Genomic DNA, 57,671 nt, shown 5'->3' with positions numbered 1-57,671 from the left:
GCAGGGGGAATACACCACCGTCGGCGGACGTACCCCGATCAAGACCGACGTGCGCATCGTCGCCGCCAGCAACAAGGATTTGCGGATCCTGATCCAGCAGGGCCTGTTCCGCGAAGACCTGTTCTTCCGCTTGAACGTGGTGCCGCTGCGGCTGCCGCCCTTGCGCGAGCGGATCGAGGATCTGCCCGACCTGATCAGGCACTTCTTTGCGCTCGCTGAGAAGGACGGCCTGCCGCCAAAGAAGCTCGACGCCCAGGCGCTGGAGCGGCTGAAGCAGCACCGCTGGCCCGGCAACGTCCGCGAACTGGAAAACCTCGCACGCCGGCTGGCGGCACTTTATCCGCAGGATGTGATCACCGCGTCCGTCATCGACGGCGAACTGGCTCCGCCGGCCGTCAACTCCGGCGGCAACACCCAGCACGGGGTGGACAATCTCGGTGGCGCGGTCGAGGCCTATTTGTCCTCGCACTTCTCCGGCTTCCCGAATGGCGTACCGCCTCCGGGCCTCTACCACCGCATCCTCAAGGAGATCGAGGTGCCGCTCCTGACGGCTGCGCTCGCGGCCACCCGCGGCAACCAGATCCGCGCCGCCGACTTGCTCGGCCTCAACCGCAACACGCTGCGCAAGAAGATCAGGGACCTCGATATTCAGGTCTACCGGAGCGGGGGCTAACCCCGATCCGTCATTCCGGGGCGCGCGTTGCGTCAACTCCGATGTGCGATTGCACGTCGGAGAATCTCGAGGTTTCGAATTCGGTAGCTCGCCGCCCCGAACGAGGGGACCTCCGAGAGGGCTGTGGAACCCTGTTCATTCCTGAGCAGGCGCCGCGGAAATGTCGCAATTCGGCAACATTGTGATATGATTGCATCAGTCCGCTCGATCAGCGGACGTTGAGGCCTTCAGTTCATCCTTGCCGGAATGACCAGCCCAGAGACCACGGCCCAGCCGTACGAACCTTCACGTACCGAGAAAAGGGGGGTGCCGCTTGCGAAGTGGCTGGCGCCCTTTGCGGTGGCGATTGCGCTCTTGTCGGCGTTCCTTACGTTCGTGGTGCTGACGGGGCTGACCCCGATCGAGCCGACGCCCGAGGTGGTCCGTTCCTTCCTGCTAATCAACGCCACGACCATCCTGCTCTTGGTCGGCATCATTGTCCGCGAGGTCTGGCAGATGGTGCAGGCGAGGCGGCGCGGCCGAGCGGCGGCGCGGCTGCATGTGCAGATCGTCGGCCTGTTCTCCGTGGTCGCTGTGCTGCCCGCGGTCCTGGTCTCGATCGTTGCCAATGTCACCATCGAGCGCGGCCTCGACCGGCTCTTCTCGGGCCCCACGAAAGAGGTGATCCAGAATTCGCTGACGATCGCCGGCGCCTACATGCAGGAGCATGCGCAGCTCATCCGCGGCGACGTCTTGGGGATGGCGAATGACCTCGCCCATGCAAGGCCACTGTATGACCAGGACCGCATGACGTTCATGCAGCTCCTGACGGCGGGCGCGGCGGCGCGCAATCTGCCGGTTGCGCTGCTATTGGACAAGGACGGCAACGTTCTCAACAGCGCGGACACCGGTAGTCGTCTGAACTACGCACTACCACCGCTCGAAATTCTCAAGAACGTCAACGAGACAGAGCCGGAAATCTCGGTTTTCCCCGAAAGCTATGTCGCCTCCGTGGTCCGCCTGCGGGCTTATGACGACACATTCCTGTACGTGGCGCGTCTGCTTGATCCGACCATCGTTGCCCAGCTCAAGCAGACCCAGACCAGCGCTGCCGAATATGCTCAGCTTGAGGCGCGTCGGCTCGGCATCCAGGTGGCGTTCGCGCTGATGTTCGCGGTCATCGCACTGACCATCCTGATGGCGTCGGTGCTGACCGGTCTCAACTTCGCCAACCGGCTGGTCGCGCCGATCCGCCGACTGATGGCCGCGGCGGGCGACGTCTCAACGGGCAATCTCAATGTGCAGGTCCCCGTGCGCAAATCGGAGGGCGACCTCGCTCAGCTCGGCGAGGTTTTCAACAAGATGACGCAGGAGTTGCGGACCCAGCGCGACGAACTCGTCAATGCCAGCGAACTGATCGACAGCCGCCGCCGCTTCATCGAGGCAGTGCTGTCATCGGCCAGCGCCGGCATCATCGGCGTCGATCCGTCCGGCAGCGTCGGCACCCTCAACCGCTCGGCAGAGAAGCTGATCGGCCACGCCGAGTCGGAGACCTTGGGCCATCCGCTCTCGGACGTGCTTCCCGAGCTCGACGAGATGATGAAGACGGCGCGGGAAGGCACCCAGCGCCTGGTCCAGGGCCAGATCACCATCACGCGCGACGGCCACGAGCGCAATTTGTCGGTCCGCATCTCCGCCGAAAAGACCAGCCACTCCTGGGACAATTACATCATCACGCTCGACGACATCACCGAGCTGGTCTTGGCGCAGCGCACCTCGGCCTGGGGCGACGTCGCGCGCCGTATCGCGCATGAGATCAAGAATCCGCTGACGCCGATCCAGCTTTCGGCCGAACGCATCCGCCGCAAATTCGGCAAGACCATCACCGAGGAGAAGGACAAGTCGATCTTCGAACAATGCACCGACACCATCGTGCGCCAGGTCGACGACATCAGGCGCATGGTCGACGAATTCTCGCGCTTTGCCCGCATGCCCAAGCCCGTGATGGAGGGCGAGGACGTCGCTGACACCGTGCGGCAGGCGGTGTTCCTGATGAAGGTCGCGCACCCCGAGCTCGAAATCGAGGCCGACATCAAGCAGGACCCGATGCGGGCGCAGTTCGATCGCCGGCTGATCTCGCAGGCGCTGACCAACATCATCAAGAATGCGACCGAAGCGATCGAGCAGGTGCCGCCGGAAGAGCTGGGCAAGGGGCGGATCGACGTCATCGCGCAGCGCGAGGGCGAGGAGATCATCATCGACGTGATCGACAACGGCATCGGCCTGCCGAAGGTCGCGCGCGCACGCCTGCTCGAGCCCTATGTCACGACGCGCCAGAAGGGCACCGGGCTCGGGCTTGCGATCGTCGGCCGCGTGCTCGAAGACCATGGCGGCCGCATCGAGCTCAAGGACGCCTCCGATTTCCGTCCCGGGCAGCGCGGTGCCTGGATGCGGCTTCGATTCGCCGTCTCCGGCCAGCCGCCGAAGGCGGGGGCGAACGAGCCGCCTCAGGCGGCCGGCCCCGAGTCGCAGCAGTCAAGCGCGCCGGACGAAGAAAAAAATCCTCCGGCATCCGCGACCAGCGACCCGGCATCCACGACCAATATCCAAGCGAAAATCCAAGCAGCGACAGGCGACTGACAGGCAGGTGTAACCCATGGCAAGTGACATTCTGATTGTCGACGATGAAGCAGACATTCGCGACCTCGTTGCGGGCATCCTCGAAGACGAAGGTTTTTCCTCGCGCACCGCGCGCGACAGCGATTCGGCGCTGGCGGAGATCGCCAACCGTCGCCCGCATCTGGTCTTCCTCGACATCTGGCTGCAGGGCTCGAAGCTCGACGGGCTGCAGCTTCTGGAGCAGATCAAGAAGGATAATGCCGACCTGCCGGTGGTGATGATCTCCGGCCACGGCAACATCGAGACCGCGGTCGCTGCGATCAAGCGCGGCGCCTATGACTTCATCGAAAAGCCGTTCAAGTCGGACCGGCTGATCCTGGTCGCCAACCGGGCGCTGGAGAATTCGCGCCTCAAGCGCGAAGTGAAGGAACTCAAGCAACAGGCTCCAACTGCAAGCGTTTTGACCGGCCGCTCCGCCTGCATGAACCAGCTACGCCAGACCATCGAGCGCGCCGCCAAGGCGAACAGCCGCATCCTGATTGTCGGTCCGGCAGGCTCCGGCAAGGAGCTGGTGGCGCGTACGCTGCACCAGGCATCGAGCCGCGCCGACGGACCGTTTGTCGTCATCAACGCGGCTGCGATCACGCCCGAGCGGATGGAGGTCGAGCTGTTCGGCGTCGAGGCGTCCAATGGCGAGCAGCCGCGCAAGCCGGGCGCCCTGGAAGAGGCCCATGGCGGTACGCTGTTCATCGACGAGATCGCCGATATGCCGCGCGAAACCCAGAACAAGATCTTGCGGGTGCTGGTCGACCAGACCTTTCAGCGCTCCGGCGGCACCGCAAAGGTCCATGTCGACGTGCGCATCATTTCCTCCACCGCGCGCAACCTGGAGGAAGAGATCGCGGCCGGCCACTTCCGCGAGGATCTCTACCACCGCCTGTCGGTGGTCCCGATCCGCGTCCCGCCGCTGTCCGAGCGGCGCGAGGATATCCCTGAATTGATCGACTATTTCATGGACCAGATCTCGGCGGCGACCGGCCTGCCGAAGCGGCAGATCGGCCAGGACGCGATGGCGGTGCTGCAGTCCCATGTTTGGCCGGGCAACGTCCGCCAGCTCCGCAACAATGTCGAGCGGGTGATGATTCTGGCCGGCGGCGGCCCGGAGGCGATCATCACGGCGGACATGTTGCCGCAGGACGTCGGCTCCATGGTGCCGGCGATGCCGACCAGCAGCAATGGCGAGCACATCATGGGGTTACCGCTGCGCGAGGCGCGCGAGGTGTTCGAGCGCGACTATCTGATTGCCCAGATCAGCCGGTTTTCCGGCAATATCTCGCGCACGGCGGAGTTCGTCGGCATGGAGCGCTCCGCGCTCCATCGCAAGCTCAAGGCCTTGGGGGTCGGCTGAGCCAACCGGTCGCAGATCCATGCAATTGACTGGGAATGATCGCTTTTTTCCCCATGCTTTTGCGGCAATTGCCGATTCTTGTTCATGGGTGGCGCGTGAACCGGCTTGCCTAATAGGCGGGCCTGCCCTCTAATCCTACCGCCGAGCCTGTCAGAGGGGGAACTCAGGACAGGCCGGCGACCGGGGAAAGGCTCCATCAGAGGGCTCCAACCGGTTCCAACATTCCAATAAGAAGAACCACAAGACGGCGGGACAACAAAAATGGCGGCAGACCGCGCTCAAAATCTACAAGACACCTTCCTAAATCATGTTCGTAAGACCAAGACGCCACTGACGATCTTTCTGGTGAATGGCGTGAAACTGCAGGGCATTGTCACATGGTTTGACAATTTCTGCCTTTTACTCCGGCGCGACGGTCATTCGCAGCTTGTCTACAAGCACGCGATCTCGACCATCATGCCGGGCGCACCGATCCAGTTGTTTGAAGGCGGTGAGGATACACAGGGTTGAGAGTGAACTGATTGGAGCCCCGTAATCGTGAAGGGGCCGCCGACCGGCCACGGTCGGCGGAGGGAATTGATAGCGGGCGGGTGATTGTCATCGGCCCGTATATGCGCACGCGCCGCGGCGACGCCGAGGCGCAAACGGAGGCTTCTGTCCGCGACTTCGAGGGGCGGATTGAGGAAGCGGCCGGGCTTGCCCGTGCCATCGATCTTGCGGTGATCGACAGCGTGATTGCCCCGGTCAGCCAGATCAGGCCGGCGACCTATCTCGGCAAAGGTAAGGTCGAGGAGATCGCCGGCCTCGTCGCCGGCCACAACATCGAACTCGTGGTGATGGATTGCGCGCTGTCGCCGATCCAGCAGCGCAACCTGGAGAAGGCCTGGAACACCAAGGTGCTCGACCGCACCGGCCTGATTCTGGAGATCTTCGGCCGCCGCGCCAAGACCAGGGAAGGCGCACTGCAGGTCGAACTCGCGCATCTCAATTACCAGCGCAGCCGGCTGGTGCGGTCATGGACCCATCTCGAGCGCCAGCGCGGCGGCTTCGGTTTCATGGGCGGCCCCGGCGAAACCCAGATCGAGGCCGACCGGCGGCTGATCGGCGAGCGCATCACCAAGCTCGAAAGCGAGCTGAAGAAAGTGCAGGCGACGCGGCGATTGCACCGCGCCGGCCGCCAGCGCGTGCCGTACCGCGTGGTGGCGCTGGTCGGCTACACCAATGCGGGCAAGTCGACGCTGTTCAACCGGTTGACCCGTGCCGACGTCCAGGCCGCCGACATGCTGTTCGCGACGCTCGATCCGACCTTGCGCGCGCTGCATCTGCCGCATGGCGGCAAGGCGATGCTGTCGGACACCGTCGGCTTCATCTCCAACCTGCCGACACAGCTCGTCGCGGCATTCCGGGCCACGCTGGAAGAGGTGCTGGAAGCCGACCTCATCCTCCACGTCCGCGACATCTCGCATGAGGATGCCGAGGCTCAGGAGCGCGATGTCGAGGCGGTGCTGCGTCAGCTCGGGATCGATCCCGATGCCGACGGCGGCCAGCGCATCATCGAAGTCTGGAACAAGATCGACCGCTTCGATCCTGAGGAGCGGGCGAATTTGCGCAACATCGCCGCCCGTCGCCCGCCGGAGCGGCCGGCTTTCCTGGCCTCCGCCTGGAACGGGGAGGGCATCGACGAACTCCTCGCCGCCATCGAGGATCGGCTGGCGGCAAGGCGCATGACGCTGGATCTGTCGATCGATGCCTCCGACGGCGCCGGCATTAGCTGGCTGCACCGCAATTCCGAGGTGCTCGACAAGAAGCTGCACGACGGCCGCTTTGATATGACCGTGCGCGTCGACGAGACCAAGCGCGATATTGTCGTGTCTCGCTTCGACGCCGTGCCGCATGTGATGTGAGCGGAAGCGCCGTAGCCCGGATGGAGGCAGCGCAATCCGGGACCGATCGAGCCATAGGCAAGAACCCCGGATTTCGCTTACGCTCCATCCGGGCTAGGAACGCCCTTCGCCTCGTTCCACAGCGCGTCCATCTCCTCCAGCGACGCTTCTCCAAGCGAGCGTCCACGCGCCTCTAGCCCGCGCTCGATATAGGCGAAGCGGCGCTCGAATTTGGCGTTGGTGCCGCGGAGTGCGGTTTCCGGATCGGCGCCGACGTGCCGCGCGAGATTGACCGCCGCGAACAGCAGGTCGCCGGTTTCTTCCGCCAGTTCATCAGCATCGGCTCCGTCGAGCGCTGCCTCGATCTCGTCGGCCTCCTCGCGGATTTTCTTCAACACCGCGCGCGGATCATTCCAGTCGAAGCCGACGGTCGAGGCCTTGCGCTGCAATTCCATCGCGCGCGTCAGGGCAGGCTGGCCAGCCTTGATCCCGGACAGCAACGATTTGTGCCCGACCTCTTCCGGCGGCCGGCGGGCCGCACGCTCAGCCTTCTCCTCAGCCTTGATGCGATCCCAGACTTCCTTGACGTGGGAGGGAGCAAGATTGCCGTCCTTGTCGGCGAACACATGCGGGTGCCGCCGGATCATCTTCCTGGTGATCGCCTCTACGACATCGCCGAACGCAAAGGCGTTCTGCTCCTCTGCCATGCGGGCGTGGAACACCACCTGCAGCAGGAGATCGCCGAGTTCTTCCCTGAGATCGTCGAGGTCGCCGCGGGTGATGGCGTCCACCACCTCATAGGCTTCCTCGATCGTGTAGGGAGCAATCGTCGCAAAATTCTGCTCGAGATCCCAGGGGCAGCCGGTCACGGGCGTGCGCAGCGCGGCCATGATCTCAAGAAGGCGTGAAATGTCGCGGGAAGGGGTCATGCGGGCACCAGAATTCTGCTTGTCCCGCTTTATGCCGTAAGCGATGGCCCGATCCCAGCGGAACGCGCTGAAATATGCCGATTTCCACCGGTTGGCCGCCGTCGCAGGTGGTGCTAAAGCGAGCGCCATGAGCGAAGATTTGTCGTCCGAAACAACGCTGGTGCTGTTCTCCGGCGGGCAGGATTCCACCACCTGCCTCGCCTGGTCGCTCAAGCATTTTGCGCGCGTCGAAATGCTCGGTTTCGCCTATGGCCAGCGCCACGCGATCGAGCTCGAATGCCGGGAGGGGCTGATTTCCGGCATCAAGGCGCTGCGGCCGGACTGGGCTTCAAAGCTTGGCGAGAGTCACACGCTGGAAATCCCGACGCTCGCCGAAATCTCAGACACTGCGCTGACGCGTGACGTCGCGATCGCGATGGGAGCGGACGGCCTGCCCAATACGTTCGTGCCTGGCCGCAACCTCGTATTCCTCACCTTCGCGGCCGCGCTGGCCTACCGGCGCGGCATCCGCCACATCATCGGCGGCATGTGCGAGACCGATTATTCCGGCTATCCCGATTGCCGCAACGAGACCATCAAGGCGCTGCAGTCGGCGCTCAGCCTCGGCATGGCCAGGAATTTCGAACTGCACACGCCGCTGATGTGGCTCAGCAAGGCCGAGACCTGGAAGCTCGCCCACGAACTCGGCGGCACTGGCCTGGTCGACCTGATCCGCGAGCACTCCCATACCTGCTATCTCGGCGAACGCGGCGCGCCGCACGATTGGGGCTACGGCTGTGGCGAATGCCCGGCGTGTACGCTGCGGGAGAGGGGATGGCGGGAATATGCGGAGCGTGATCCCGTCTCGCGCATGTAGAGCCGTCAGTGCGGGGGCAAGCGCCTGCCGTCGGGCTCGAGCTGCGCAGAGATGTCGCGGAGCTCTTTTAAACAACCGCGAATGGTGAGGCGCGCCTGCAACTGGATCAGCGTCTTGCCTTTCAGTGCTTGCTCGATGGCTTGGATCTTGGCGACGGCATCTTCGATCATCGACTCGGCTCCCTCTGCCTTTAAGGCATTGGTAACCGAATGAGGGTTAACGAGATGTTAAGTCGCATTGGTTTGCGCAGGCGATCGCACGGGCCAATGAAAATGCCACGCTCTTTCGAGCGTGGCATTGATGTACCATAGGCGATCTTCTACGCGGCTTTTTCGGCTTCGAATGTTTGTGGTGGCGGCGAACTGTCCGAATGTGACTCTGTCGCGACGGCGCTCGCTGGATTCAAGTCTGTCGGCGCGCTCGCCGCCGGCTCGGATGAACTGGAGGAATAGGCTACCTCCGCTGAATCCTCCGGAGCGCTGAGTGCGGTCTGAACCTGAGAAATCGCGTCCGCGGACGCTTGCTCTGCCTGCGCATCGGGGGGCGTCGTTGCAGTGAGGGCGACGGTAGTCTGCTCCGTGGTCTCGACTTGTGATGTGATCTCGGGCTGCGCTTCGGCATGAACGGCCTGCGCTGCTTCCGCAACGACAACCTGATCCGCCGCAGTCGTTTCGGGCTCGGCAGATGCCGACGTCGCATTCAACTCTGGTGCAGCCTGCTCCGGCTGCGGTTGGGTGACGGTCTGCAGGCCGAGGTCGGCGGAGACATCGCTGATCAGCTTGTCGATGGCGAGCCGCGCCCGGAATTCGGGCACGCTTGCAAGATGTTGCCGGCACTTCGCCTTGGCGGCTTCGAGCGCTTCAACGACTTCCGCAGCCATCGACTGCGCGGCCGCCAAGCCCTGCAAGGTATCAGCGACCTGTTGCGTCGAACTCTCCACCAGCAGGAAAGCCGAATACTGCGGAACGGCTTTCAGATGCTCGTTGTATTCGTTACGCACAGAGCGAAGCGAATTCACAATGTTACCAAAAGAGACAACCCCAGACATTATATCCCCCTAACTCCCACTGTTGGGATTTCGCGACGCTATTTCAAAATTTTTCTGTATTCAATTTGAAATTGAGATGAATTCGTGATGTTCTGAACGGGGCGGGCTGCAGAACTAATCGATTACCTTTTTCACCGCAGTTATCGACCATTTTGTCTTGTGATCGTCACACTGGACGTTCGCTGTCCGGTTGTAACGGTATTTTTGTTGGCTGTGATCGATCGTGGCTGGGGAGATCGTTACACAAGATTCAATTGGCCGCGTCGTACTGAACGCGACGCCGGGAAAGGTATTGGTTCTCGCCGGGCTCGACGGAGCCATGCTTGGCCGTGTGATAGACCAGCTCGAGGCCAAGCCGGATTCTCGTCGTGCGCTGTTTACGCGGCTGTCACGGGCGCAGACGACCGATGCCGCGGTTCAGCAATTGACGGAGCAGCTTGCCGACACTGCGCAGCGGTTATGGCCTGTTTGGTTCACCGACATTAGTTTTGCCGGATGCCGATCTGACGTGCTGGGCCAACTGGCCGCATCTGCGATCGTGCGCCGCGCTGCGGCCGATATCAATGACTTGCAGATGACTTGGGCGGAGGCTGCAACTAAACTGGCGTTGGATCAAAGACGTCCGCGCGTTCGGAACGTGCCTGCGGAGGTCGAAGTGGCGCAGCTTGCGCTCGCGATCAGCCGCCATGGCCTTGCGTTGGTCATCGATGCCGAGCAGGCCTGCGCGGACTCCAACCCTGCCGCCATTGTTTATACGCTGGAATGGATCGCTCAACTTACCCAATGCGTAGTGGTCGCGCTGTTTCGCGCGTTGCCGCCGCACCAGCCGCCCTTCGACCGCATCCTCTATGACGCCCGCGTCCTGGTGGTGGAAGAGGGGCTCGATCAGACAGAGATACCGGCGCCTTCAACGGACACAGTCTGGCTCGCGCCCTGGATGGGTTCGCCACATCCGCTCAGTGAAACGGAACAGCGCCCCGAGAAGGCACTGCGCGGCGATCAGGAATTGGCGCGCTTGTTCGACTGCAACCAATTCATCGAAACCGTTCGCGGATCGCGGCCGAAAGTGGATTTCGTTTGGACGCAGGGCCGGATGGTCATCGAACTCGATGGCTATGGCAGCCACGGCAATCGCGCCGCCTTTATGTATGACCGGCATCGCGATTACGAGCTCATGCTGAGCGGATATACGGTCTTGCGTCTTGCCAACGACGAGGTTGCGCAGGACGTCGGAAAAGCCGTTGAGAAAATCCGGGACATCGTCCAGCTTTGCCGCGGTCGGATCAAATGAGCGAGGCAGCAGTGGCGAAAGCAAAGCAACCGAAGGCTGAAAAGAAAGCGAAGAAGGCTGAAGCCACAGCCTCGGACGGGGCCGGTCGGAAACGCAAGAGCGCCGCCGCAAGTCCGAAGAAGAGTCCGGCCAAGCCGCAAAAGACCGCAGAGCAAGTCCGCACAGAGAAGCAGACGCTTGCGATGTGGGGATTGTTGAGCGAAGGGGGCGCGGCGTATGGCGGTAAATTGAAGCCCAGGATCGATCCGCCCGAACGGAGCGCGCTCGAGCAGGCAGGTCTCGTTGAGGTCACGACAGTTAAGCGCGCCTACTTGCTTACCGTCACCGACAAAGGTTGGGATTGGGCGGAGCAACATCTCGGTGATCCCTTGCCGGACAATGTCACCGGCGCTTCCGTCCTTCATGGTTGGCTCGCGCGGTTGCACACTTTCCTGCAGGCGCGCGGCCTGCGTCTGTCGGATTTCTTCGTCGAGCAGTCCGTACCGGTGACCGACGCACCGGCTGCACAACACCGGCCGGAACATGCCGTGCTGCGCGAGCGTATTCGGGCGGCGTATCAGGAGGTTGCAGGAGGTTTTGATCGTCGCCTGCTGCTCCGCGACCTGCGCCCGCGTCTTGCTGACCTCGACCGCCAACAGGTCGACTCTGCACTGATGCAGATGGTGCGCGACGGCGAGGCATCATTGATGCAACTCGACTATCGCCCTGACGTCACGGACGAGGACCGCGCCGCTTCGCTGCAGATTGGCAATGAACCCAGGCATATTATCTGGATAACAGCGTAATGACAGAATTAGATGTTTTGCGTGAAGTGGATTTCAACTGGGCACGTCAGTTGCGAAGCGTCTGGCGAGATCAAGCCTACAGCGTATCGGCGATTCATCAGGACGTTGTCGAAGATGTCATGGCCTATTTTCTCAGGAATACGCGCGAACCCGAGCCCGACAACGAGCCACTTGGGCGCGTCATTCTCGGTGGGGCAGGGCACGGTAAGACCCACCTTGTCGGAGAACTCAGACGCCGTGTCTGGGAGGAGGATGGCACGTTCATTCTGCTCGATTTCGTCGGCGTCACGGATTTTTGGGCGTCGGCGGCACTCGGATTTCTCAACTCGCTCCAGATCAGGGTCGACGGGCGCCAAATACAGTATGATCGTCTAATTCAAAAGCTCATCTCCCTTCTCAGCCTGCAATCGCAATTGACTGAAATCGCAGCCCGGTACAAGGGACGGCCACGTGAATTGATGGCTGAGTTGGTCAAGACCTTCATCACGGCGCTGACACGTAGAGACCGTGCAAAAACGCAGCAGCATGGCGATATCGTCCGCGCGCTGGTGATGCTGATTTCGGATGACCTCGAGTGCGCCAGCATTGCGCATGGCTGGCTGCAGGGCATGGAATTGGATACGGCGAATCTGCGTGATCTCGGGTTCGTGGCGCTGCGCAAGCCACCGATCGAAATCGTGCGCGGGCTCTCGTGGTTGTTCAGCCTCGTTGGGCCTACGATGATCGCGGTCGACCAGATCGATCCGATCATCAGCGAGGCTAGCATTGAGAGACGCCAGTCGGGGGCGCTCACCGGTGCCGAACAACTGGAGACGCAGTCGATCATCGAGAAGCTCGTCGAGGGCCTGATGGGTCTTCACGAGGTGAAGCAACGGGCTGTAACGATCATTTCGAGCCTCGATGTGTCATGGGAGGTGCTCAAATCGCGCTCGACGGTTGCCGTGGATGCGCGTTATCGTCAGCCTACCCGCTTAAATGCGCTATCGCAGCCGCAGATGGCGCAGATGCTTGTCGCGGCCCGTCTGACGCCTGCTTACGCAACCGTTGGATTTCCGGCGCCGTACGAAACATGGCCATTCGCCCCGGAGGCGTTTGGGACAGCGGTCGGATTTACGCCGCGTCAACTGCTGAAGGCCTGCGACGATCACCGGCAGCGTTGCATCGCTGCAGGCGAGGTGCTGATCTGCAAGTCGTTTGGCAATCAGCCAGTACCAGCGCCACCGCCTCCACCGTCCGATCTGCAGGCCATGTTCGAGCGTGCGCGAAGTGCTGCGGTGGTCGATGGCTTATTTGAGAAAGCCAACGAGAGGCGTTTGGCAGACATTCTGGCCGTAACGCTGGACGTCTATGCCAGGCAGCTCAATCTGCCCGACGACATCGATGTCGCTTCGCAGCAGGACCCCGACCAGCAGCGGCCGTCACTTCATGGGCGGCTGACATTTACCTTCCGTAGCGAAGCCGATCGCGAGCAGCATTTCTGTTTTCGCGTCATTTCGCACGGCAATGCCATTGCATTCCAAAGCCGACTTCGCGCGGCCATGACAGCTTCTGGCGTCGACCGCGCGCTTGGTTTCAGGCATCTGTTCATCCTGCGCAGGGATGCAACCCCAGGTGGGGCAAAGACCAAGCAGCTTGTCGAAAAATTTGAACAAGCGGGCGGCAAGTTCGTCGCTCTCAGCGATGATGATCTGCGGACCTTTATGGCGCTCAACTCCATGACGGAGCGAAAGCCCGAGGGGTTCGATGCCTGGCTGCGCGAGAACAAGCCGTTGTTCGAGACGTCACTGTTTCGTGCGGCAGGCCTTGCGCCGCCTGCGTTCCTGCCGTCTGCGCCACCGCCAAACGGACCGGGTCCGGACGGCACCGCAGCCGATACAACACGGGACCGAGCGGCGGCCACTCCCTCACCGGCGCCGTCACCCAGGCCGATGCCCGGAGCGACTGCATCGACAAGCCCTCACAAGCCGGAGCCGCAAGAGACGAACGCCGGGCGGGATATTCCGCTCGGCCATCGCTACGACCGTGGCACCGCTGGCACGCCCGTGAAACTCGCAGCCGATCTCCTGCCGCGGCATGTTGCGATCCTCGCCGGCAGCGGCTCCGGCAAGACGGTCCTGCTACGCCGGATTGTCGAGGAAGCCGCGCTGCTGGGTATCCCTGCAATCGTCCTCGACACCAACAACGACCTTGCGCGACTGGGCGATCAGTGGCCCGCGCCGCCGGATGGCTGGACCGAGGACGACGCAGGCAAGGCCGCCAGGTACGGCCGTAACGTCGATGTTACGATCTGGACGCCCGGCCGCAACGCCGGCCGCCCGATGTCGCTGGCGCTGCTGCCGGACTTCGCCGGTCTTGGTGACGACGAGGACGAGCGCGCGCAGGCGATCGAGATGGCGCGCGCGACGCTGGCGCCGTTTATCGGGGCGAGAGGCGCCAATGCCCAATTGAAAGAGGGGGTCTTGGCCGATGCCTTGCGGACGTTCGCGAGGGAAGGCGGCGGAAGCCTGGAGCGGTTGATCGACACCCTGTCGGAACTTCCCGAGGAGGTCAGCCAGATTGACGGCGCGCCAAAGCTCGCTGCCGGCATGGCGAACTTGCTGCGCGCGGCGATCGCGACCAATCCGCTACTGCAATCGCGCGGCGTGCCGCTCGATCCCGAAATCCTGTTCGGCACTGATCCGGACAGGACCCGGATATCCGTCATCAACTTCTCGGGGCTGGCGAGCGACGAGGCCAAGCAGTCGTTTGTCAATCAGTTGCAGATGTCGCTGTTCACCTGGATCAAGCGTCATCCGAGCCCCACCGGGCGGCTATTGGTGCTCGACGAAGCGCAGAACTTTGCGCCCTCGATGAAGACGACGCCCTGCAAGGAAAGCACGCTGGCGCTTGCGGCCCAGGCCCGCAAGTACGGGTTGGGGATGATCTTTGCCACGCAGACGCCGACCGGCATCGACAACAAGATCGTCTCGAACTGCACGACCCACTTTTATGGTCGCATGAGCTCGCCGGCAACGATCGCAGCCACCCGCGGCCTCCTCGAAGCAAAAGGAGGCGAGGGCGGGGAGGACGTCGCGCGGTTGATCCGCGGAGAGTTCTATTTTTCGACCGAGGCGGTTCCGCGCCCGATGCGCATTCGCACGCCTATCTGTCTGACATGGCATCCGGCCAATCCGCTCACTGCGGCGGAAGTCGTGGAGAGAGCGCGGCGGGGAGAATGAGCTAAGTGCGGCCAGCCGGCGCTAGCCGGCAAAATCCTCCGGCCGCAGTTCGATCGGCTTGCCGTGCGGGGTGCGGTCGGCGGCGTGGTCCCAGGCGTTGCGGTAGCGGTGCAGGGTCTCGGCGGTGGCGACGCCTTTTTCGGCGACGAGATGTTCCAGCGTCGCGAGCCAGTGGCGGTAATAGGTCTCGCCGGTGTCGGGATCGCCGGCCGCCTGCGCGCGCTTGATCTGGTCGGCGAGGGCTGCGGCCCATTCGTTCCAGGTGAACAGGCTGCGCTCATGCAATGTCAGCGCCATCGCAAAGGCCTGCGCCTCCCAGGGTTCGCGGAACACCGGGCCTTCATCGTCGCGCGGGATGCTCGGCACGGCGGCCGTGGCGCGCGCGGCTGCGGCGCCATCCATCAGGCAGGCTCCAGATATGGCTCGAAGGCGTCGATTGAAATCTTGACGGTCGGATCGGAGTCCGGCCCCCACAATTCGGTCCCGTCGAACACCACGGTGTAGAGCCACTGCGGGTTCTCGCCGGCTTCCGTTGCGGCCGAGTCCGGGAACACATGACAGCCATGGTCGCGCTCGACCATGCCGACATGGCCGCGCACATAGCGCGGCAGCCGGGTGTGCGTGAGGGGATGGATGTTCTTCGCGCGCACCTTGTCGCCCGGCTTGAACTTTGCGGGCACCGGCGCCGTGCGGCCGAACTTGCCGCGCACCATCACGCGCTCGACGTCGTCGAGCTCGAACTTGCCATGCTTGAGCGGCTTCGGCGGTTGCACCACATGGCCTGTGTCGACTTCCTCTTTTGCGATGAAGCCCTTGCCGACCAACAGGTCCTCGAGACCGAGCAGCCACTTCCTGTAATAGGAACTGGCGAGATAGACGTGCGGCGGCAGGGTTTCGCGATAATAGCGCGAGGTGTCGATATTGAACGCGCCGGCTGCGCCCATCGCGCGCACCATCGCCATCACCCGCGCTTCCCACGCAGCATGGAACATCGGCTCGTTCGGTTCGGGCTCGACCTTGCCGAACCCGTCCATGCCGCCCATGTCGTGCACGCCGTTCATGACGGCGCTCCCGGCCGCTTCGGAAATCCGGTGCCGATCATGGAGTCGCGCGTCACGAGGTCCGCAAGCTGCGCCTCGCTCCAGCCCTCCGTGCCTTCAGGCCGCATCGGCAGCACCAGGAAGCGCGTCTCGGCGGTCGAGTCCCAGACGCGGATTTCGATCTCCTTCGGCAAGGTCACGCCGAAATCGGCGAGCACGCCACGCGGGTCTTTCACCGCGCGCGAACGGTAGGGCGCGGCCTTGTACCAGACCGGCGGCAGGCCGAGCATTTCCCAGGGGTAGCAGGAGCACAGCGTGCACACGACCATGTTGTGGCGCGCCGCCGTGTTCTCGACCACGACGAGATGGTCGCCGACGCGGCTGACATGACCGAGCGTGCCGACGGCCTTACTGCCGTCCTCCAGCAGCGCCTTCTTGAACGCGGGATCCGTCCAGGCCTTGGCGACGACCCGCGCGCCGTTGTGGGGGCCGATCCGGGTCTCGTAGGCCTGGATGATGGCGTCCAGCGCGGCTGGCTCGACATAGCCCTTCTCGGTCAGGATCGTCTCGAGCGCGCGCACGCGCAGCTCGGTCTCCGACAGTTCCGAATGGTCGTGGTCGTGATGATGATCGTGATCGCTCATGCAATAAGCATAGGCGCAAAAAGCCTGATATGTCGAGGTGCAGACTCTGCTAGCATTTCGGCCATGACAGGGAGGCAATCGTGGCCGAATACGTAAAAATCGAGAAAGGGCTGGGTCCGGAGGGCCGTATCGCAGTCGTGCGCTTCGACCGCGGCGACGGCATCAATGCGCTGTCGCCGGAGGCGCTTCGCCAGCTCACCGATGCCGCGCGCAGCTTCGAGGATGACGGCGCGACGTCCGTCGTCGTGCTCACCGGCGGCGCAAAATCCTTCAGCGCCGGCTTCGACCTCAAGGACGCCGAAGGCCGTTCGCGCCGCACCATGGACATCGGCACGCTGCGCCGCCACCTGAAACTGGGGCCGCGGCTGACGCGGGCCTGGCAGGACATGGAACAGGTCACGATCGGCGCGATCGAGGGCTTCTGCATCGGTGGCGGCGTGGCGCTGACGGTTGCGCTCGACTTCCGCGTGATGGCGCGCGATGCCCATATGCGCGTGCCCGAGATCGGGCTCGGCATGAACATGAGCTGGCAGAGCGTGCCGCGCATGCTGCACCTGATGGGGCCGGCACGGACCAAGCAGGCCGTGATCCTCGCCGACGACCGCATCTCAGCCGCGGAGGCCTACGAATGGGGATTGGTGGAGCAGGTGGCCGAGCCCGGCAAGGCGTTTGACGCCGCCATGGCGCTTGCGACAAAGGTCGCCGCGCAGCCACCGATCTCGGTCGCCATGACAAAGCTCACGGTCAACCGCCTCGCGCACGCGCTCGACGATCTGGCCAGCCATATGGACGTCGATCAGTTCGCGCTGGCGAGCCTGACCGAGGACCACAAGGAAGGCGTCGCGGCATTCCTGGAACGTCGGAAGCCGCGGTTCAGCGGACGATAGCGCTTCGGGCTACTTTCGTGACCCCGTCGTAGCATGCACGTCAGTGGCCATTTCGAGGCAGGTCTGGAGCTCGACATAGCTCGGCGTACTGTCGATGCTGGACTCGCCGATGCATGCCGCCTTGTCTTTCGCTGTGAACTTGCTCCATTGCCCGGCCACTTGCGTTCGGGCCTGCTCTTCGGCCTTCATGCAGGACTCCAGGGTCTCTCCGATCCCTACCGTCTCCGCAGTCTCCGCCTTGCAGATCCGGGCGATGTCAAATTTCGGCACAGCGTCCGCCGCGCGCACGCCGTGTGATGCTGCAATTGAAACGGCCGCGCCGAGCGCGGCAAAAATGATGAATTTGCGCATGTTCGACCTCCGGTCGTATCGATCATCATTAGAGAAGCTCGTTCGACGTTGACGAAGATCAAGCGGCCGGCCGCGCACGTGATCGTGATTGTTCGCATCGCCAGAGCGTTTTCGAGCGAAGTGGATGCCGGTTCGCGTGAAGAAAACGCGTCAAAACAATAATCTAGAGCTTCGGTTCTGATTCAATCAGAACCGAAGCTCTAATTCGACGCCGAGCTGAGCGTGGATCGGAAGCGCAGCAGCGACAGCATCAGGAACAGCGACGCGATGCCGGCGACGGCGAGGAATTGCGGCCACACCACATCGAGGCCGGCGCCGCGATAGAGGATCGCCTGGGCGAAGGAGACGAAGTGCGTCGAGGGCGATGCCTGCATCACGGTCGCGAGCCAGGGCGGCATGCTCTCCAGCGGCGTGGCGCCGCCGGACAGGACGTTCATGGGAACGGCGACCAGCATGTAGAGCAGGCCGAGCTGCGGCATCGACCGCGCAACCGTGCCGAGAAACAGCCCTATCGCGGTCGCGAAGAAGAGATAGAGGATCGCTCCAAACATGAAGAGCGGGATCGAGCCGGCGATCGGTATCTTCAGCAGCAAGCGGACCACCAGATAAAGCGATAGCCCGACCGCGACCGCAATGACGAACCCGTTGGCCCAGATCTTCGACATCGCGATCTCGAACGGGCTCAGCGGCATCACCAGGAGATGATCCATCGTGCCATGCTCGCGCTCGCGCACCAGCGCAGCACCCGCGAGGATGATCGCGAGCATGGTGACGCTCGAGATGATGCCCATGACACTGGAGAACCAGGCCGTCGTCACGTTGGGATTGAACGCGATCCTGACCGCCAGGTTGACCGGCGAGTCGGGCACGCGTTCCACCTGCGACACGAACTGAGCGATCTCGGTATTGATGATCTGTTGTGCGTAGCCCGATCCCAGGCCGGCCTGGATCATTGCGGTGGCATCGACATTGATCTGCAGTCCGGGCTGGCGCCCCGCCAAGACGTCGCGCTGGAAGTTCGGGGGAATATCGATGACGAAGGTGTATTTGCCGGTATTCATCAGGTGCTCGATATCGGCCTGCGCGATCGCCACCGGCTCCTTGAAATAAGGCATCAGGAACGCATGCGTGATCCGGCGGGATAATTCCGAGTGATCTTCATCGACCACCCCGATCGAGGCATGGAACACCTCCTGCGAATTGCTTTGCGCCTGGCTGATCACGGCAAGCGAGAACGAGTAGATCACGAACCCGAGCAGCACCCAGTCGCTGAAGAAGCTGCGCAGTTCCTTGGTGCCGAGCCAGAAGATGTTGGAGAGGGAGCGCATCGTTTCATCGCTCCTGCTTGGGGAGCAGTAGCATGCTGAGCGACGTCAGCACAGGGACGAAGACGACAAGCATGAGGATGCTCGAGCCGAGATCGGCAAGGCCCAGTCCCTTGGTGAAGGCGCCGACGCTGATCGGGCGGTAATAGCTCATCGGGAAGCAAAGGCCGATAAGCTGCGCCGAGCCTGACAGCGAAGAGACAGGCGTCATCATGCCCGAAAACTGCTGGGCCGGCAGGATGGTGAGGATCGCGGTGCCGAACAGCGCGGCGATCTGGGTCGTGCAGAAAGTCGAGATCAGCATGCCGTAGCCGGTCGTCGTGAAGACGTAGATGATCGTGCCGGCAAGCAGCGCCACGAAGCTGCCCTTCAGCGGTACGTTGAAATCAGCGCGACCGCGACGTAAGGAAGCTGCTTGCCGACGAGGAATTCCAGCCGCGTCACCGGCGTGACGTAGAGGTTGGTGATCGAGCCAAGCTCTTTCTCGCGAACGACTGCGAGCGCCATCAGGATGGCCGGGAACAGCGCGAGCATCATTGCGAGTGTCGACGGCACCATGGCGTAGATGCTGTCAAAATCCTGGTTGTACTTGAACCGGACTTCGATATTGGCGGGCAGAGGCGTTGCCGCCTGCGTCGTGTTCAGCACGGGATCGCTCAGATAGAGCTGGTGCATGCCCTGCAGGTAACCTCGAATGGTCGAGGCGCGGAACGGCATGGCGCCGTCGATCCATGCCGACACGTAGGCCGGCCGCCCGCGCTTGATGTCGAGGCCGAAGTTCGGGGGAATCTCGATGCTGACACTGATGTCCCCATTCTTCAGGCGGCGATCGAGATCGGTATAATCGGTCAGCGGAGGCTTTTCGAGGAAATAGGGCGATCCTCTCAGCTCCGACAGATAGGCGCGGCTTTCGGGCGTCTGGTCGCGATCGAGGACGGCAAAGCTGAGATTGTTGACGTCGGCCGAAATGCCGAAGCCGAACACGATCATCAGGAGCGCGGTGCCGAACAGGGCGAACATCAGCCGGATACGATCGCGCATCAGCTCAAGGCCCTCGCGGATCGTATAGGCGAACAGCCGCCGAAAGCTGAAAAAGGAACGTCGGTTCTCGCGGCCGACCGTCTTGTCCGGCGCGGCGGTTATCGCTTGCGGCTGGTCGAGAGTCACGGTCGAGGCCGCGCCCGGCTTTTCCTGCTCGAGGAAGCTGATGAACGCATCCTCCAGGCTCTTGGCGTTTCTCGCCTTGACCAATCCGGCCGGCGTTTCGGTGGCAAGCACGCGCCCTTCGTGCATCAGCGACAGCCGATCGCAGCGCGCCGCCTCGTTCATGAAATGCGTCGAGACGAAAATCGTCATCCCTTGATTGCGCGACAGGTCGATCAGAAGCTGCCAGAACTGGTCGCGCGCCAGCGGGTCGACGCCGGAGGTCGGCTCGTCCAGGATCAAGAGGTCCGGCTTGTGGACGACGGCGACCGCAAGCGACAAACGCTGCCTGATCCCGAGCGGGAGCGAAGAGGCGAGATCATCGAGATAGTCGGCGAGATCGCATTTCTCGATCAGCTCCGCGATGCGCGCCTCGGCGAACGCCGGAGGCAGGTGAAACAGGCGCGCGTGCAGGACGAGGTTCTGGCGAACCGTGAGTTCCCCGTAAAGGGAAAAGGATTGCGACATGTAGCCGACACGGCGGCGCGCTTCGAGATCGCCGGCGCGCAGCACCTCGCCGAAGATCAGCGCCTCGCCCTCGGACGGCGGCAGCAGTCCGGTGAGCATCTTCATCGTCGTCGTCTTGCCCGATCCGTTCGAGCCGACGAAGCCGAAGATCTCGCCGCGGCGGATCGTGAAATTCACGCGGTCGACGGCGGTGAAGTCACCGAACCGGCAGGTCAGGTCCTTGGCAACAATGACGGGCTCGGCGTGACCGTCGAGCGGCAGACCGATCGGCTTTTCGTGGCCGGCACCCTGTCGCTGCGGGAGCAGGGCGACGAAGGCGTCTTCGATCGATTCGGTGCCGGTTTGTTGTTTGAGATCGGCGGGCGAGCCGGTCGCGAGAATCTTGCCCTCGTTCATGGCCATCAGCCAATCGAACCGCTCGGCCTCTTCCATATAGGCGGTGGCGACCAGCACGCTCATTTTCGTCGTGCGACCCCTGATACGGTCGATGAGATCCCAGAACTGGCGGCGCGACAGCGGATCGACGCCGGTCGTGGGCTCGTCGAGGATCAGGAGATCTGGGTCATGGATCAGCGAGCAGCAGAGCCCGAGCTTTTGCCGCATTCCACCCGACAACTTGCTGGCCGGCCGGTCGGCGAACGGCGCAAGCCCTGTGCTTTCCAGCAGTTCATTGATGCGCCACTCGCGCTCCTTGCGCGATTGCTCGAACAGCCGGGCGAAGAACTCGACATTCTCCTTAACGCTGAGGTCGGGATAGAGATTCTTGCCGAGCCCTTGCGGCATGTAGGCGATGCGCGGACAGATCAGGGCGCGCTCGGCGGCCTTGGAGATGTCGGTGCCGAGCACGGCGACCGCGCCCTCCTGGATCTTCCGCGCGCCGGCGAGGATTGCGAGCAGGGAGGATTTGCCGACGCCGTCCGGCCCGATCAGGCCGACCAGGCGTCCGGCGGGAATGTCGGCCGATATGCAATCGAGCGCCGTCACCGAACCGTAACGATGGGACAGGGCTCGAACGATTGCGACCGGATCGTCGCTGCCGTTCATGGAGCACCCTGCAGCGTCGCCGGCCATGCAATCGCCAGATCCCAGCGGACATAGGCGACACCGGGAAGGCCACTTCTGACAGCGTCCGCACGCGCAAGCAGGCGTTCCGGGTCGATGCGGACCCGGATGCGGAACATCAGCTTGTCGCGCTCGGTCTTGGTCTCCACCGTCTTCGGCGTGAACTGCGCCTGGCTTGCGACAAAGGAAACCTTCGCCGGGATCGGATGATCGGGGTAGGCGTCGAGAACGATGCGTGCGTCAGCGCCGACCTTCACCTTGCCGGCTTCCGTCGTCGGCAAATAGAGGTCCATGTAGACGTAGGTCAGATCCAGCATCGTGAAGACCTTGCCGCCGGCCGCAAGGACTTCGCCGATATTGGTAAGGCGGTACTGGATCCGGCCCGCCTTCGGCGCCACCAGCGTGTTGTCAGCGATCTGCACCTTGTAGAGACCGGCGTCGTGCTGAGCGGCTTCGAGCGCATGCTGCGTTTCGAGCACCCTGGCTTGCGCCGCGGCAAGCGCGCCATTGGCGGCGTCAAGCTGTTGCTTGCGCTGGTCCATCAATTCCTTGGTCGCCCAACCGTTCTTGTGGAGGTACTCGGTCCGCTGGTTTTCCTGCTCGGCCAGAGTCTTCTGCGCCTGCTGCTGCGTAAGAACGGCCTCGGCTTCCTCGATGGCGCGCTGCGCCTGCCGGCCCTGTGCCACCGATTTCGAAAGCGACTGTTCGAGATCGCGCGTATCCATCCGCGCCACGACCTGCCCGGGCGCAACCATGTCGCCGATATCGGCCAACAGCTCGTACACGCGCCCGGCATATTTCGTGCTGATGTCGATTTCGTCGGCTTCGATGCGGCCATTGCCGACGCTGATACCGACGGGCAGCGGCGGATGCGCCTGCTTCCAGATGTAATAGCCGCCGCCACCCGCGCCGAGCGCAACGAGGAGGAGCGCCGCCGCGATCCGCAAACCGCGCCGTTTGCCGTTTCGAAGGACCGGCACGGGCAGATGCGAGGCGGGCGCAGGCGAGGGCGAATGAGACGCATCGCCGGCTTGCGCGCCTCCTTTGATCTCTTCGATTTGATCTTGCATCGGTCAGTGCCTTGGTCAGTGCCTTGGGTTGCAGAGCTTGTCCGCAATCTTGCACCGCCGCATCCGCGGGCTGTTGACGTAACGCAAATTCTGTCGCCGACAGTCTCGCGAGCCAGGTTCCCGAGCGACCGGCGCATCGATGCGCGCGGCAAAGTTGATTTCGCTCAACCCGCGTCACCGCGGATGCCTCATGCTCTGCCTAGCTGCGCACGGCGCCGCTCTTGATCACCGAGGACAGTTTATGGCCGACAAGAAGAACATGGTTGCCACCGAACCCAGGAATGGCACCAAAGAGAGCCTCCAGAGCAAAGACCAGCAGGCAAAGGAGGAGGGCAGGATCCTCGATTCGCTGGAAGACGACGAAGTTCGAGAAGCGCTGGATCTTCTCCATGCACGCGACGATGGAACGTCTGTCTCGAAGGTTGAGGTGGAGAAGGCTGCAGGTGACGTCAGTTAGAGCCGTTACAACGCGACGCACTTGATCCACGTCAACGGCTGTTGTCTCGTCGCGCGTTACGTGTTTTTATCACTTCGCTGGAGAGTTTTTTCGTGCCGCTGAGAACGATAGCCGTCTTCTTCGATCCGTCGCCTGCCGGCGAGGCGCGCGCCGACTATGCCGTCAAGCTCGCATTCCGTCACCGCGCGCATCTGGTCGGAATCTTCGTGGTGCCGTTCGGCTGGGATGGCAATCCGTCCGAATCCTTTGTTCGAGGGCAGGCCGCGGTTCGCGAACTCATTCAGCGCCATACGGCAAGCGAACAGGCCGCTACGAAAGCCGCGAGCCAGAGCTTTGCGACCGTCTCCACCCGCGAGGACATCAGTTGCGAGTTTCGTTGCATCCCTCCCGGTGAAGCCAATGAGGCATCCGCGCTGAACGCGCTTCATTCCGATCTCGTGATCGTCGGCAGCCCGCGCTCAGGCGGCTTGCCGCAGGAGTGGTCGGCGGAATCCTTGCTGCTTGCGACCGGTGTACCTGTCCTCCTATTGCCTGAGCATTGGAGTGGAACCGCGGCCGAGCACATCGTGGTCGCCTGGAACGCCAGCCGTGAGGCGCGCCGTGCCATCAAGGATGCGCTTCCGATGCTTGCAGCCGCGCAGTCGGTGACTGTCCTCCTGGTGGACGCCCACAAGAATGACCGGCATGGCGAAGAACCCGGCGCCGATGTGGGGCTGTATTTGTCTCGCCATGGCGTCAAGGTGGCGGTCGAGCGGATTGTGTCCAATGGCGCTTCAGTCGCCGACGCCATCCTTGGTTTTGCCGGGCGCCACAGCGGCGATCTGATCGTGGTCGGTGCTTACAGCCATGCGCGAACAAGCCAAATGATCTTCGGCGGCGTGACCCGAGCCCTATTGCGGGACGCGACCGTTCCATTGTTGATCGCGCATTGAGGAACCCGGAGCTCCTACCGCTGAAAATCGCTCATGCGGCTTCTCAGCCAGGCGAGAAAGCTGCGAGCTTTTTTCGGCAGGGGACGGTTTTTCGGCCAGACCGCATAGTGCGCCAACGGACGTTCGAGCGGTTGTTCGAAGAGCGTCACGAGCGAACCGTCGCGCAATTCGTTGCGCAGGAGGTGAAGCTGCCCTATCGCCACGCCGACCCCTTCGGTCGCGGCCTGATAGGTCAGCACGGAGCTTGGAAACGAAATCCCTGAGTCATTCAACAGATCGAGACGATCGCAGGCCATCAGCCAGTCCGCCCAATCTGTCCGCCGATAATGCGAATGCAGCATCGGCACCCGCTTCAGATCGTCGATCGAATGCAGGTTTGCCTTGCGCCGCAGAGTGGGGCTGCAAACCGGTTGGAGAAGGTCGCGAAACAGCAGCTCGCTTTCGACGCCCGGCCATTTGCCGCCGCCGAACTGGATCGCAAGGTCGACCTTCTCCTTCTCGAAATCGACCGGCGCCACCGCATTGCTGATGCTGAGCCTGATGCTGGGATAGGCGGCATAGAATGAAGGCAAACGCTCGATCAGCCATTTTGCCGCAAAGGTCGTGTAGACCCGCAGTCGCAACGGCTCCGATTTGCCGCTTGCGACCAGCCGCTGCGTGACTGTTTCGATAACACGAAATGCAGGCGAAATCTGACGCTGCAGCTCCTCGCCCTCGGGCGTCAGCCGGATGCCGAGCTTGTCGCGCTCAAACAGACGAAAGCCGAAAAAATTCTCCAGCGTCTGGATCTGGCGGCTCACGGCAGGTTGCGACACGCGCAAATCTTCCGCCGCCCGCGTGAAGCTTTGCAGGCGGGCCGTCACTTCAAACACGTGCAACGGATTGAGCGGCGGGAGCATTGGACGACCATAACAAAATGTTATGACCATATAATCTATGTTCAGTTGCCGGGCAATGCTTTGGCTGGAAAACAGGCGTCGGTATCGTTCCTCATGGCCCGTTGCAGATGGATTTCAGTCTCTCAGAAGAGCAGCAGATGTTCGCGGACTCGGTGCGCCGTTTCGCCGAGGACAACCTTGCTGCTGGTGCGCTTGCCCGGGCGCATGACCCGCGGTTTCCGTTCGACGTGGCGCGCCTGCTGGCCGATCAGGGGCTGCTCGGCATCGCCTTTGATCCCGCAGGCGGCGGTCAGGGTGGAACGCTCTTGGATTCGGTGATCGCGATCGAACAGATTGCCTCGGTCTGTCCCCGTAGCGCCGATGTGGTGCAGGCCGGCAACTTTGGGCCGATCCGCACCTTCGTGGAATATGCCAGCGCCGAGCAGAAGGCCCGCTATCTGCCCGATCTGCTCGGAGGCCGAGCGGTTATCAGCCTCGGCATGAGCGAACCGGACGCAGGTTCCGCCGCGACCGAGATGAAGACCGCCGCAAAGGCTGATGGCGATCACTATGTGATCGACGGGAGCAAGGTGTTCGGAACCCACAGCCCGGATGCCAACCTGTTCCTGGTCTACCTGCGTTTCGGGCCTGGCGTCGGGGGCATCGGCTCCGTGCTGGTGGAGCGTGGGACTCCGGGTTTCACGGTCGGTAAGGCGTCCTCGTTCATGAGCGGAGAAGAGTGGAGCCCGCTGTATTTTGAGAACTGCCGGATTCACAAGAGCAACGTCCTGCTCGGCCCCGGCGGCTTCAAGAAACAGATATCGGGTTTCAACGTTGAGCGGCTGGGCAACTCGTCGCGCTCGCTCGCGCTGGGCCGCTATGCCTTCAATCTGGCGCGCGAGCACGCGCTGGTGCGCCGCCAGTTTGGGCGGCTGCTGTGCGAATTCCAGGGGTTGCAATGGAAGTTCGCGGAGATGGCGACCAAGCTCGATTCCGCGCAATTGCTGCTCTACCGCGCTGCCAGCGTCAAGGAAGGCCTGCCCTCGGCGTACCACACCGCCATGGCGAAGCTGGCCTGCAATCAGGCGGGTTTCGATGCCGCTAACGAAGCGGTGCAGATCATGGGCGGTCTCGGCTACAGCACCGAGGGGCTGGCGGAGTACTGCATGCGGCGCACGCGCGGCTGGATGATCGCCGGCGGCTCGATCGAGATCCTCAAGAACCGGATTGCCGAGGACGTTTTCGAGCGGCGTTTCGATCAGCGCGGCGTCCAGGTTCGGGCGGCCGAGTAGGGCGATGGCGGACACCGGCTTCGTTCAACCGCTGCTGGCGCCCAGAAGCATCGCGCTGGTCGGCGCCTCCGACGACAGCACCAAGACGTCGTCGCGGCCGCTGCGCTATCTGAGGCAGGCGGGATACGAAGGCACGATCTATCCTATCAATCCTCGCCGCGCGCAAATCGGGGGCGAGCGGGCATGGCCGTCATTGTCAGCGCTGCCCGCTGTCCCGGATCACGCCTTCATCCTGACGCCGACGGAGCAGGCCCTGGAGGCGGTGGAGGAATGCGCGCGCCTGGGCGTACCCGTGGCGACAATCCTGGCGACAGGATTCTCCGAAGACCGCAACGCGGGACCTGCGCGGGTTGCGCGCCTCAAGTCACTTTGCAGGAACACGCGGCTGCGCATCCTGGGGCCATCGAGCCTTGGCGCCATCAACCTGCACCACCGCACGATCCTCACCGCCAACGCCGCGTTTGCGGAGCCGGATCTTCCGGTTGGCGGCACCTTCGTCGCCTCCCACAGCGGCAGCATGCTCGGAGGATTGATATCGCGCGGCAAGGCACACGGCGTGGGCTTTGCGGGCCTGGTGTCGGTTGGCAACGAAATCGACCTCAGTCTGGGCGAGATATGCGCGGCGACACTCGATGATCCTGAGATCACGAGCTACATGCTGTTCCTCGAAAGCCTGCGGCACGCCGACGATCTCAGGGCGTTCGCGCTCGGCGCGGCAGCGCGCGGCAAGCCGATCGCGGCCTACAAGCTCGGGCGTTCACCGGTGGCCGCGGAGTTGGCGCTGTCGCATACCGGCGCGCTCGCCGGCCAGGATGACGTCGCCGACGCTTTCCTGGCCGATTGCGGCATCGCCCGGGTCGAGAATTTCGAAACCCTGCTCGAGGTGCTGCCGTTGCTCGAACACATTCCCCTCGGCGCGACCACGGGTCGAAGCCCTCGGGTCGGCATCCTCACCACGACCGGTGGCGGCGCGGCAATGGTGGTGGACGGTCTGGCGGGCAGGGGAATTGAGGTCGTCACACCTTCGAAAGAGACCTTCGCCTCCATTGGCGCTGCCGGCGTGGCCGTGCAGCATGAGCGGATCGTCGATCTGACGCTTGCCGGAACGCGCTATGACGTCATGAAGGCCTCGCTTGAGGCGATGCTGGCGGCGCCTGAATTCGACATGGTTGTCGCAGTGACGGGATCCTCGGCACGGTTTCAGCCCGAGCTCGCGGTAAGGCCCGTGATCGACAGTGCGGCATCCGGAAAGCCGCTTGCCGCGTTCCTGGTGCCCGATGCGCCGGACGCGTTGCGCCTGCTTGCGGAAGCCGACGTGCCGAACTTCAGGACTCCGGAAGCCTGCGCCGACGCGATCGCGGCAGCCTACAGGAGGCGCACACCGCGCCCGGCGCCCTTGGCCGCTCCGCTCTCGTCCGACACGCGACAGCTCGACGAGCTCGAAGCCTATGCGCTGCTGGCTGGCCTCGGAATAGACCATGCGCCGAGCGTGTCGCTTCCGGTCGACGGATCGAAGCTGGATCTGCCGTTCCCCTATCCCGTCGCGGTCAAGGCGCTCTCCGCCGAGATCGCGCACAAGACGAATGTCGGCGGCGTCGTTCTCAACGTGATGAACGCGGAGGAACTCAAGGCCGCGATCCTGCGCATCGCCACCTCCGTCGCCACGAACTGCCCCGGAATTGCGCTGCGCCATGTCCTCGTCCAGCCCATGACCTCGGGTCTCGGCGAGGTCTTGCTCGGGTATCGGCGTGACCCGGACGCCGGGCCGATCGTGCTGCTCGCTGCCGGCGGCATTTACACGGAGATCTATCGCGATCGAAGCATTCGCCTCGCGCCGGTCGACCTCGCAGGCGCGCGCGAGATGATCGAGGAGCTGAGCATCTCCCGCATCTTCCAGGGCTTTCGCAACCGGCCCGCCGGTGATCTGGAGGCGCTGGCCCGCGCTATTGTCGCATTCTCAAAACTTGCCGAATATAGCGAGCGTGGCGTGATCGACGCAGAAATCAATCCTTTCATCGTCCGTCCGAAAGGAGAGGGCGTCCTGGCGATCGACGCGCTGGTGCAGCTCGCACAACAGGGAGATCGTGATGATTGAGCAATTGAAGGAGCGTGTAAACGCCGATACCGGCCTGGTTCGTCGCGGCCGTTTCCTCTCGACCAACTTCCTGCTCGAGGTCGGCTCGACGCAGTGGCTGATAAACATCGTGGAAGGACGGGTCTCGTCGGTGACGCGAGGACCGTTCGTGATGCCCTCGTGGGCGTTCGCGCTGCGCGCTCCGCGGGAGGAGTGGGCGAGGTTCTGGCAAGCCGACCCGCAGCCCGGTTCGCATGACCTGATGGCGCTGATCAAGCGCCGCGTCCTGAAGGCCGAGGGAAACCTCCAGGTCTTCATGGCGAACCTTCGCTACTTCAAGGAAAGCCTCGCGAAGCTGCGGGTGGGAGTTGCAGCATGAGCGCGAGCTTTGAGCCGATCGTCGGCCGCTACATGAATCTTCAACTGCTGGGCCGGCCGCACCGCCTTTACGTCGAAGAGGCCGGGCAGGGCGTGCCGCTATTGTGCCTGCACACGGCCGGTTCGGACGGCCGGCAATATCGGGCGCTGATGAATAGCAAGGACATCATCGCCCGTCATCGGGTGATTGCGTTCGATATGCCCTGGCACGGGAAGTCGTCACCGCCCGCTGGCTGGCACGATGAGGAATATCAGCTCACCTCGCAGCAATACACCACCATGATCCTCGAGATCATGCAGGCGCTCGAGCTGGACAAACCCATCGTGATGGGATGCTCGATCGGCGGGCGCATCGTGCTGCATCTTGCGCTGGAGCACCCCGAACGCTTCCGCGCGATTATCGGCCTGCAGGCAGGCGCTCACGTCGACCCTTACTATGATCTCAACTTCCTGCATCGTCCCGACGTGCACGGCGGCGAAGTGTGCGCGGCGATTGTCTCCGGCCTGGTCGGACCGAAGGCGCCGGTCAAGGAACGCTGGGAAACGCTGTGGCACTACATGCAGGGCGGGCCGGGCGTCTTCAAGGGCGATCTGCATTTCTACAAGATCGACGGCGACATCCGCGAGCGTGTCGCGCAGATCGACACGTCGCGTTGTCCATTGTTCCTGCTTTCCGGCGAGTACGACTATTCGTGCACGCCCGAAGAAACAATGGCTGTCGCCGCAAGTGTGAAGGGGGCCCAAGCCACCATCATGAAAGGCCTCGGCCATTTTCCGATGAGTGAGGACCCTCAGGCTTTCATTGGTTACCTGCTGCCCGTGCTCGAGGAAATCAGCCGGACAGCCGGCAAGGGGTAATTTGTCAGTTTCAATTAAAGGGGAGGACAAGGGCAAATGAATCTTCGTTCCATCGTGCTGGCCGTGTCGGCCGCTCTGGCGGTCACGCCGGCTGCGGCCGAGATTTCTGGCGGAGTCGTGAAAATCGGCGTGCTTACGGACATGTCGGGTCCATACGCCGACAATGTCGGCGCAGGTGCAGTGCTTGCGGCGAAAATGGCGGTTGAGGATTTCGGCGGCAAGGTTGCCGGCGTCGCGATCGAGGTCGTGTCTGCCGATCACCAGAACAAGGCGGACATCGGGCTTGGCATCGCACGGCGCTGGTACGACACCGAGGGTGTCGACACCATCACCGAGGTCGTGTCCTCGGCGGTCGCCCTCGCTGTTCAGCAGCTGTCGCGCGACAAGAACAAGGTCCTGCTGGCTACCGGCCCCGGAACGCCCGACCTCACGGGCAAGGCCTGCTCACCGGTCGGCGTCCATTGGGCGTACGACAACTATGCACTTGCCAATGTCGCGACCGCACCGCTGGTGCATAGGGGTCTGAAGAGCTGGTACTTCCTGACCGCGGACTACAGTTTCGGACACGCCTTGGAAGCGGAGGCGGCCAAGGTGGTCACCGCGAATGGGGGCCAGGTGCTCGGGTCGGCCCGAGCGCCGCTCAACACGTCCGACTTCTCGTCATACCTGCTGCAGGCGCAGGCATCGAAGGCTCAGGTGGTCGGCCTCGCCAATGCCGGGGCAGATATGATGAACTCGCTCAAGCAGGCCAACGAGTTCGGTCTGACCGATGGCGGCCAGAATATCGCGGCCTTGCTCGTGAACCTTCCCGACATTCACGCTCTCGGTCTCAACAGCGCCAAAGGCCTGATGTTTGCCGACAGCTTCTATTGGGATCTCAACGACAAGACCCGCGCATGGAGCAAACGCTTCATGGAGCGCTTCAACGGCAAGGCGCCCGGCAGCCTTCAGGCGGCCGTCTACGGTGCCGTGACGCACTACCTCAAGGCGGTGGAAGTAACCAAGAGCGATGAAGGAACGGTTGTCGCACAACAGATGCGTAAGACGCCGATCAATGATTTTTACACGGTGAACGGCAGTATCCGCGAGGACGGCCGTGCGTTGCGCGACATGTACCTGCTGCAGGTGAAGCAGCCTTCGGAATCGAAATATCCGTGGGACTACTACAAGGTGCTCGCCACCGTTTCGGGTGACAAGGCGTTTCGTTCCTTGAAGGACGGCAACTGCCCGCTGCTCACCGAGAAATGAGGTCGAGCGTTCGCATGGCAATGGACTATCCTGAACTGAGGCTGTTCATCGGCGGCCGATGGATCGGCCTTGACGGCCGAAGGGGCGAGCCGGTCTACAATCCGGCGACCGGAAATGTCCTGGCCGAGCTTCCGCATGCGACCGAGGCTGATCTTGACGAAGCCCTGGCTTCCGCGGCCGCGGGTTTCGACCGGTGGCGACGCACGTCTCCGGTCGAGCGGGCGCGGGTGCTGCAGCAGACATCCGCCCTGATGCTCGCGCGGCGGGACCAGATCGCGACGCTGATCACGTTGGAACTGGGCAAACCGATCGCCGAAGCAAAGGCCGAGGTCGAGCAGGCCGCGGGAATCTTCAACTGGAATGCAGAGGAGGGGCGACGCGCCTACGGGCGGGTCATTCCGCCACGAACGCAAGGGGCCATGCAGTTCGCTCTGCGCGAGCCGATAGGTCCCATCGCCGCCTTCGCGTCCTGGAACGCGCCGGCAATCACGCCGTCGCGAAAGATCAGCGGCGCGCTCGCTGCCGGTTGCTCCGTCATCATCAAGGCGTCGGAAGAAACGCCGGCGACCGCACTTGCCATCGCGGGATTGCTGCAGGAGAGCGGTCTGCCGGGCGGGGTGCTGAACGTCGTGTTCGGCAATCCCGCGGAGATATCGGCGAAGCTGATCGGCTCGCCGATCATTCGCGGCATAACCTTCACGGGCTCGACCTCGGTCGGGAAGCAGCTCGCATCGCTGGCGGTGCAGGGCATGAAGCGAATGACTCTGGAACTCGGCGGTCACGCGCCCGTGGTGATCTTCGAAGACGTCGATCCGGAGGCGGTGGCACTTTCTGCGGTGACGGCCAAATACCGGAATGCGGGGCAGGTGTGCACGTCACCGACGCGGTTCTACGTGCATCGCTCGATCCACGATCGCTTTGTCGCGCGTTTCGCCGAGCTCGCAAGAGCCATCAAGGTCGGAAATGGCCTCGATCCAGCGACGAGAATGGGACCGCTGGCCAATACCCGCCGGCTGGAGGTGATGGACCGTTTCCTCGATGATGCCCGCTCGCGGCAGATCGCGGTTCCGGTCGGCGGCAACCGGATCGGAGGCAAGGGCTGCTTCTACAGCCCGACCTTGATCGCGAATGTCGATGAGGACTGCCTGGTTTCGAACGTGGAGCCGTTCGGCCCGATCGCCGCGACAACCGCGTTCGACTCGGCGGAAGATGCCATCCGTCTCTGCAACCGGCTCCCGTTCGGCCTTGCGTCCTACGTGATGACCAACGACATGCGCAATGCCGGCGCCATGATCGACGGCATCGAGGCGGGCAACGTCATCGTGAACCACTGGCAGGCATCGCTGCCGGAGACGCCCTTCGGGGGCTACAAGGACAGCGGCGTCGGTTCGGAAGGCGGGGTCGAAGGACTGCAGGCCTTTCAGAACATCAAATATGTGAGTGAGCATAGGCCATCATAACGGCGCGGCTCAGGTCGAGCGCAACAGGTCCGCGACAGCCCGGCGGGCGATCGCGTTTTCCTCCGGCAGGCCGATCGAAATGCGCACCCAGGTGTCGAGCGGCGGATAGTTGCGACCGATGTCGATGCCTTGTGCTGCGAGCGCGGACGCGATGGATTGTTGCGGCCGGCCGGAGTCGAAGAACACGAAATTGCCCTGCGATTCCGTGAAGCGAACCTTTCGTTGCCGGAACAGCTCGTGCCAGGCATCGCGCTCGGCCGCGACCTTGGCGCGAACCGACGGCACATAGTCTGTATCTTTCAGACTGGCGTCTGCCGCGACGAGGCTGAGCCGATTGAGCCCGAAAGAGGCGCCGATGCCGAGCAGCTTCACCGACTTGGCCAGCTCGGCGGGCGCCAGCGTGTAGCCGATGGCAAGGCTGGCAAGCCCGTAGATTTTCGCAAATGTCCTGAAGACCGCGACCTGATCGCCGCCGCGGACCAGGCCGGCCACGGTTCGCTTCTCGAAATCCGGCGTGAATTCGAGATAGGCCTCATCGACGATCACGAGCGTGCGCTTGGAGAGATCGTGCACGAATTCGATGAACTGCGCCGCCTCGCTCACCGTGCCGCTCGGATTGTGCGGATTGACGAGATAGACCGCGCGCGTCCGTCCATTGACCCTGCCGGCGATGGCGGGGAGGTCGTTCTCAAGCTGGTCGTTGAGGGGGACACCGACCACGATGCCGCCGGCGGGCGAGACGGCATCGACCAGCGCAGTATAGCCGGGCTCGGAATAGATGAACTCACCGCCCGTACCGCCGCGGGCCGACAGATACAGGCCGAGCACGTTAAGGATCTCGCCGAGTACGACCTGCTCGGCAGCAACATTCTCGTGCGCGGCAATCGTCTGCGTCAGCTCGGTGAGTTCGTCGCCGGTATAGCGGCTGAGACCGGTGAGGTGGGCCTTGATCGCCTCCAACGCCCGAGGCGAGGGACCGAACGGATTTTCATTCAAGGAGAGGCGAATTCGATCTTGTTTCGATGCATCGGCCATGGCTGGATACAAAAAACTGCTGGTTGCGGCCGCACTGATCAGCAGCCAATCGCGTCGAGTAAGCTCCGTCAGGGTGCTGCTCCTTACGGTCGATAGCGGTCGCAACAATTGCGCCGGTCACCACCAACTATAAGCGACCATTGGGACCATCGAGAACACGTCAGACTGCACCGTCGCGCGATTGTTACGCGCGGTGAACTTACGTTGTCTACAGTCTTGATCTCGGATACAATTCGGGCCGATTGCATGCCTTCTCTCCACGCGACACTCTCATTGTCGTGACCGACAACGAAAGGATTCTCGGATCGAACGAAAATCGACACACACCGGCGAATACAAACGCTGAGTTTATTTTTCTCCGGCGCAAACTGCTGCGAACATTTCGACCTTGAGCACACGCTAAAGGAGGCAAGAATGAAGACAGTGATTGCGTTATTGTCGACGATTTTCCTGCTGGCCGTACCTGTGACGGCGCATTCCAATCCGTTTTTGTTGCAAAAGTGCCTGGTGTTTGGCGCACGCCCAACGGCGCAGCCTTCCTGGAATTCCGTTCCAACCCTGATCTAAATCGCGCGTGGGTGTCAGCGACCTTATGCGATAAATATGTTACTGGAGATTGGGCAGCGTCCCAGTGCAAACCATACAACAGTTACAAAATTAGAGTTCCTGGCCTTGTCTACGATCGTTCATTAGGTGCAATCCGCCTTGGCAAGCACGTGTGCGCATGGGTGGAAGATGGACTTGTGCGGCCGATCTTTCGGCAGACGGGCCAGTGCAAACTCAACATCGGCGCGGTTCGTCAAGACTACAGTGATGGGTTTGAAACGTACTGGCGACCGATGGATGTGATCACCATCCAGCTAAATGATTCACCCGGCAGATAGGTCGAGCGATGCGCCTTGATCACAAGGCGCCTCCTCAGCGATGCCGTGCGGCAGAATCGTCCCGATGCACACCGCACCTTGCGGGAATACTGTCTCGCGCTCATGCAACACGACGAGAGCAAGGCGAGGGTGATACGTACCGAACGCGTTGGCGCTAGGTAAGCTTTGCTGACGTGTTAAGGTAATGTCGATCGACGAAGAATCCCGACGAGCTGGGACGCGAGCAAGAGAAAGCCTCACTACACGTTGCATCGGATATCGCTCGGTATCCGCTCGCGTGCTGTCGTCCTTATCGCCCCCTTGGTCGTCAGCCTGGGCCACAATTGCTCCTTGAGTTGTATTTGGCGACCGACGGTGCGATGATGCTCGCGCTCACAGACGCGTACTCGGTTTCTGGAATTCCAGGTCGCAAGCTTTTCTTCCTTGCAGACGCATGAGCACAGCAGTGAATGCGAACCCGGTCAGCGAGATTGTTGCCTGGCACGCGACATCTCAACAAGAGGTCGTGGAGCGACTCGGCACCAGCCGGGAGAAAGGTCTCGATCCGGCTGAGGCCGCGGTCCGCCTACGGAAATACGGGCCCAACCGTCTGCCGGAAGGCAGGAAGGAGGGCCCGTTTGCCCGGTTTCTAGCGCAGTTCAACAACATCCTGGTCTACGTGCTGCTCGCCGCGGGCTTCACCAAGTTGATGCTGAACCTCTGGGTTGACGCGGCAATCATCTTTGGTGTCGTCGTTCTCAACGCGCTGCTTGGGTTCATTCAGGAGGGCAGGGCCGAGAAGGCACTGGACTCCATCCGCAACATGCTGTCGGCGGAGGCGCGGACGGTGCGCGGTGGCGAGACCCGCATGATTGCTGCGGAGCAGCTTGTTCCGGGCGACGTCGTGCTCCTGGAGTCGGGTGACAAGATTCCTGCAGACCTGCGGCTCATCGAGGCGAAGAACCTGCGGACTGAAGAGGCCGCCCTCACTGGCGAATCGGTGCCGGCGGAGAAGGGCGTCGATGCGGTGCCTGCGAACGCGACGGTCGGGGATCGCGAGAGCATGGCGTTTTCCGGCACCATGGTCACGTCCGGTCGCGCGACCGGAGTGGTCGTCTCGACCGGTAGCGAGACCGAACTCGGCCGCATCAACCAGTTGCTCGCCAATGTCAGTCCACTCGAGACCCCGTTGCTGCGCCAGGTCAAGAAATTCGGCTACGCCATCACCGCCGCGATCGGGGTGATCAGCGTCCTGATATTCGCCTACGGAAAGTGGGTGAAGGGTATGGACTTTGTGGAGCTGTTCCAGGCCGTCGTTGGCATCGCCGTATCGCTCATTCCGGAGGGACTACCCGCGCTCATCACGATTACCCTGGCCATCGGCGTGCAGCGCATGGCGCAGCGCAACGCCATCATCCGGCGATTGCCTGCGGTCGAGACGCTCGGATCGGTGTCGCGGATTTGCTCGGACAAGACGGGCACGCTGACGCTCATGGAAATGATGGTGGTGTCCGCCGTCACGGCTGAGTCAGCATATCAAATTACAGGCGACGGTTATTCGCCGAAGGGGGAGATCAGAAAGGACGGAGAGCCCGCGGGCAGGGAGCCGGTACTCGCGCTCATGGGGCGGGTTTCGTTGCTCTGCAACGATGCGGAGCTGTTTCAGGAGGAAGGCTGCTGGAAGGTGGAGGGCGATCCGACGGAGGGCGCGCTCTATCCGTTCGCGGCCAAGCTCGGTATGGATCGGCAGGCAGAGCAGGCGGCAGCTCCGCGTATCGATGCCATTCCGTTCGAATCCGAGCACAAGTTCATGGCGACGCTCCACGAGGCTGCGAGCGGCGAGCAGGTGCTGCTGGTCAAGGGCGCCCCGGAAGTGATCCTCGATCACTGCGATCGCCAGCAGACCGCCAACGGCCAGCCGAGGCCGCTCGACCGCGAGCACTTCTTGAAACAATCAGACCGGCTTGCGGCTCAAGGCGAACGTGTGCTGGCGCTGGCGTGGCTCGAGACTCCGAATGTGAAGACCGGCGGTCTCACCGCGGCCGACTTGCCGCGGACGCTTGTCTTGCTCGGCCTGATCGGCTTGCTGGATCCGCCGCGCAAAGAGGCCATCGAGGCTGTGAAGGAGTGCCACGGCGGTGGCATCCGGGTCACCATGATCACGGGCGATCACAAGATCACCGCCGCGGCCATCGCCAAGATGCTTGGTCTCGGCGACGGGAAGACGGCGATCACGGGCGCCGAGATCGAGGGTATGGACACCGCGACGTTGCAGGAACGCGTTCGCGCCGTTGATGTCTTCGCGCGTGCAAGCCCTGAACACAAGCTGCGCCTTGTGAAGGCCATTCAGGCCAACAACCAAATCGTGGCAATGACAGGCGATGGCGTAAACGATGCGCCTTCGCTCAAGAAAGCCGACATCGGCGTTGCGATGGGTATCAAAGGCACCGAGGTAACGAAGGAAGCAGCCGGGATGATCCTGGCCGACGACAACTTCGCCTCGATCTCGGCAGCCGTGAAGGAGGGACGCACGGTCTACAACAATATCGAGAAGGCCATGCTTTTCTTGTTGCCGACCAACGTCGCGCAGGCGCTGGTGATTGCGTCGGCAATCTTTCTTGGCTTCACCATGCCGATCACCGCCCCGCAAGTGCTCTGGGTCAATATGGTGACTTCGGTTGCGCTTGGCCTGGTTATCTCCTTCGAGCCGCACGAGATCGATGTGATGCAGCGGCCTCCGCGCGCGGCGGACCGCCCGATCGTCACCGGCTTCGGGATTTGGCGGATCGTCTTTGTTGGCTTGGCGCTCCTTGCCTACACCCTGCTGGCGTTCTTCTGGATGAAGGGCCAGGGCGCTTCGGACGGATTGGCGCGGACGGTCGCCGTCAATGCCATCACGATCGGCCAGGTGTTCTATCTCTTGAACAGCCGCTATCTGCTCGACTCGTCGCTCGACCTCAAGGCGCACATGGGCAATCAGTACTTGCCGCTCGGCATCATTGCCGTGGTGATCCTGCAACTGATCTTCACCTACACACCACCGTTCCAGGCGATGTTCGGCAACGAAGCTATCCCGTTATGGGTCTGGCCCTGGCTGCTGGCAGGCGGTTTGGTGTTCTTCCTCGTCGTGGAGGCTGAGAAGCTGATCATTCGCTCGTCGGGTTCGTTGCGGGAGGTTGTCGTCGCTGCCGAAGCCGGCAACTGATCGCAGAGCCTTGGACAAGGGCGTCAGGCTTCGCGCGCAAGCTCCGTACGCGCGGCCGCCACCTCCTTCTTCTGCTCCGCGCTCAGCGTCGGGTATGCAAGGTCAAGCTGCTCGACCGTCTCCACGATCGCCGCGGCGACGACAAGCCGGGTGAACCACCTGTTGTCGGCCGGCACCACATACCACGGCGCGTGCTGCGAAGCCGTGGCCCGGATCGCATCTTCAAATGAGCGCATGTAGTCGCGCCAGAACTTGCGCTCATGGACGTCCGAAGGAGAGAACTTCCAGTTCTTCTCCGCGTTGTCGAGGCGCTTCATAAAACGCTTCTTCTGTTCCTCGCGCGACACGTTCAGGAAAAACTTGAGGATGACCACGCCCTGCCGGGTCAGGTAGTCTTCGAAACGCGCGATGTCGGCGAGCCGTTCGTCCCAGATGCGCTTGCCCATGAACTGCGGAGGCAATTTCTGTCGCTTCAGGATATCCTCGTGCACACGCACAACGAGGACCTCCTCGTAGTAGGAGCGGTTGAATATGCCGATCTTCCCACGCTCCGGCAGACGCCTGACGTAGCGCCACAGGAAGTCGTGGTCGAGCTCCTCTTGCGATGGCTGCTTGAACGAGGAGACCTGACAGCCTTGCGGATTGACCCCCGACATGACGTGTTTGATCGTGCTGTCCTTGCCAGCAGCATCCATGGCCTGGAAGACGAGCAGCAGCGACCAGCGGTCCTGGGCATACAGCATGTCCTGTTCTTCTGCGAGCCACTGAGTGCCGCGTTGAAGGAGGTCGGCTGCTTCACCCTTGTCCATCTTCAGGGTGCGCGTATCACCGGGGTCGAAATCCTTCAGTTGAAAGCCCTTGCCGTTAGTGACGCGGAACGGGTGGGTGTACTTCTGGATTTGGTCGAGAATCTCTTTTCTCGGCATAGCGAGACCTCCCATTTGTGAAGAGACAAACTCGCTCGGTCGCTTAGACGCCGCGAGATTTGAGTCAGAAACCGCGCGTAACGTCCTATCATAGCAACAATGGCTGCCGACCCAGCGGCGTGAAGTTTACTGGATTCCTGCACGCGTTCAGCAAGAATTGGCAGCGGGCTCGGGTTTCCTGATCCGATTATTGCATTGCTCGAATTCAGCTTGATCGGAGCAAGATTGAGAACTCGTCTGCTTCCGTGCTTTACGAAGAAGTCTGTAGTAGTGGTCAACCCAGGGCAGGGTAGGACCATGGCTGAATACCTGCCGCCCCAGCCAGCCGCCTCAACGCAAGATGGTTTGACAATCCGATTGTGTCAGCGATCTTCGGGGCTTATGCACTGAACGGGCCGACCGCGATCAATCTCGCATTCGGCCCGCCGCGTTGCCACTGGGAACTTGGTCGTATCCTCTCGCACGCGGTGCGCCCCGCACTTTGTCGATCAAAACAAGCCGTTCGCTTGGAAGGAAACTCGCCGTGACAGAATCGAAAGCCGTTATCATCGACCGGCATCCAGGCCGCTCCACCCAAACCATCGGGATTGCGCGAGAGCTTGGCACCGATCCGGATCTGATCCACGAGCCGTCGGTTGGCGTGGTCGGCACCAAAGGCGACAGCCAGTGCTACATGGGTGTGACGGCGAAGGTCGATGCCATCCACGCCAGTCTCAAGAGCCGCATCGGCAAGGGCGCGGGCCAGTTGAAGCTGCGCCTGGTCCAGCCGGAATACACGATCGCGACGTCGGACGGTATCCGCAACGGCACCCGCGAAATGCGCTATTCGCTGATCGGGCGTGAGGTCACTCACGATGCGCTCTGCGAGCATTTGAGCGCGACCGGTCTCCGCGGTACCATCGCCGTCGTAGCCTGTGACAAGCCGCCGGTCGGCACGCTGGCGGCGCTGCTCGAGCACAATCAGCCGACGATCATCATGTCGGATGGGCCGATCCATCCCGGTACCGACCCGAACACCGGCGAGAAGCTCGACATCGTCAGTGCCTATCAGGTCGCCGGCAACCCAGACGCCGAATACCGCCATCACATCGCCTGTCATGCCTGCCCCGGATACGGTAGCTGCGGCGGCATGTTCACCTACAACACCATGCAGACATTCATTGGCGTCGTCGGCATGCAGCCGCTGCACATGGTGGCGCCACCGTCCGACGATCCCCGCCGGCTCAAGGAATTCCCGGGCCAGCTGGTCGACTACCTCGCGCAAATGATCGCAAAGGACCTGAAGCCGCGCGACATCGTGGTTCGCGATTCCATCCGAAACGCCGTCATCGTCGCAATGGCGGTCGGCGGTTCGACCAATGTCACCCTGCATGCGCCGGAGATCGCGCGCGCCGCAGGCTTTGCGGACTTCTGGAAAGAGGTGATGACGCCGGCCGAGTTCAATCATCTGTCGCAGTATGTCGTTCCGGTCCTCACCGACGCCCGCCCGTATGGCAAGTATTCGATGGTCGACATCGACCAGGTTGGCGGCGTGCAGGTGATCGTGCGCGAACTGCTGGAGGCCGGGCTTCTCAACGGCGACGTGATGACCTGCACGGGCGAAACGCTGGCGCAGCAGGTCAAGCGCCTCGGCACTAAGGCCGTCGATGGCACGGTGATCTATCCCGTCGCCAAGCCTTATAAGCCGACCGGAGGCCTGCGGGTTCTCGGCGGCAATTTGTCGCCGGAATTCTCGGCGATCCTGAAGCTTGCCGGCGTCGAAGGCGGACTGGAAAACAATCTGTTCCGCGGCAAGGCGCGCGTGTTCGAAGGCGAGCAGGGCCTGCTTGACGCGCTCGACAAGACGCCCGGGCGATTCCAGAACAACGACATGATCATCGTGCGCTACGAGGGGCCGAGCGGCGCTCCGGGCATGCCGGAGATGCTTGACCCGACCTCGCGCATCACCACGCTGTGCCGCGAGCGGGGAATCGTGGTGGCGCTGATGACCGACGCGCGGTTCTCCGGCGGATCGGTCGGCCTTGTCATCGGCCATGTCGGCCCTGAAGCGGCCCTTGGCGGACCAATCGCTCTCGTTCAGGACGGTGACGAGATCGTCGCGGACTTGAACAAGAACGAGCTCAACTGCACGGAGCTGTCGGATCCTGCCGTTCTCAGGCAGCGCAAAGCCGCATGGGACAAGGTGGTGGCGGATAACGGCGGCATCCACCCGAATTGCGGTGACGCGGATACGCGCCTGTTGCACCGCGCGCGGCTCACCGCCGTTCCTGCCACTCGCGGCGGCGGCCTGCATCCGAATCGCGAGGTCTGGGTGCGCCAGCCGCGCGAAGCAAAGCCGTCGGGTTTTGTGCCGACGAACAAGCACCGGCCGGAGACGAAAAAGGCATTCTAGGAACGGCGGCTGGCGCCGATGATCGAAATGCCAGCACCGACCGCAGGCAAAGTGCCCGGAGGTCGGAAGTGGTAAAGTAGAATGCGGGCACGTCCATGACCGGCGCGCATTCTATTTGGCAATTCCCAATCTGCTGCTGAGCAAGCACGACCTCGGCAACGAGCTGAACAAGATTCGCTGGGAACTGGGGGAGGGCTGTCGGTCGGAAAATGCGGCGTCACGCGTGAGCGCCGACTATTGTCCCGGGTACCTTTATGGCCACGCTGGAAGGCATGGATGACCGTGCCGAGGCAATCATGGAGATATTTGAAACAGCGCCAAACCACAAACAAGGGATCGAGACTATCGCCTATACGAAATTCGCATAAGGTATATTATGGAATATTTTTATATACAATCAGATCAAAGATTTAGGCGAACTTCCTGATGGAAATGCCAATTTTCTGCGTCAGCGCCAAGCCTCCCGTCATGGAGCGAGCGTTTCGGCCCGTCCGCATGTGAGCATCCAGCCGTCCGCCGCCCTGTGTGAAAGCCCATATTGCCGCCGGCTCCAGACGCTGCAATAAGCGCCGGCGAGATCGCTTGCCGACCCGCGGCACGGACAACAACAAGCCTCATAAAGGGAGCTAAAGGGAGCAAACCAGATGAGCTTTTCACGACGCGCGCTACTGAAGGCATCGGCTGCCTCGGCCGTCCTGGGCGGCCTTGGCGCGCCATTGGTGGCCCGCGCGCAAGCCGCCGAGTTCACCTACAAATACGCCAACAATCTCCCGGACAGCCATCCCATGAACGTCCGCGCCCGCGAGATGGCGGCGGCGATCAAGACCGAGACCAATGGCCGCTTCGACCTGCAGGTTTTCCCCAACAACCAGCTCGGTTCCGATACCGACGTGCTGAGCCAGATCCGTTCCGGCGGCGTCGAGTTTTTCACGCTGTCCGGCCTGATCCTGTCGACGCTGGTGCCGGCGGCATCCATCAACGGCATCGGCTTCGCGTTCCCAGACTATGACACGGTCTGGAAGGCCATGGACGGCGGGCTGGGCGCCTATGTCCGCGGCGAGATCAAGAAGGCCGGCCTCGAGGTGATGGAAAAGATCTGGGACAACGGGTTCCGCCAGACCACGTCCTCGACCAAGCCGATCAACGGGCCGGAGGATTACAAGGGCTTCAAGATCCGCGTGCCCGTCTCGCCATTGTGGACTTCGATGTTCAAGGCGTTCGACGCCGCCCCCGCCTCGATCAATTTCAGCGAGGTCTATTCGGCGCTGCAGACCAAGATCGTCGAGGGCCAGGAGAACCCGCTGGCGATCATCTCGACCGCCAAGCTCTACGAGGTGCAAAAGTACTGCTCGCTGACCAACCACATGTGGGACGGCTTCTGGTTCCTGGCCAACCGCCGCGCCTGGGAGAAGCTGCCGGAGGATGTCCGCACCATCGTCGCCAAGAACGTCAATGCGGCCGCCGTCAACGAGCGCGCCGACGTCGCCAAGCTGAACGCCAGCCTGCAGCAGGAATTGGCCGGCAAGGGTCTCGTCTTCAACCAGCCGGGCATTACGCCGTTCCGCGACAAGCTGCGCACCGCGGGCTTCTATGCTGAATGGAAGGGCAAGTATGGCGACCAGGCCTGGGAGCTCCTGGAGAAATCCGTCGGCAAGCTGTCGTAACCGCACAGCGTGCCAACACAATAATCTCTAGTGCAGGGGGCCGTCATGGCTCATGCCGAACTGAGCGAGATCATGGCCGGCGAGGCGGATCACTCCCCTCGCCGCCGTTCGTTCACGGAATCCGTCGAACAAGCGCTCGGATGGCTGGTCGAGATCCCGGCGGCACTATTGGTCGTGGCCGAGATCGTGATCCTGTTCGCCGGCGTGGTCGCGCGCTATGCGCTGCACAGCCCGCTGATCTGGTCGGACGAACTGGCCTCGATCCTGTTCCTGTGGCTGGCGATGCTGGGCGCTGCGGTCGCGTTCCGCCGCGCCGAGCACATGCGAATGACCGCAATTGTCGCAAATGCACCTCCGGCGCTGCGGTCCTATCTCGATCTCGTCGCGACCGCCGCGGCGCTGGCGTTCCTGCTCTTGATCGCCTGGCCGTCCTACGAATACGCCTACGAGGAAAGCTACATCACGACGCCGGCGCTGCAGATCCTCAATAGCTGGCGGGCGGCGGCGCTGCCGACCGGGATCGGCCTGATGGCGCTGTTCGCACTGCTGCGACTTGCCCGCGCCGCCAATGTGCGGACGGTGCCGGCCGCAATCGCATCCGTGGCGGCGGTGATCGCCGTGTTCTGGCTGCTCAAGGGCGCCTTGCGGCCGCTCGGCAATCTCAATCTCATCATCTTCTTTGTCGGCGTCACCGGTTTTTCGGTCTTTGCCGGCGTGCCGATCGCATTCGCCTTCGGGCTTGCGACCTACGGCTATCTGGCGCTGACCACTGGCACGCCGCTGATGGTGCTGGTCGGCCGCATGGACGAGGGCATGAGCCATCTGATTCTGTTGTCGGTGCCGCTGTTCGTCTTCCTGGGGCTTCTGATCGAGATGACCGGCATGGCGCGGGCGATGGTCGCCTTCCTGGCGAGCCTGCTCGGCCACGTCCGCGGCGGCCTGCATTACGTGCTGGTCGGCGCGATGTACCTGGTGTCAGGGATTTCCGGCTCCAAGGCGGCTGACATGGCTGCCGTCGCGCCGGTGCTGTTTCCGGAAATGAAGGCGCGCGGCGCCCGGCCCGGCGATCTCGTCGCCTTGCTCTCCGCCACCGGCGCCCAGACTGAAACCATCCCGCCGAGCCTCGTGCTGATCACCATCGGCTCGGTCACCGGCGTCTCGATCGCCGCGCTGTTCACCGGCGGCCTGTTGCCGGGCGTGGTGCTGGCGATCACGCTGTCCGCGCTGGTCTGGTGGCGCTACCGCAAGGAGGACTTGCGTCACGTGAAGAGGGCGAGCGGCGCCGAGATTGGGCGGACGCTCATCATCGCCCTGCCCGCGCTGGCGCTGCCTTTCGTGATCCGTTACGCGGTGATCGAGGGCATCGCCACCGCGACGGAAGTCTCCACGATCGGCATCGTCTACGCCTTTATCGTCGGCTTCTTCATCTATGGCCTCTTGATCTACCGCAATTTCGACTGGCGGCGACTCGTGCCAATGCTGGTCGAGACGGCTTGCCTGTCGGGGGCGATCCTCCTGATCATCGGCACGGCGACCGGGATGGCCTGGGGGCTCACCCAGTCCGGCTTCTCCCGGGCGCTCGCCGCGGCCATGACCGGCCTGCCTGGCGGCTCGGCGAGCTTCATCGCGGTGTCGATCCTGGCCTTCGTGATCCTCGGCAGCGTGCTCGAGGGGATACCGGCGATCGTGCTGTTCGGGCCATTGTTGTTCCCGATCGCGCGCGCCGTCGGCGTCCACGAGGTGCACTATGCCATGATCATCATCCTGGCGATGGGCATCGGATTGTTCGCACCGCCCTTCGGCGTCGGCTATTATGCCGCCTGCGCCATCGGGCGCGTCGATCCGGCGCAAGGCATCAGACCGATCTGGGGCTATCTTCTGGCGCTGATGGTTGGCCTGATCATCGTCGCGGTCTTCCCGTGGATTTCCATCGGGTTCTTGTGAGACTTTAATCTTTAATGGGATCGAGCCATGAGCGCAGCCCAGAACCAGTACAATATCGGATTGGACAAGACGCCGGCCAACTACGTGCCGCTGACGCCATTGAGCTTCCTGGCACGTTCGGCCGCCATCTATCCCGACCATGTCAGTACCGTCTATGAAGGCCGCAGCTTCACCTGGGCCGAGACCTATGACCGCTGCCGGCGCTTCGCGTCCTATCTCGCCAGCCGCGGCATCGGGGTCGGCGATACCGTTGCGGCGATGCTGCCGAACATCCCCGCGATGAACGAACTGCACTTCGCGGTGCCGATGACCGGCGCGGTCTTGAATACGTTGAACATCCGGCTCGACGCGCCGTCGATCGCATTCCAGCTCGATCATGGCGGCGCGAGGATCATCCTGGTCGATCCCGAATTTTCGGGCGTCATCGCCGACGCGCTGGCGCAGATGAAAGGGCCAAAACCCGTCGTGATCGACGTCGATGATGCATCGTTCGATGGCGGCCAGCGTATCGGCGAGATCGAATACGAAGCGGCGCTCGCGCTGGGCGACCCCAATTTTGTCGAGCGTCGGCCTGACGACGAATGGGAAGCGATCGCGCTGAGCTACACGTCGGGGACCACGGGCAACCCCAAAGGCGTCGTGACCCATCACCGCGGCGCCTATCTCAACGCCGTCAGCAACATCCTGGCTGGCAATCTCGGCCAGCATCCGGTCTATCTCTGGACGTTGCCGATGTTCCACTGCAACGGCTGGTGCTTCCCCTGGACCATAGCGGCTGCGGCCGGCGTCAACGTCTGCCTGCGCAAGGTCGAGCCCACCAGGATCTTCGAGCTGATCGCAAAGCACGGCGTCACCCACATGTGCGGCGCGCCGATCGTCTACAACGTGCTGATCAATGCGCCGGACGCGCCGAAGGATGAGCGCGCAAGGCCCGTGATCGGATTGATCGCAGGCGCCGCCCCGCCGGTCGCCGTGCTCGAAGGCGCCGAGCGGATCGGCATCAAACTCACCCATGTCTATGGCCTGACCGAGGTCTATGGCCCCGCCTCCGTCTGCGCCGAGCAGCCAGGCTGGGACGAATTGCCGGCCCCGCAGCGCGCGCAGATGAAGCGGCGGCAGGGCGTACCCTACCCGCTTGAAGAGGCCGTCACCGTGCTCGATCCCAGCACGATGCAGCCCGTGCCGCGCGACGCCGAGACCATCGGCGAAGTCATGTTCCGCGGCAACATCGTGATGAAGGGCTATCTGAAGAACGAGAAGGCGACGCGTGAAGCCTTCGCCGGCGGCTGGTTCCACACCGGCGATCTCGGCGTGCTCGATCAGCATGGCTACGTCATCATCAAGGATCGCTCCAAGGACATCATCATCTCCGGCGGCGAGAACGTGTCCTCGGTCGAGGTCGAGGACATCCTCTACAAGCATCCCGCCGTGCTGTTTGCGGCCGTGGTCGCAAAGCCCGATCCGAAATGGGGCGAAGTGCCCTGCGCCTTTGTCGAGCTGAAGGAAGGTGCGACTGCCACCGAAGCCGAGATCATCGCCTTCTGCCGCGATCAGATGTCCGGCTTCAAGACGCCGAAGGCGGTCGTGTTCGGCCCGATTCCGAAGACCTCGACCGGCAAGATCCAGAAATTCATGCTGCGCGACCAGGTCGGATCGGCGAAGGCGATTTCGGCGTAGTACAGTCGTCGTCCCGGCGAAGTCGTAGGGTGGGCAAAGCGAAGCGTGCCCACCATCCGCACTCCGCAAGAAGTGGTGGGCACGCTTCGCTTTGCCCACCCTACGGCAGCTTGTCCAACACCAGCCGCATCCCGTCGTACCCCGGCACCACGCCGGCGGGCAGCTTTTGCCGCAACGCCTCATAGTCGAGGTCGGCGTGCATGTTGGTGATGACGGCACGCTTCGGCTTGAAGCGGTCGATCCGTGACAGCGCGTCGGCCACGCTGAAATGGCTGGAATGCGTCACATAGCGCAATCCGTCGACGATCCAGAGATCGAGGTTCTCCAGCGCCGGCCAGCTTTCCTTGGGAATGTCGTGGAGATCTGGTGTGTAAGCGGCGCCGCCAACGCGAAAACCGAGCGCGGGGATCCTGCCGTGCTGGACCAGGAAGGCGGAAAGCTTGACCGGACCGCCCTTCCCCTCGGTTGTATGGCTCTCGCCCGCCTCGATGCCGTGACGCGTCAGGATCGGCGGATAGTCGCTGCCCTCGGGCGAGATGAAGCAATAGGAGAACCGCGCCATGATGTCCTTGGCGGTCGACTGATTGAAGTAGACCGGAATGCGGCGGCGCTGATGCATCACCACCGAGCGCAGGTCGTCGATGCCATGGGTCTGGTCGGCGTGCTCATGAGTGAGAAAGACCGCGTCGATGTGATCGACATTGGCGTCGATCAGTTGCTCGCGCAGGTCGGGCGAAGTGTCGACCACGATCCGCGTCGTGCCATGCGCGCCGTTGCGCTCGACCAGCAGCGAGCAGCGGCGGCGGCGGTTCTTCGGATTGTTCGGATCGCAGGCGCCCCAGCCGAGCGCCGGGCGCGGCACGCCAGCGGAGGAGCCGCAGCCCAAAATCGTCAACGTGATCGTCATGCCGCCTCTTTCGGAGCCGGCACTTTCGAGAACAGCCGGAAGAAGTTTTCGGTGGTCTGCCGCGAGATGTCTTCCAGCGAAACGCCGCGCGTTTCGGCGAGGACCTTGGCGACCTCGACCACGTAGGAAGGCTCGTTGCGTTTGCCGCGGAATTTGCCGGGCGCGAGATACGGCGAGTCGGTCTCGACCATGATGCGATCATCAGGCAGTTCGGCCGCGAGCGCTCGCAAGGCCTCTGATTTCTTGAAGGTCAGGATTCCCGTGAAGGAGATCGACAGACCAAGCGAGATCGCTTTCATCGCGAGCTCACGCCCGCCGGTGTAGCAATGCAGCACCGCCTTGAACGGTCCCTTCGCCACCTCGTCTTCCAGGATGCGGCCGCAATCCTCGTCCGCCTCGCGGGTATGGATCACGAGCGGCAGGCCGGTCGAGCGCGCAGCCGCAATATGTGCGCGAAAGCCGCGCTCCTGCGCCTCGCGCGAACCGTGCTGGTAGAAGTAGTCGAGCCCGGCTTCGCCGAGCGCCACGACCTTCGGATGCCTGGTCAGCTCAATCAGTTCGGCCGGCGGAATGCCGTCTTCCTGGTCGGCCTCATGCGGATGCGTACCGACCGAGCAGTAGACGTTCGGAAAGCGTTCGGCGATCGCAAGCAGCGCATCGAGCCGCCGAACCCGGGTCGAGATCGTGACCATGCGCCCCACGCCCGCGCTCTCGGCCCGCGCGACGATGGCGTCGAGATCCTCGGCAAAATCCGGAAAATCCAGGTGGCAATGGCTGTCGACCAGCATGTTCTTCCAACCGCTCAATCGGCCTTTGGTTCGACGTAGCGCGGGAACACGCCGACCGGCGGCGGCAATTGGACGCCCGGCTTGAGCCGCTCGCCAAAGGCCGCGAATTGGCGCGACGTCTGATCATCCCCAGCGACGCCCAGACTATCGAGCAGCTTGGCCGAGGCTTCCGGCATCACCGGCTGCGTCAGGATCGCGATCTGGCGCACGACTTCCGCGGTCACATACAACACCGTCTTCTGCCTGGCAGGATCGGTCTTGGCCAGCGCCCACGGCGCTTCGCCCGCAAAATAGCGGTTGGCTTCGGCCACCACGGCCCACACCGTGTTCAGCCATTGGTGGATCTGCTGGGTCGCCATCGCATTTCGCGAGGCCTCCAGCATGCCATCTGCCTGCGCCAGGATCGCCTTGTCGTTATCGGAGAACTCGCCGGGCTCCGGCAGCACGCCGCCGAGCTGCTTGGCGATCATCGACAGCGAACGCTGCGCCAGATTGCCGAGATCGTTGGCGAGGTCGGCATTGATGCGCGCGACGATGGCCTCGTGGCTGTAGTTGCCGTCCTGTCCGAACGGTACCTCGCGCAGGAAGAAGTAGCGAAGCTGGTCGACGCCGTATTGGTCGGCGAAGTCGAAGGGATCGACGACATTGCCAACCGACTTCGACATCTTCTCTCCCCTGCTGAACAGGAAGCCGTGGGCATAGACGCGCTTCTGGACGGGGACGCCGGCCGACATCAGGAAGGCCGGCCAGTACACCGCGTGGAAGCGGATGATGTCCTTGCCGATGATGTGCACGTCCGCCGGCCAGTAGCGCCAGTTCGGATCGGCCTCGTCGGGAAAGCCGACACCGGTGATGTAGTTGGTGAGCGCGTCGACCCAGACGTACATCACGTGCTCGGGATCGTTGGGCACCTTGACACCCCAGTCGAAGGTGGTGCGCGAGATCGAAAGATCCCTCAGCCCGCTCCTGACGAAGCTCATGACTTCATTGCGGCGCGAGTCAGGCCCGATGAAATCGGGCTGGCTTTCGTAGAGATGAAGCAGCCTGTCCTGGTACGCCGACAGCTTGAAGAAGTAGCTCTTCTCCTCGACCCACTCGACCGGCGTGCCCTGTGGACCGCGGCGGACATTGTCCTCGCCGACGACGGTTTCGTCCTCGGCGTAGTAGGCCTCGTCGCGCACCGAATACCAGCCGGCATAGGTGTCGATATAGATATCGCCATTTTGCTGCATGCGATTCCAGATCGCCTGCACCGAGCGGTGATGTGCCGGTTCGGAGGTGCGGATGAAGCGGTCGAACGAGACGTTCAGCCGCTCGTCCATCTCCTTGAAGCGGGCGGCGTTGCGGGTGGCGAGCTCGGCCGGGGTCAGTCCCTCGCTTTGCGCGGTCTGGATCATCTTCTGGCCGTGCTCGTCGGTGCCGGTCAGGAAGAACACGTCCTTTCCGTCGAGCCGCTGGAAGCGCGCCAGCGCATCCGTCGCGATCGCCTCGTAGGCATGGCCGATATGCGGCTGACCGTTCGGATAGGCGATCGCAGTCGTGATGTAGAACAGGTTGCCCCGAGCGGTCGGTGCAGGCGCGAGGTTAGCGGCGGGAGTGGCTTGCGCCGGCTTCGGCTTTGGCGCCTTCTTCACCGCGGGCTTCACTACCGGCGCGGGCGTAGGCGTGCTGACCTGTTCCGGAGCAGAAATCGGCTTTTCCGGCGCAGCCTTCGTCGTAGTTTTCTTTACCGACTTTTTCGCCGGCTTGTTGGTCTTGGCAGCTGCTTTCTTGGTAGCTGCTTTCTTGGCAGTTGCCTTCTTGCCGGCTGCTTTCTTGACAGCGGTCTTCTTCTTGGCAGCCTTCTTCACGGCCTTCTTGGCCGCCTTTTTCGCCTTCTTCGCTGGGGCCTTCTTCTTCGCACGCGTCTTCACCGCGGCCTCGGCGGCGCGACGTGCCGCCTTCTTCGTCTTTTTCTTCTTCGAAGCTTTCCGGGCCACAACGAATTCCTCAAGGTGCAGTTCAAGCGAAAATGATCGGGATTGGTGAAACGGCGGATTACCGCACGGCTTCCGCAAGCATCGAAAACACCGAGAACACCAGCGGCTTGCGTTCCAGATTGTATGCTTCGGTATCGCGCGCGGCGAGGACGATCTTTTCCCATACCTCCGCCAGCCGTGCAAGGCGCGGCAGGTTAGCGTTGGCATCGCCCGTGTGCAGCTTGTCGCTGATCCAGCGCTCGATGCCCTCGATAAAGGCCGCAAGCGCGACGCGATCGCTGAGGCCGAGCGCATCACCGAGCGCATGCAGTTCGCGCGGATCGACCTGCGGCAATGTCGCAAGCAGGGCTGCGGTCTTCTGCTGCAGCTTCAGCGCGTCGCCGCCAAGCAGATTCAGCGCCCGCGCCACGCTGCCCTCCGCCGCCGCGGCGGCCTCGATCAGCGCCGGATCGTCAGGCGCCATTTCGGTGGCCGCGGAAGCGGCGCGGACCACGTCGTCGGGATCAAGCGGCCTGAGCAGCAATTTGCGGCAGCGGGACAGGATCGTCGGCAGCACCCGCGACGGCGCGTGGGTGACCAGCAGGAACAGCGATTGCTGCGGCGGCTCCTCGAGAATCTTCAGGAGCGCATTGGCGGCATTCGGATTGAGTTCATCGACGGTGTCCACGATGCACACGCGCCAGCCCTCGACCGCCGCCGTCGAGCCGAAGAACGAGATGGTTTCGCGCGTCTCATCGACCGTGATCACCGTCCGCAGCACGCCGCGGTCGTTGAGCCCGCGCTCCAGCACCAACAGCCCGCCATGGGCGCCTGCCGCGACCTGCCTTGCCACCGGTTCGTGCGGATCGACCGCCAGCGTCTCCGCCTGCTGCACGGAAGGCGCAAGCGGATCGCGGTGCGCCAGCACGAAGCGCGCCATGCGATAGGCCAGCGTCGCCTTGCCGATGCCCGCCGCGCCGCCGATCAGCCAGGCGTGCGGAATGCGGCCCGAGCGATAGGCCGCGAGCAGCGCTGTCTCCGCCTCGCGATGCCCGAAGAAATCGGGCGTCTCGCGCGGATGCCGAACCGCGAGTTCCTGCTCGACCTTGCGCGCGCTCATGCGTGGCTCGCCGCCGGAAATGCCGTGAGGAGATGTTCGCGCAGCACATTCCAGATACGCTCGGCGACCGCATCGGCGTCGGCATCGGCATCGATCAGCACGCAGCGCTGCGGATCTTCGACCGCAAGCTGCTTGTAGGCCTCGCGCAAATCCTGATGGAACTGGACGTCCTCGGACTCAAAGCGATCGGGGGCCGCATTGCCGCGGCGCGCCGCTGCCCGCTTCAGGCCGACTTCCACGGGCACGTCGAGGATGAAGGTGAGGTCCGGCTTGAGGTCGCCGATGGTGACGCGCTGCATGGCGCTGACGAGGCCGGGCGGCACCTGCCCTAGCCGGCCCTGATAGACCCGCGTCGAATCGAAGAAGCGGTCGCAGAGCACCCAGATGCCCTGGTTCAGCGCCGGCAGGATCACGGTGCGGACATGGTCGTCGCGCGCGGCCGCGAACAGCAGCGTCTCGGCGTCGGGCCCGAGCAGCTTGCCCATGCCCGACAATAGCAGATGCCGGATAATCTCGGCGCCCGGCGAGCCGCCTGGCTCGCGGGTGACGATGGTGCGCAGCTTGGCCCCGTTCAGCCGTTCGGCGAGCCGCTTGATCTGGGTGGATTTTCCGGACCCCTCGCCGCCTTCGAACGTGATGAAGCGCCCGCGCAAGGATGATCGCTTGACCTTAGCCTTTGCCATGTCAGAGCTTCTCGACGCCCGCGCGGAACATGCCGATGACCAGCTCCTGGGCGCCGTCGAGTGCCCGGCGCACGGTCGATCCCGTGCCGATCGCGTCCGCCGCGTAGACCGGCGTTTCCACAGCAAGATTGCCGCTCCGCCAGACCCTGACGACGCCGATCTGTTGCCCGGCCTGGATCGGCGCCCGCACCGGGCCGTTATAGACCACGCGCGCAAGCAGCTTCTCATTGCCGTTCTTCGACACCATCACCTTGATCGGTTCGGGGCTCGTCAGCTTCACCGAACGGCTTTCCCCGCCGAACACCCGGGCGTAGCCGATGGTCTGGTTGGCGGCGATCAGCGTGCGGGTCTCGAAGCTGCGGAAGCCCCATTCCAGCATCTTCTTGGCCTCGCTCGCACGGTCATCGGCGTCCTCCAGCCCGTTGACCACCACGATCAGCCGCGTGTCGTTCTGCACGGCCGAGCCGACCATGCCGTAGCCGCCCTCCTTGGTGTAGCCGGTCTTGAGGCCATCGGCGCCGCTCAACGAGTTCAGCAGCGGATTGCGGTTGAGCTGGCGGATCTTGTTCCAGGTGAATTCCTTCTCGCCGAACAGTTTGTACATGTCGGGATAGGTCAGGATGATATGACGCGCGAGCTTCGCCAGCTCGCGCACAGTCATTTTGTTGCCGGGGTCGGGCAGGCCATTGGAATTGGCGAAGGTCGATTTGGTCAGCCCCAGCTCCCGGGCGCGCTTGGTCATGACGTTGGCCGCGAACTCGCCCTCGCTGCCGGCGATGCCTTCGGCAAGCGCGATGCAGGAATCGTTGCCACTCTGGATGATCGCCCCGTGCAGGAGGTCGTCGACCGACACCTTGCTATGGATGGCGGCGAACATCGTCGAGCTGCCGGAGGGCGCCCCGCCCCGTCGCCAGGCGTACTCGCTGATCCGGTATTCGTCGGTCAGCTTGATGTCGCCCTTCTTGAGGGCGTTGAAGACGACTTCCGCCGTCATCAGCTTCATCATGCTCGAGGGCGCGCGGAGCTCGTCGGCGTTCTTCTCGAACAGCACGCTGCCCGAGGACGCCTCGATCAGGATCGCGGTCGGCGCGTCGCCGTCAAAGCCGCCCTCCTCCTTCTTGGCGCCCTGCACGCTGTTGTTGGCGGCATAGACCGCGGTGCCGAAGCCGATCGCAAGCGCGACCGCAGCCGCCGTCAGCGCGCGCCAAGGTGAACACCAGGGCCGGCGCGCCAGGAAAGCGGATCGAGAAGCAGCGATCATCGGCGATGTCCTGAAACGGGGGCCTTCTACCAGTTGGAAGTACCGCAAACAACTGAGGTTTTGGCCGCAAGGCCGAAGCCGGCGCGCCTCTTCCGCAGTGAAAATGATCCTATCGCGCAAGCCGCGCCGGTTCCTTGAAGCAAATCCGGCAAAGACGGCGGAAACGCGTACGCCTGAAGGGCTCGAAGCTGCAGCCGGCGCTGATCAGCTTTCTTAAGATAAGCGCGTGAAGCCGTTGATTTTAGTACAGCCCGCGGCCGCTCAGCACTTCCGCCGGACCGCGCGGATCGATCGGGACATAGGCCGAGCTGGCATCGGTTTCATAGCGGCCATTGGCGTCATACGACACCTGCCGCAGATTCCCGGTGCCCCGCCCGCGCCCACGGCCGGAGGCGGACATCTCCGAGGTCGCATTGGTCGAGGCGTAATCGGCCGACGTATTGCCCAGCGAATAGGGCCGTCCCTCCGGCAGCGGAACTTCGCCGCGGATGTGGCCGGCCGAGGACGACATGTCAGGCACGAACGGCCTGGCCGAGGCGATCCGGACCGCGGACGGCGATGGCGCGCCCGTCCGCAGTGTCGCCATCAACTGGCGGTCGTCGGAGCCCTCCAGCGGCGCCCGCCCGACATATTCGACGCGGACGCGAGCGATGCCATTGCCTTTGAACTCAAGCAGTTCGGCGGCTTTGTTCGAGACGTCGATGAGGCGGTTGCCATGATAGGGACCGCGGTCGTTGACGCGCACGATCAGCGACTTGCCGTTCCGCAAATTCGTCACGCGCGCATAGCAGGGCATGGGTAGCGTCGGATGCGCGGCGGTCAGCGAGGCCATGTCGAACACTTCGCCATTGGCGGTCAGCCGGCCGTGGAAATCATTGCCATACCAGGAGGCGAGCCCCTCGGCGTGGTAGTTGGCGTCTTCCTCGGGCACATACATGCGCCCGGCCACCGTGTAGGGCTTGCCGATCCGGTAGGTGCCGCCACCCTTCGGTACTGGTTCGCCGAAGGCGACCACGCGCGGGCTTGCGGAAACGCCATATTTCGGATCGACGCGGCTCGCGAACTTGTTCGAGGAGGCGCAGTTGGCGAGCACAAGGCAGGTCGCGACCGCAGCCGCACTCCGCGCCATCGCCCGAATCGGATATTGCCGCTTCCCCATCGACCCCAACTACCACGCTACCGGACGCGTGCCCACTTGCGAGGCCCTTCGCGTCACTGATCCCCAAGATGCGGCCCACCTTCCGCATCAAAACGTGAGGATATCGCAACCGGAACGCGGCGGAAATGGGGAGAGCCGTACCATGGTAAATTCTCAGTTGCGCCCTCCCCGGCATTCTACGGGCGAAAGCTGTCCCGCTTTCACACATCTGTTGCAGCAAATCATCACTTCACGGCAGATCGCAGCGTTGCCCGCAGGATTCTTTTGACTGTGCAAGGCCGCAGTCGTTCTCTCCCTCGTGCGCAGGGGGCGCAAAGGAAGTTCTGAAATGATCGAGACGGTTACGGCGGTGATGGGCCTGGTGAGCGCGGGGATCTTTCTGGCCCATGCCTATGAGGGTTTTCGCACCCGGGCGTAAAGCCCAACGCGAAATGGAAAGACGCATCACCTCTTTCCCGAAAGGTAAGTTCGTAAAGCTTTAATAGATTCGGAAGAGCATCGGAGTGTAGCAGGTGCATCATGCGCAAACACGACTTGGTCTCCGACGGATTCCTGACCCTCACAGCAGCAAGCTTCGTGCTGCTGTGCTCAAGCCTGCTGGCCTTCGCGCTGAGCTAGGCTAAGGCCACGCCTCCCCGGGGCATTCCGGGCTGATCGTGCTGCGCTCTCGTTTCGAGGAGCGCGGCCTTGGGATTGCAGTTTTCGCACAGTTTTTTTGATCTCGCCTTCTCTGCGCGGCGCTAATGGCAGTCGCCAGACCGTCCTTGATCTTTGGCTCCCGGCCAGAGACGAACTGCCAAGCCCCTTAGCGGGGCTTCCACGCATTCCTCCACGCCATAAAGACCTTCGCTCTCTTGATCTCGCGCGCCGATTGGGCTTTGGGTATGGCAGGTTTGGGGGAATTCCAATGCGTAAGTTGTCGATTGTGGCGCTGTGCGCCACGCTGGCGGGTTGTGTCTCGGCTGGCGAAACGGTTTCATTCAAGACGTCGAACCCGCAGCAGCAGGCCTTGATGCGCGATGGTCAGCCCGCGCTCGTGTCGCGGCAGAAGAATTCGCTGGTGCTGGTCCGTCCGGCGGCGCGGCAGCTTCAGGCCAACGGGCGACCTGTATTCGTGGTCGGCATCAACAATCTCGGGCGCCAGCCGGTCGACTTCCGCGTAGCCCAAGTCGAGGCCGTCCAGCATGTTGGCGGACAGGATTTCGGCATGCAGGTCGTCACCTACGAGATGCTGGTCCAGGAGGAGAAGAACCGCCAAGTAGCGGCCGCTATCTTCACCGGTCTTGCTGCCGCCGGTAATTCGTATAGCGCCTCACAGGCTGGCTATGGTCACTATACGACGCGTTCCGGTCGCACCGGCACTTTCTACAGTCCGACCGCTGCAGCGATCGCCCAGGGCAACGCTGCGGCACAGAACGAGGCGATGATCGAAGCCACGATCGAAACTGGCCAGCGCAATATGGCTGCGCTGGAACAAGCCGTCATCAAGGACAATACTCTGATGTCCGGTGAATGGTACGGCGGCCAGCTGCACTTGGCGCCACCGACCGATCAGGGCGGCACAGCGAAGACCTACACCATCGTCATCACCGTTGGCACCGAGCGCCATGTGATCGATATCTCGCAAGGGCCAGCGGGCGTCTGATCCCTTTTGAGCCTGAAACATCTGTCGAATTTTGATCCCAGCATCTCCTCGGATTCCATCCCATCGCAGCCCGTACCACGCAGTTGGGTAGTAAATGCGGTAGTACGGAGCTTGGCGAACTTGAGATGGATCACGGCGTCGCGCCATCGTAGGGCCACTTACGCATAGCCGCGCACCAGCTCGTTGGCGCTGGTTCGAGAAAGAAGTGTTGGCGCTGTTGCGGGGTGAGGCAGCGCGGCACCTCAGCCTTGACGCGATCAACCAAAGTCTGAACTTCTGGTAATGCCTCCCACAGCCGCGCGGTTTTGTCGTCGGAACTGGTTAGGATGCGGCCGCCGTCGGGCGCGAACACCGCGCTTGTAAGCACTTCGGTGTGGCCCACAAGGATGGCGAGCGGCTTGCACCCGTCGCCGACGATCGACCAGGCCGTCAACGGCGGCTACGCTTGGCTCGAGATCAGGTGCTCGCGCTGCAAGACGCCCCGTAGCGTCGACCCCGCCCTGCCCCACGCGGCGACCACGGCCATCCACGACCTTGCCAGCCGGCTGCGCTGCGTGAAATGCGCGAAGGCAGGAAAGCGACCGCCGGCGGAGTTCCGTTCAACAGCTTCGCTGAATACGCGCCAGAGCCAAACCCTGAGGGCCGCGAGATCTCCGAGGTGCTGCGGGAGTTCATTGAGAGCCATTCCGGCCGGCCGAACGGCGTCCAACTGGCGCTGCCGCTGCGCATGTGATCCGGCGAGGCTTAGAACTGGTCCTGCACGCGACGGAACGCGGGATGATCCCGGTTTTTCGACCTGTGTTCAGTTGTAAAGTATACTGTACGCAACCCTCAGATAAATGATATATTACTGCAATAAATCGGGAGGAATAAATGGACAAAGATCATATTGACGAGCTGATCGAATTGGGCAGCAAGACGAAAAGTATAGAGAGAGTACAAGACATCGCCGCTAAGGCGATGGAGAGGGCAGGTTTGGGATACACAATGCACAACGCTTGTGCCGCAACACTAAGCGCTTTTCTCGATGAATCCGGTATTGACGTTCCAATGACATTGGGTGCGGGCAAACTCGCGATGCGACTGGGCGGCAATGACAGAGGCAGCCGTCATTGGAAACGCATTCGAGTTGGAGAGCAACGGGCAGGTGACGTCGGCGTCACATTCGACAATACATCACCAGCCGGCGCAGATCACGTTTACCTAGTGGTCGAGCGTGTTGACTCTGACAAAATGGTTATCGCAGACAACCAAGCTCCTAAGCCCCACACACGTTATGCTAGCGGCCGCGGCAGAACAGCCACAGAATATTTCCTAAGAGCGCCTGACGAAGATCAAAGGGACGAGAGACTTACGATCGTCGGTATCGGCGATGAGGACTTCTATCCATGGGATGACGAAGACACAAACCAGCTTCGAGAACCTTTTGAAGACGATGGTACACCGTCACGTAAAAAGACTGTTTCAAAAAAGAAGGACGAAATCGGCGAAAAGAGGGCTCCTAATTACCGCAGCCTGGTTCCGGACGGATTTTTCTCGTCGAATCCATTTGATCGGACCAAGCCAGTGTCGATCCGGTGTAATAACCCAGGGGCGATTAATGGAGCAACCTGGGAAGAGCGCTCTCCTGGATACGTGGACACGGTTGAAACGACCCCAGGTAACAAGACGACGATTTTTGAGGCGCCTGAGTATGGCGTTGCTGTCTGGTGGGAATTGCTACGGCGATATGCTGCAAGTGGCGTCACGACAGTCGGCGGGATCATAAATCGCTATGGAGGGGGCCAAGATTACTCAAACTATATAAGATTTGTGGAGCGGAAAACCGGTTTTGAAGAGGGACACAAGATTCCGCTCGATGACGATGCGACGCTCTTAGCCTTCGGAAAGGCGATGTTCCAATATGAGGCGGGACGACCAACACCATTAAATGATGATCAGATTGTTTATGGATTACGGCTTGCCCGTACCGACGACGGCGCCATCTCATAGGTTGTGCGGCAGGCAGAGCAACTGGACCGGGTGCTGAAGGCAGAGCAGAAGAGGAAGGCATGAAATGGACCCGCGGAGCGGGACCGCTTGAACCGGTTTGTTAGTTGGAAACTGACCGCTCCTGATCCCTTTCTAT

Annotated in this window: 47 protein-coding genes and 2 pseudogenes (1 of these 49 running past the window's edge); 28 read left to right on the top strand and 21 right to left on the bottom strand. The window is 62.6% G+C overall.

From position 1 onward, the window contains the following. The 5 genes from ntrC to hflX form a co-directional block, all read left to right on the top strand. Positions 1-673 carry the 3' end of a nitrogen regulation protein NR(I) gene (gene ntrC, locus AAFX91_RS02265; RefSeq protein WP_130578437.1) on the top strand. Its footprint begins 770 nt before the window's first position, so only the last 673 of its 1,443 coding nucleotides appear in the window; its start codon lies off the left edge, out of view; it ends in the stop codon at positions 671-673. Positions 674-919: 246 nt separating this feature from the next. Next, complete coding sequence (locus AAFX91_RS02260; RefSeq protein WP_394565432.1) at positions 920-3,292, top strand: ATP-binding protein; 2,373 nt, start codon at positions 920-922, stop codon at positions 3,290-3,292. A 16-nt stretch (positions 3,293-3,308) separates the two neighbouring features. Beyond that, the gene (locus AAFX91_RS02255) at positions 3,309-4,679 is read left to right on the top strand and encodes a sigma-54 dependent transcriptional regulator (RefSeq protein ID WP_130223414.1); all 1,371 of its coding nucleotides are present in this window, start codon (positions 3,309-3,311) and stop codon (positions 4,677-4,679) included. A 261-nt stretch (positions 4,680-4,940) separates the two neighbouring features. Beyond that, the gene (gene hfq / locus AAFX91_RS02250) at positions 4,941-5,189 is read left to right on the top strand and encodes an RNA chaperone Hfq (protein ID WP_027578348.1); all 249 of its coding nucleotides are present in this window, start codon (positions 4,941-4,943) and stop codon (positions 5,187-5,189) included. An 11-nt stretch (positions 5,190-5,200) separates the two neighbouring features. Then, entirely contained in the window at positions 5,201-6,583 is a 1,383-nt protein-coding gene (gene hflX, locus AAFX91_RS02245; protein WP_394565431.1) for a GTPase HflX, read from the top strand. A gap of 77 nt (positions 6,584-6,660) precedes the next feature. Here hflX and mazG read toward each other — a convergent pair whose 3' ends face one another. Then, entirely contained in the window at positions 6,661-7,491 is an 831-nt protein-coding gene (gene mazG / locus AAFX91_RS02240; RefSeq protein ID WP_130578439.1) for a nucleoside triphosphate pyrophosphohydrolase, read from the bottom strand. Between the two features lie 127 nt (positions 7,492-7,618). On the opposite strand from mazG, the gene queC reads away from it, so the two are divergent. After that, positions 7,619-8,347, top strand: a complete 729-nt coding sequence (queC, locus tag AAFX91_RS02235) for a 7-cyano-7-deazaguanine synthase QueC (RefSeq protein WP_130578440.1) — start codon at positions 7,619-7,621, stop codon at positions 8,345-8,347. A 5-nt stretch (positions 8,348-8,352) separates the two neighbouring features. Here the strand turns inward: queC and AAFX91_RS02230 are convergent, their stop codons facing one another. Continuing rightward, positions 8,353-8,517 (bottom strand): hypothetical protein, encoded by a 165-nt coding sequence (locus tag AAFX91_RS02230; protein ID WP_165421075.1) that lies wholly within the window; start codon positions 8,515-8,517, stop codon positions 8,353-8,355. Positions 8,518-8,666: 149 nt separating this feature from the next. Further along, a complete protein-coding gene (locus AAFX91_RS02225) occupies positions 8,667-9,365 on the bottom strand; it encodes a hypothetical protein (protein ID WP_394565430.1) in 699 nt (232 codons plus the stop codon). Positions 9,366-9,618: 253 nt separating this feature from the next. Here AAFX91_RS02225 and AAFX91_RS02220 point away from each other — a divergent pair, with 253 nt between their 5' ends. The 3 genes from AAFX91_RS02220 to AAFX91_RS02210 all read left to right on the top strand — a co-directional run bounded on the left by AAFX91_RS02220 (position 9,619) and on the right by AAFX91_RS02210 (position 14,689). Beyond that, on the top strand, positions 9,619-10,686 hold the full coding sequence (locus AAFX91_RS02220; protein ID WP_394565429.1) for an endonuclease domain-containing protein: 1,068 nt from the start codon (positions 9,619-9,621) through the stop codon (positions 10,684-10,686). Next, positions 10,683-11,471: a hypothetical protein gene (locus AAFX91_RS02215; RefSeq protein ID WP_394565428.1), complete on the top strand. Its 789-nt coding sequence runs from the start codon at positions 10,683-10,685 to the stop codon at positions 11,469-11,471. The genes AAFX91_RS02220 and AAFX91_RS02215 overlap by 4 nt, the downstream gene beginning before the upstream one ends. 119 nt (positions 11,472-11,590) lie before the next feature. Further along, on the top strand, positions 11,591-14,689 hold the full coding sequence (locus tag AAFX91_RS02210; protein WP_394565427.1) for an ATP-binding protein: 3,099 nt from the start codon (positions 11,591-11,593) through the stop codon (positions 14,687-14,689). 21 nt (positions 14,690-14,710) lie between these two features. Here AAFX91_RS02210 and AAFX91_RS02205 read toward each other — a convergent pair whose 3' ends face one another. Genes AAFX91_RS02205 through nthA form a run of 3 tightly spaced genes read right to left on the bottom strand, consistent with a single transcriptional unit; the run spans position 14,711 to position 16,373 of the window. Then, positions 14,711-15,091, bottom strand: a complete 381-nt coding sequence (locus tag AAFX91_RS02205) for a nitrile hydratase accessory protein (RefSeq protein ID WP_130578445.1) — start codon at positions 15,089-15,091, stop codon at positions 14,711-14,713. Next, positions 15,091-15,750: a nitrile hydratase subunit beta gene (gene nthB, locus AAFX91_RS02200; protein ID WP_130578446.1), complete on the bottom strand. Its 660-nt coding sequence runs from the start codon at positions 15,748-15,750 to the stop codon at positions 15,091-15,093. The genes AAFX91_RS02205 and nthB overlap by 1 nt, the downstream gene beginning before the upstream one ends. Continuing rightward, complete coding sequence (gene nthA, locus AAFX91_RS02195; RefSeq protein ID WP_130578447.1) at positions 15,747-16,373, bottom strand: nitrile hydratase subunit alpha; 627 nt, start codon at positions 16,371-16,373, stop codon at positions 15,747-15,749. Before nthA ends, nthB begins: the two co-directional genes overlap by 4 nt. Positions 16,374-16,453: 80 nt before the next feature. On the opposite strand from nthA, the gene AAFX91_RS02190 reads away from it, so the two are divergent. Next, complete coding sequence (locus AAFX91_RS02190; RefSeq protein ID WP_394565426.1) at positions 16,454-17,260, top strand: enoyl-CoA hydratase/isomerase family protein; 807 nt, start codon at positions 16,454-16,456, stop codon at positions 17,258-17,260. Between the two features lie 9 nt (positions 17,261-17,269). Here AAFX91_RS02190 and AAFX91_RS02185 read toward each other — a convergent pair whose 3' ends face one another. The 4 genes and pseudogenes from AAFX91_RS02185 to AAFX91_RS02170 form a co-directional block, all read right to left on the bottom strand. Then, the gene (locus AAFX91_RS02185; RefSeq protein WP_394565425.1) at positions 17,270-17,611 is read right to left on the bottom strand and encodes a hypothetical protein; all 342 of its coding nucleotides are present in this window, start codon (positions 17,609-17,611) and stop codon (positions 17,270-17,272) included. Positions 17,612-17,811: 200 nt separating this feature from the next. Further along, positions 17,812-18,939, bottom strand: a complete 1,128-nt coding sequence (locus AAFX91_RS02180) for an ABC transporter permease (RefSeq protein WP_394565424.1) — start codon at positions 18,937-18,939, stop codon at positions 17,812-17,814. A 4-nt stretch (positions 18,940-18,943) separates the two neighbouring features. Continuing rightward, positions 18,944-21,651, bottom strand: a pseudogene (gene rbbA, locus AAFX91_RS02175) (ribosome-associated ATPase/putative transporter RbbA). Next, positions 21,648-22,739: an HlyD family secretion protein gene (locus tag AAFX91_RS02170; RefSeq protein WP_394565423.1), complete on the bottom strand. Its 1,092-nt coding sequence runs from the start codon at positions 22,737-22,739 to the stop codon at positions 21,648-21,650. Before AAFX91_RS02170 ends, rbbA begins: the two are co-directional and overlap by 4 nt. A gap of 241 nt (positions 22,740-22,980) precedes the next feature. Here AAFX91_RS02170 and AAFX91_RS02165 point away from each other — a divergent pair, with 241 nt between their 5' ends. Both AAFX91_RS02165 and AAFX91_RS02160 read left to right on the top strand, forming a co-directional pair. Next, the gene (locus AAFX91_RS02165; RefSeq protein ID WP_394565422.1) at positions 22,981-23,196 is read left to right on the top strand and encodes a hypothetical protein; all 216 of its coding nucleotides are present in this window, start codon (positions 22,981-22,983) and stop codon (positions 23,194-23,196) included. Between the two features lie 92 nt (positions 23,197-23,288). Then, positions 23,289-24,128 (top strand): universal stress protein, encoded by an 840-nt coding sequence (locus AAFX91_RS02160; RefSeq protein WP_394565421.1) that lies wholly within the window; start codon positions 23,289-23,291, stop codon positions 24,126-24,128. Positions 24,129-24,142: 14 nt separating this feature from the next. Here the strand turns inward: AAFX91_RS02160 and AAFX91_RS02155 are convergent, their stop codons facing one another. Continuing rightward, a complete protein-coding gene (locus tag AAFX91_RS02155) occupies positions 24,143-25,027 on the bottom strand; it encodes a LysR substrate-binding domain-containing protein (protein ID WP_394565420.1) in 885 nt (294 codons plus the stop codon). Positions 25,028-25,134: 107 nt separating this feature from the next. Here AAFX91_RS02155 and AAFX91_RS02150 point away from each other — a divergent pair, with 107 nt between their 5' ends. Genes AAFX91_RS02150 through AAFX91_RS02125 form a run of 6 tightly spaced genes read left to right on the top strand, consistent with a single transcriptional unit; the run spans position 25,135 to position 32,316 of the window. Further along, positions 25,135-26,298 (top strand): acyl-CoA dehydrogenase family protein, encoded by a 1,164-nt coding sequence (locus AAFX91_RS02150; protein ID WP_394565439.1) that lies wholly within the window; start codon positions 25,135-25,137, stop codon positions 26,296-26,298. A gap of 4 nt (positions 26,299-26,302) precedes the next feature. Further along, entirely contained in the window at positions 26,303-28,393 is a 2,091-nt protein-coding gene (locus AAFX91_RS02145) for an acetate--CoA ligase family protein (RefSeq protein ID WP_394565419.1), read from the top strand. Continuing rightward, positions 28,386-28,751 carry a hypothetical protein gene (locus AAFX91_RS02140; protein WP_394565418.1) on the top strand — a complete coding sequence of 122 codons (366 nt, stop codon included), beginning with the start codon at positions 28,386-28,388 and terminating at the stop codon, positions 28,749-28,751. Before AAFX91_RS02145 ends, AAFX91_RS02140 begins: the two co-directional genes overlap by 8 nt. Then, on the top strand, positions 28,748-29,608 hold the full coding sequence (locus AAFX91_RS02135; RefSeq protein WP_394565417.1) for an alpha/beta fold hydrolase: 861 nt from the start codon (positions 28,748-28,750) through the stop codon (positions 29,606-29,608). Before AAFX91_RS02140 ends, AAFX91_RS02135 begins: the two co-directional genes overlap by 4 nt. Positions 29,609-29,644: 36 nt before the next feature. Beyond that, the gene (locus tag AAFX91_RS02130) at positions 29,645-30,856 is read left to right on the top strand and encodes an ABC transporter substrate-binding protein (RefSeq protein ID WP_394565416.1); all 1,212 of its coding nucleotides are present in this window, start codon (positions 29,645-29,647) and stop codon (positions 30,854-30,856) included. Positions 30,857-30,870: 14 nt separating this feature from the next. Next, positions 30,871-32,316, top strand: coding sequence for an NAD-dependent succinate-semialdehyde dehydrogenase (locus tag AAFX91_RS02125; protein WP_394565415.1), 1,446 nt, complete (start codon positions 30,871-30,873; stop codon positions 32,314-32,316). Positions 32,317-32,325: 9 nt separating this feature from the next. On the opposite strand, the gene AAFX91_RS02120 is transcribed toward AAFX91_RS02125, so the two are convergent. Continuing rightward, a complete protein-coding gene (locus tag AAFX91_RS02120; RefSeq protein ID WP_394565414.1) occupies positions 32,326-33,351 on the bottom strand; it encodes a pyridoxal phosphate-dependent aminotransferase in 1,026 nt (341 codons plus the stop codon). A 414-nt stretch (positions 33,352-33,765) separates the two neighbouring features. Between AAFX91_RS02120 and AAFX91_RS02115 the strand changes: the two genes are divergently transcribed. Both AAFX91_RS02115 and AAFX91_RS02110 read left to right on the top strand, forming a co-directional pair. After that, complete coding sequence (locus AAFX91_RS02115) at positions 33,766-33,918, top strand: hypothetical protein (protein WP_394565413.1); 153 nt, start codon at positions 33,766-33,768, stop codon at positions 33,916-33,918. A gap of 762 nt (positions 33,919-34,680) precedes the next feature. Further along, the gene (locus AAFX91_RS02110) at positions 34,681-37,419 is read left to right on the top strand and encodes an HAD-IC family P-type ATPase (protein WP_394565412.1); all 2,739 of its coding nucleotides are present in this window, start codon (positions 34,681-34,683) and stop codon (positions 37,417-37,419) included. A 23-nt stretch (positions 37,420-37,442) separates the two neighbouring features. On the opposite strand, the gene AAFX91_RS02105 is transcribed toward AAFX91_RS02110, so the two are convergent. Then, entirely contained in the window at positions 37,443-38,345 is a 903-nt protein-coding gene (locus tag AAFX91_RS02105; RefSeq protein WP_282526522.1) for a polyphosphate kinase 2 family protein, read from the bottom strand. 523 nt (positions 38,346-38,868) lie between these two features. Between AAFX91_RS02105 and AAFX91_RS02100 the strand changes: the two genes are divergently transcribed. The 4 genes from AAFX91_RS02100 to AAFX91_RS02085 all read left to right on the top strand — a co-directional run bounded on the left by AAFX91_RS02100 (position 38,869) and on the right by AAFX91_RS02085 (position 46,022). Continuing rightward, positions 38,869-40,737: a dihydroxy-acid dehydratase gene (locus AAFX91_RS02100; protein WP_394565411.1), complete on the top strand. Its 1,869-nt coding sequence runs from the start codon at positions 38,869-38,871 to the stop codon at positions 40,735-40,737. Positions 40,738-41,381: 644 nt separating this feature from the next. Further along, positions 41,382-42,401, top strand: coding sequence for a TRAP transporter substrate-binding protein (locus AAFX91_RS02095; protein WP_130580285.1), 1,020 nt, complete (start codon positions 41,382-41,384; stop codon positions 42,399-42,401). 45 nt (positions 42,402-42,446) lie between these two features. After that, positions 42,447-44,345 carry a TRAP transporter large permease subunit gene (locus AAFX91_RS02090; protein ID WP_394565410.1) on the top strand — a complete coding sequence of 633 codons (1,899 nt, stop codon included), beginning with the start codon at positions 42,447-42,449 and terminating at the stop codon, positions 44,343-44,345. Between the two features lie 27 nt (positions 44,346-44,372). Further along, positions 44,373-46,022 (top strand): acyl-CoA synthetase, encoded by a 1,650-nt coding sequence (locus AAFX91_RS02085; RefSeq protein WP_394565409.1) that lies wholly within the window; start codon positions 44,373-44,375, stop codon positions 46,020-46,022. A gap of 100 nt (positions 46,023-46,122) precedes the next feature. Here the strand turns inward: AAFX91_RS02085 and AAFX91_RS02080 are convergent, their stop codons facing one another. The 7 genes from AAFX91_RS02080 to AAFX91_RS02050 all read right to left on the bottom strand — a co-directional run bounded on the left by AAFX91_RS02080 (position 46,123) and on the right by AAFX91_RS02050 (position 53,898). Then, a complete protein-coding gene (locus AAFX91_RS02080; protein ID WP_394565408.1) occupies positions 46,123-46,929 on the bottom strand; it encodes an MBL fold metallo-hydrolase in 807 nt (268 codons plus the stop codon). Beyond that, positions 46,926-47,717: a TatD family hydrolase gene (locus AAFX91_RS02075; RefSeq protein ID WP_394565438.1), complete on the bottom strand. Its 792-nt coding sequence runs from the start codon at positions 47,715-47,717 to the stop codon at positions 46,926-46,928. Before AAFX91_RS02075 ends, AAFX91_RS02080 begins: the two co-directional genes overlap by 4 nt. 14 nt (positions 47,718-47,731) lie before the next feature. Further along, positions 47,732-49,696, bottom strand: coding sequence for a methionine--tRNA ligase (metG, locus tag AAFX91_RS02070; RefSeq protein WP_394565407.1), 1,965 nt, complete (start codon positions 49,694-49,696; stop codon positions 47,732-47,734). Between the two features lie 58 nt (positions 49,697-49,754). Continuing rightward, positions 49,755-50,795 carry a DNA polymerase III subunit delta' gene (locus tag AAFX91_RS02065; protein ID WP_130580281.1) on the bottom strand — a complete coding sequence of 347 codons (1,041 nt, stop codon included), beginning with the start codon at positions 50,793-50,795 and terminating at the stop codon, positions 49,755-49,757. After that, on the bottom strand, positions 50,792-51,478 hold the full coding sequence (gene tmk, locus AAFX91_RS02060; protein ID WP_130580280.1) for a dTMP kinase: 687 nt from the start codon (positions 51,476-51,478) through the stop codon (positions 50,792-50,794). The genes AAFX91_RS02065 and tmk overlap by 4 nt, the downstream gene beginning before the upstream one ends. Position 51,479: 1 nt before the next feature. Next, positions 51,480-52,739: a D-alanyl-D-alanine carboxypeptidase family protein gene (locus AAFX91_RS02055; RefSeq protein ID WP_394565406.1), complete on the bottom strand. Its 1,260-nt coding sequence runs from the start codon at positions 52,737-52,739 to the stop codon at positions 51,480-51,482. Between the two features lie 241 nt (positions 52,740-52,980). Then, positions 52,981-53,898 (bottom strand): septal ring lytic transglycosylase RlpA family protein, encoded by a 918-nt coding sequence (locus AAFX91_RS02050; RefSeq protein WP_394565405.1) that lies wholly within the window; start codon positions 53,896-53,898, stop codon positions 52,981-52,983. A 907-nt stretch (positions 53,899-54,805) separates the two neighbouring features. Between AAFX91_RS02050 and AAFX91_RS02045 the strand changes: the two genes are divergently transcribed. Then, complete coding sequence (locus AAFX91_RS02045; protein ID WP_282526512.1) at positions 54,806-55,543, top strand: hypothetical protein; 738 nt, start codon at positions 54,806-54,808, stop codon at positions 55,541-55,543. A 130-nt stretch (positions 55,544-55,673) separates the two neighbouring features. On the opposite strand, the gene AAFX91_RS02040 is transcribed toward AAFX91_RS02045, so the two are convergent. Continuing rightward, positions 55,674-55,895, bottom strand: a complete 222-nt coding sequence (locus tag AAFX91_RS02040) for a hypothetical protein (RefSeq protein ID WP_282526595.1) — start codon at positions 55,893-55,895, stop codon at positions 55,674-55,676. On the opposite strand from AAFX91_RS02040, the pseudogene AAFX91_RS02035 reads away from it, so the two are divergent. From AAFX91_RS02035 to AAFX91_RS02025, 3 genes and pseudogenes are all read left to right on the top strand, one after another. Next, positions 55,849-56,133 (top strand): annotated as a pseudogene (locus tag AAFX91_RS02035) (hypothetical protein); the annotation flags it as partial. The gene AAFX91_RS02040 and the pseudogene AAFX91_RS02035 overlap by 47 nt on opposite strands. After that, on the top strand, positions 56,103-56,276 hold the full coding sequence (locus AAFX91_RS02030; RefSeq protein WP_282526601.1) for a hypothetical protein: 174 nt from the start codon (positions 56,103-56,105) through the stop codon (positions 56,274-56,276). The pseudogene AAFX91_RS02035 and the gene AAFX91_RS02030, both read left to right, overlap by 31 nt. Before the next feature lie 140 nt (positions 56,277-56,416). Further along, positions 56,417-57,535, top strand: a complete 1,119-nt coding sequence (locus tag AAFX91_RS02025; protein WP_394565404.1) for a hypothetical protein — start codon at positions 56,417-56,419, stop codon at positions 57,533-57,535. Positions 57,536-57,671: the final 136 nt, after the last annotated feature.

Origin of the sequence: Bradyrhizobium sp. 31Argb (assembly GCF_043638955.1) — a bacterium.
GTDB lineage: Bacteria > Pseudomonadota > Alphaproteobacteria > Rhizobiales > Xanthobacteraceae > Bradyrhizobium.
The sequence above is the reverse complement of the archived record's forward strand: the minus strand, read 5'-3'. Positions and strand labels throughout refer to the sequence as shown.

Excerpts from the sequence above, each read along its gene's own strand:
- AAFX91_RS02260 (WP_394565432.1), top strand. The coding sequence starts at position 920 with ATGACCAGCCCAGAGACCACGGCCCAGCCGTACGAACCTTCACGTACC.
- AAFX91_RS02255 (WP_130223414.1), top strand. The coding sequence starts at position 3,309 with ATGGCAAGTGACATTCTGATTGTCGACGATGAAGCAGACATTCGCGAC.
- hfq (WP_027578348.1), top strand. The coding sequence starts at position 4,941 with ATGGCGGCAGACCGCGCTCAAAATCTACAAGACACCTTCCTAAATCAT.
- mazG (WP_130578439.1), bottom strand. The coding sequence starts at position 7,491 with ATGACCCCTTCCCGCGACATTTCACGCCTTCTTGAGATCATGGCCGCG.
- queC (WP_130578440.1), top strand. The coding sequence starts at position 7,619 with ATGAGCGAAGATTTGTCGTCCGAAACAACGCTGGTGCTGTTCTCCGGC.
- AAFX91_RS02230 (WP_165421075.1), bottom strand. The coding sequence starts at position 8,517 with ATGATCGAAGATGCCGTCGCCAAGATCCAAGCCATCGAGCAAGCACTG.
- AAFX91_RS02215 (WP_394565428.1), top strand. The coding sequence starts at position 10,683 with ATGAGCGAGGCAGCAGTGGCGAAAGCAAAGCAACCGAAGGCTGAAAAG.
- AAFX91_RS02210 (WP_394565427.1), top strand. The coding sequence starts at position 11,591 with ATGGCCTATTTTCTCAGGAATACGCGCGAACCCGAGCCCGACAACGAG.
- AAFX91_RS02205 (WP_130578445.1), bottom strand. The coding sequence starts at position 15,091 with ATGGATGGCGCCGCAGCCGCGCGCGCCACGGCCGCCGTGCCGAGCATC.
- nthB (WP_130578446.1), bottom strand. The coding sequence starts at position 15,750 with ATGAACGGCGTGCACGACATGGGCGGCATGGACGGGTTCGGCAAGGTC.
- nthA (WP_130578447.1), bottom strand. The coding sequence starts at position 16,373 with ATGAGCGATCACGATCATCATCACGACCACGACCATTCGGAACTGTCG.
- AAFX91_RS02185 (WP_394565425.1), bottom strand. The coding sequence starts at position 17,611 with ATGCGCAAATTCATCATTTTTGCCGCGCTCGGCGCGGCCGTTTCAATT.
- AAFX91_RS02180 (WP_394565424.1), bottom strand. The coding sequence starts at position 18,939 with ATGCGCTCCCTCTCCAACATCTTCTGGCTCGGCACCAAGGAACTGCGC.
- AAFX91_RS02170 (WP_394565423.1), bottom strand. The coding sequence starts at position 22,739 with ATGCAAGATCAAATCGAAGAGATCAAAGGAGGCGCGCAAGCCGGCGAT.
- AAFX91_RS02165 (WP_394565422.1), top strand. The coding sequence starts at position 22,981 with ATGGCCGACAAGAAGAACATGGTTGCCACCGAACCCAGGAATGGCACC.
- AAFX91_RS02155 (WP_394565420.1), bottom strand. The coding sequence starts at position 25,027 with ATGCTCCCGCCGCTCAATCCGTTGCACGTGTTTGAAGTGACGGCCCGC.
- AAFX91_RS02150 (WP_394565439.1), top strand. The coding sequence starts at position 25,135 with ATGGATTTCAGTCTCTCAGAAGAGCAGCAGATGTTCGCGGACTCGGTG.
- AAFX91_RS02145 (WP_394565419.1), top strand. The coding sequence starts at position 26,303 with ATGGCGGACACCGGCTTCGTTCAACCGCTGCTGGCGCCCAGAAGCATC.
- AAFX91_RS02140 (WP_394565418.1), top strand. The coding sequence starts at position 28,386 with ATGATTGAGCAATTGAAGGAGCGTGTAAACGCCGATACCGGCCTGGTT.
- AAFX91_RS02135 (WP_394565417.1), top strand. The coding sequence starts at position 28,748 with ATGAGCGCGAGCTTTGAGCCGATCGTCGGCCGCTACATGAATCTTCAA.
- AAFX91_RS02130 (WP_394565416.1), top strand. The coding sequence starts at position 29,645 with ATGAATCTTCGTTCCATCGTGCTGGCCGTGTCGGCCGCTCTGGCGGTC.
- AAFX91_RS02125 (WP_394565415.1), top strand. The coding sequence starts at position 30,871 with ATGGCAATGGACTATCCTGAACTGAGGCTGTTCATCGGCGGCCGATGG.
- AAFX91_RS02120 (WP_394565414.1), bottom strand. The coding sequence starts at position 33,351 with ATGGCCGATGCATCGAAACAAGATCGAATTCGCCTCTCCTTGAATGAA.
- AAFX91_RS02115 (WP_394565413.1), top strand. The coding sequence starts at position 33,766 with ATGAAGACAGTGATTGCGTTATTGTCGACGATTTTCCTGCTGGCCGTA.
- AAFX91_RS02105 (WP_282526522.1), bottom strand. The coding sequence starts at position 38,345 with ATGCCGAGAAAAGAGATTCTCGACCAAATCCAGAAGTACACCCACCCG.
- AAFX91_RS02095 (WP_130580285.1), top strand. The coding sequence starts at position 41,382 with ATGAGCTTTTCACGACGCGCGCTACTGAAGGCATCGGCTGCCTCGGCC.
- AAFX91_RS02090 (WP_394565410.1), top strand. The coding sequence starts at position 42,447 with ATGGCTCATGCCGAACTGAGCGAGATCATGGCCGGCGAGGCGGATCAC.
- AAFX91_RS02085 (WP_394565409.1), top strand. The coding sequence starts at position 44,373 with ATGAGCGCAGCCCAGAACCAGTACAATATCGGATTGGACAAGACGCCG.
- AAFX91_RS02080 (WP_394565408.1), bottom strand. The coding sequence starts at position 46,929 with ATGACGATCACGTTGACGATTTTGGGCTGCGGCTCCTCCGCTGGCGTG.
- AAFX91_RS02075 (WP_394565438.1), bottom strand. The coding sequence starts at position 47,717 with ATGCTGGTCGACAGCCATTGCCACCTGGATTTTCCGGATTTTGCCGAG.
- AAFX91_RS02065 (WP_130580281.1), bottom strand. The coding sequence starts at position 50,795 with ATGAGCGCGCGCAAGGTCGAGCAGGAACTCGCGGTTCGGCATCCGCGC.
- tmk (WP_130580280.1), bottom strand. The coding sequence starts at position 51,478 with ATGGCAAAGGCTAAGGTCAAGCGATCATCCTTGCGCGGGCGCTTCATC.
- AAFX91_RS02055 (WP_394565406.1), bottom strand. The coding sequence starts at position 52,739 with ATGATCGCTGCTTCTCGATCCGCTTTCCTGGCGCGCCGGCCCTGGTGT.
- AAFX91_RS02050 (WP_394565405.1), bottom strand. The coding sequence starts at position 53,898 with ATGGGGAAGCGGCAATATCCGATTCGGGCGATGGCGCGGAGTGCGGCT.
- AAFX91_RS02045 (WP_282526512.1), top strand. The coding sequence starts at position 54,806 with ATGCGTAAGTTGTCGATTGTGGCGCTGTGCGCCACGCTGGCGGGTTGT.
- AAFX91_RS02030 (WP_282526601.1), top strand. The coding sequence starts at position 56,103 with ATGCGCGAAGGCAGGAAAGCGACCGCCGGCGGAGTTCCGTTCAACAGC.
- AAFX91_RS02025 (WP_394565404.1), top strand. The coding sequence starts at position 56,417 with ATGGACAAAGATCATATTGACGAGCTGATCGAATTGGGCAGCAAGACG.